The sequence below is a fragment of the Corynebacterium lipophilum genome, assembly GCF_024102595.1.
Classification (GTDB): Bacteria; Actinomycetota; Actinomycetes; order Mycobacteriales; family Mycobacteriaceae; genus Corynebacterium; species Corynebacterium pseudogenitalium.
This window is the reverse complement of sequence record NZ_JAEUWV010000011.1, coordinates 1-57671: the sequence shown is the minus strand read 5'-3', so window position 1 is coordinate 57671 and position 57671 is coordinate 1. Positions and strand designations below refer to the sequence as shown.

53 protein-coding genes and 1 tRNA gene (1 of these 54 running past the window's edge) are annotated in these 57671 nt (G+C 62.1%); 24 read left to right on the top strand and 30 right to left on the bottom strand.

The features are described 5' to 3' along the window. The 5 genes from JMN37_RS07995 to JMN37_RS07975 form a co-directional block, all read right to left on the bottom strand. Positions 1-1040, bottom strand: partial view of a TtfA family protein gene (locus JMN37_RS07995; protein ID WP_252931603.1) — the 5' portion only. Its footprint begins 106 nt before the window's first position; only the first 1040 of its 1146 coding nucleotides appear in the window; the start codon lies at positions 1038-1040; the stop codon falls past the left edge of the window. Positions 1041-1052: 12 nt separating this feature from the next. Further along, positions 1053-1895 (bottom strand): sulfurtransferase, encoded by an 843-nt coding sequence (locus JMN37_RS07990; protein ID WP_252931601.1) that lies wholly within the window; start codon positions 1893-1895, stop codon positions 1053-1055. A 23-nt stretch (positions 1896-1918) separates the two neighbouring features. Beyond that, a complete protein-coding gene (locus JMN37_RS07985) occupies positions 1919-2332 on the bottom strand; it encodes a DUF4265 domain-containing protein (RefSeq protein WP_070361821.1) in 414 nt (137 codons plus the stop codon). A gap of 22 nt (positions 2333-2354) precedes the next feature. After that, entirely contained in the window at positions 2355-4913 is a 2559-nt protein-coding gene (gene clpB, locus JMN37_RS07980) for an ATP-dependent chaperone ClpB (RefSeq protein WP_252931600.1), read from the bottom strand. Positions 4914-5188: 275 nt separating this feature from the next. After that, positions 5189-6541 carry a sodium/glutamate symporter gene (locus tag JMN37_RS07975; RefSeq protein ID WP_252931610.1) on the bottom strand — a complete coding sequence of 451 codons (1353 nt, stop codon included), beginning with the start codon at positions 6539-6541 and terminating at the stop codon, positions 5189-5191. 79 nt (positions 6542-6620) lie between these two features. Here JMN37_RS07975 and JMN37_RS07970 point away from each other — a divergent pair, with 79 nt between their 5' ends. Then, entirely contained in the window at positions 6621-7721 is a 1101-nt protein-coding gene (locus tag JMN37_RS07970; RefSeq protein WP_252931598.1) for a ferredoxin reductase domain-containing protein, read from the top strand. On the opposite strand, the gene JMN37_RS07965 is transcribed toward JMN37_RS07970, so the two are convergent. Further along, positions 7678-8520, bottom strand: a complete 843-nt coding sequence (locus JMN37_RS07965) for a carbon-nitrogen hydrolase family protein (RefSeq protein WP_071573064.1) — start codon at positions 8518-8520, stop codon at positions 7678-7680. The genes JMN37_RS07970 and JMN37_RS07965 overlap by 44 nt on opposite strands. Before the next feature lie 89 nt (positions 8521-8609). Here JMN37_RS07965 and JMN37_RS07960 point away from each other — a divergent pair, with 89 nt between their 5' ends. From JMN37_RS07960 to JMN37_RS07950, 3 genes are all read left to right on the top strand, one after another. Then, positions 8610-8855: a hypothetical protein gene (locus JMN37_RS07960; RefSeq protein ID WP_252931595.1), complete on the top strand. Its 246-nt coding sequence runs from the start codon at positions 8610-8612 to the stop codon at positions 8853-8855. A gap of 418 nt (positions 8856-9273) precedes the next feature. Further along, on the top strand, positions 9274-10032 hold the full coding sequence (locus JMN37_RS07955; RefSeq protein ID WP_252931594.1) for an alpha/beta hydrolase: 759 nt from the start codon (positions 9274-9276) through the stop codon (positions 10030-10032). Positions 10033-10079: 47 nt separating this feature from the next. After that, complete coding sequence (locus tag JMN37_RS07950) at positions 10080-11843, top strand: pyruvate dehydrogenase (RefSeq protein WP_070361814.1); 1764 nt, start codon at positions 10080-10082, stop codon at positions 11841-11843. A 736-nt stretch (positions 11844-12579) separates the two neighbouring features. Here the strand turns inward: JMN37_RS07950 and JMN37_RS07945 are convergent. The 4 genes from JMN37_RS07945 to dnaK form a co-directional block, all read right to left on the bottom strand. Beyond that, positions 12580-12993, bottom strand: coding sequence for a heat shock protein transcriptional repressor HspR (locus tag JMN37_RS07945; protein ID WP_070479590.1), 414 nt, complete (start codon positions 12991-12993; stop codon positions 12580-12582). A gap of 2 nt (positions 12994-12995) precedes the next feature. Further along, entirely contained in the window at positions 12996-14201 is a 1206-nt protein-coding gene (gene dnaJ, locus JMN37_RS07940) for a molecular chaperone DnaJ (RefSeq protein WP_252931592.1), read from the bottom strand. Positions 14202-14304: 103 nt separating this feature from the next. Further along, positions 14305-14892, bottom strand: coding sequence for a nucleotide exchange factor GrpE (grpE, locus tag JMN37_RS07935; RefSeq protein WP_252931590.1), 588 nt, complete (start codon positions 14890-14892; stop codon positions 14305-14307). 30 nt (positions 14893-14922) lie between these two features. Beyond that, positions 14923-16752, bottom strand: coding sequence for a molecular chaperone DnaK (dnaK, locus tag JMN37_RS07930; RefSeq protein WP_252931588.1), 1830 nt, complete (start codon positions 16750-16752; stop codon positions 14923-14925). 241 nt (positions 16753-16993) lie between these two features. On the opposite strand from dnaK, the gene JMN37_RS07925 reads away from it, so the two are divergent. The 6 genes from JMN37_RS07925 to JMN37_RS07900 all read left to right on the top strand — a co-directional run bounded on the left by JMN37_RS07925 (position 16994) and on the right by JMN37_RS07900 (position 23954). Beyond that, on the top strand, positions 16994-18256 hold the full coding sequence (locus JMN37_RS07925; protein ID WP_252931582.1) for an AI-2E family transporter: 1263 nt from the start codon (positions 16994-16996) through the stop codon (positions 18254-18256). A gap of 58 nt (positions 18257-18314) precedes the next feature. Beyond that, the gene (locus JMN37_RS07920; protein ID WP_070479598.1) at positions 18315-19670 is read left to right on the top strand and encodes an FAD-dependent oxidoreductase; all 1356 of its coding nucleotides are present in this window, start codon (positions 18315-18317) and stop codon (positions 19668-19670) included. Between the two features lie 10 nt (positions 19671-19680). Further along, a complete protein-coding gene (locus JMN37_RS07915) occupies positions 19681-20391 on the top strand; it encodes a chymotrypsin family serine protease (RefSeq protein ID WP_252931581.1) in 711 nt (236 codons plus the stop codon). 122 nt (positions 20392-20513) lie between these two features. Next, complete coding sequence (locus tag JMN37_RS07910; RefSeq protein ID WP_252931579.1) at positions 20514-21743, top strand: Na/Pi symporter; 1230 nt, start codon at positions 20514-20516, stop codon at positions 21741-21743. A gap of 251 nt (positions 21744-21994) precedes the next feature. Then, entirely contained in the window at positions 21995-22645 is a 651-nt protein-coding gene (locus JMN37_RS07905) for a DUF1707 SHOCT-like domain-containing protein (protein ID WP_071573056.1), read from the top strand. A gap of 22 nt (positions 22646-22667) precedes the next feature. Continuing rightward, a complete protein-coding gene (locus JMN37_RS07900; RefSeq protein ID WP_252931577.1) occupies positions 22668-23954 on the top strand; it encodes a pyridoxal phosphate-dependent aminotransferase in 1287 nt (428 codons plus the stop codon). Here the strand turns inward: JMN37_RS07900 and JMN37_RS07895 are convergent. Both JMN37_RS07895 and dcd read right to left on the bottom strand, forming a co-directional pair. Further along, entirely contained in the window at positions 23951-25219 is a 1269-nt protein-coding gene (locus JMN37_RS07895; protein ID WP_252931576.1) for a UDP-glucose dehydrogenase family protein, read from the bottom strand. The genes JMN37_RS07900 and JMN37_RS07895 overlap by 4 nt on opposite strands. Before the next feature lie 12 nt (positions 25220-25231). Further along, complete coding sequence (gene dcd / locus JMN37_RS07890) at positions 25232-25795, bottom strand: dCTP deaminase (RefSeq protein WP_070479603.1); 564 nt, start codon at positions 25793-25795, stop codon at positions 25232-25234. Positions 25796-25839: 44 nt separating this feature from the next. Between dcd and JMN37_RS07885 the strand changes: the two genes are divergently transcribed. Beyond that, positions 25840-26736 (top strand): esterase/lipase family protein, encoded by an 897-nt coding sequence (locus JMN37_RS07885; protein ID WP_071573052.1) that lies wholly within the window; start codon positions 25840-25842, stop codon positions 26734-26736. A 57-nt stretch (positions 26737-26793) separates the two neighbouring features. Then, positions 26794-26867, top strand: a tRNA-Gly gene (locus JMN37_RS07880). A gap of 149 nt (positions 26868-27016) precedes the next feature. On the opposite strand, the gene JMN37_RS07875 is transcribed toward JMN37_RS07880, so the two are convergent. The 7 genes from JMN37_RS07875 to JMN37_RS07845 all read right to left on the bottom strand — a co-directional run bounded on the left by JMN37_RS07875 (position 27017) and on the right by JMN37_RS07845 (position 36903). Continuing rightward, positions 27017-28408, bottom strand: coding sequence for an ABC transporter ATP-binding protein (locus JMN37_RS07875; RefSeq protein WP_071573051.1), 1392 nt, complete (start codon positions 28406-28408; stop codon positions 27017-27019). Then, on the bottom strand, positions 28405-29091 hold the full coding sequence (locus tag JMN37_RS07870; RefSeq protein ID WP_252931574.1) for an energy-coupling factor transporter transmembrane component T family protein: 687 nt from the start codon (positions 29089-29091) through the stop codon (positions 28405-28407). Before JMN37_RS07870 ends, JMN37_RS07875 begins: the two co-directional genes overlap by 4 nt. Next, on the bottom strand, positions 29084-29680 hold the full coding sequence (locus tag JMN37_RS07865; RefSeq protein WP_070361801.1) for an MptD family putative ECF transporter S component: 597 nt from the start codon (positions 29678-29680) through the stop codon (positions 29084-29086). The genes JMN37_RS07870 and JMN37_RS07865 overlap by 8 nt, the downstream gene beginning before the upstream one ends. A gap of 34 nt (positions 29681-29714) precedes the next feature. After that, positions 29715-31463, bottom strand: coding sequence for an ABC transporter ATP-binding protein (locus tag JMN37_RS07860; protein ID WP_252931573.1), 1749 nt, complete (start codon positions 31461-31463; stop codon positions 29715-29717). Continuing rightward, on the bottom strand, positions 31460-33247 hold the full coding sequence (locus JMN37_RS07855; protein WP_070361799.1) for an ABC transporter ATP-binding protein: 1788 nt from the start codon (positions 33245-33247) through the stop codon (positions 31460-31462). The genes JMN37_RS07860 and JMN37_RS07855 overlap by 4 nt, the downstream gene beginning before the upstream one ends. 796 nt (positions 33248-34043) lie before the next feature. Then, positions 34044-35690 (bottom strand): VanW family protein, encoded by a 1647-nt coding sequence (locus tag JMN37_RS07850; RefSeq protein WP_252931571.1) that lies wholly within the window; start codon positions 35688-35690, stop codon positions 34044-34046. A gap of 25 nt (positions 35691-35715) precedes the next feature. After that, positions 35716-36903, bottom strand: coding sequence for a glycoside hydrolase family 3 N-terminal domain-containing protein (locus JMN37_RS07845; protein WP_252931569.1), 1188 nt, complete (start codon positions 36901-36903; stop codon positions 35716-35718). On the opposite strand from JMN37_RS07845, the gene JMN37_RS07840 reads away from it, so the two are divergent. The 3 genes from JMN37_RS07840 (at position 36904) to JMN37_RS07830 (ending at position 40708) form a co-directional block, all read left to right on the top strand. Further along, entirely contained in the window at positions 36904-37080 is a 177-nt protein-coding gene (locus tag JMN37_RS07840; protein ID WP_071565697.1) for a DUF2613 family protein, read from the top strand. It begins immediately after the preceding gene. Continuing rightward, positions 37067-40018, top strand: a complete 2952-nt coding sequence (locus JMN37_RS07835; protein ID WP_252931567.1) for an alpha-(1->3)-arabinofuranosyltransferase domain-containing protein — start codon at positions 37067-37069, stop codon at positions 40016-40018. The genes JMN37_RS07840 and JMN37_RS07835 overlap by 14 nt, the downstream gene beginning before the upstream one ends. Positions 40019-40435: 417 nt before the next feature. Then, positions 40436-40708, top strand: coding sequence for a hypothetical protein (locus tag JMN37_RS07830; protein ID WP_070361796.1), 273 nt, complete (start codon positions 40436-40438; stop codon positions 40706-40708). 242 nt (positions 40709-40950) lie between these two features. Here the strand turns inward: JMN37_RS07830 and JMN37_RS07825 are convergent, their stop codons facing one another. From JMN37_RS07825 to JMN37_RS07800, 6 genes are all read right to left on the bottom strand, one after another. Next, positions 40951-41421, bottom strand: coding sequence for a hypothetical protein (locus JMN37_RS07825; protein ID WP_252931565.1), 471 nt, complete (start codon positions 41419-41421; stop codon positions 40951-40953). Positions 41422-41430: 9 nt separating this feature from the next. Next, complete coding sequence (locus tag JMN37_RS07820) at positions 41431-42516, bottom strand: trypsin-like serine peptidase (protein WP_252931564.1); 1086 nt, start codon at positions 42514-42516, stop codon at positions 41431-41433. A 222-nt stretch (positions 42517-42738) separates the two neighbouring features. Continuing rightward, positions 42739-43464: an ABC transporter ATP-binding protein gene (locus JMN37_RS07815; RefSeq protein ID WP_252931562.1), complete on the bottom strand. Its 726-nt coding sequence runs from the start codon at positions 43462-43464 to the stop codon at positions 42739-42741. Positions 43465-43467: 3 nt separating this feature from the next. Then, on the bottom strand, positions 43468-44517 hold the full coding sequence (locus JMN37_RS07810; protein WP_252931560.1) for a FecCD family ABC transporter permease: 1050 nt from the start codon (positions 44515-44517) through the stop codon (positions 43468-43470). A 7-nt stretch (positions 44518-44524) separates the two neighbouring features. After that, a complete protein-coding gene (locus JMN37_RS07805; RefSeq protein WP_071567901.1) occupies positions 44525-45709 on the bottom strand; it encodes an ABC transporter substrate-binding protein in 1185 nt (394 codons plus the stop codon). Then, the gene (locus JMN37_RS07800; protein ID WP_252931558.1) at positions 45706-46746 is read right to left on the bottom strand and encodes an acyltransferase family protein; all 1041 of its coding nucleotides are present in this window, start codon (positions 46744-46746) and stop codon (positions 45706-45708) included. Before JMN37_RS07800 ends, JMN37_RS07805 begins: the two co-directional genes overlap by 4 nt. On the opposite strand from JMN37_RS07800, the gene JMN37_RS11460 reads away from it, so the two are divergent. The 3 genes from JMN37_RS11460 to JMN37_RS07785 all read left to right on the top strand — a co-directional run bounded on the left by JMN37_RS11460 (position 46747) and on the right by JMN37_RS07785 (position 49246). Further along, on the top strand, positions 46747-47541 hold the full coding sequence (locus tag JMN37_RS11460; protein WP_252931556.1) for a porin PorA family protein: 795 nt from the start codon (positions 46747-46749) through the stop codon (positions 47539-47541). Continuing rightward, the gene (locus tag JMN37_RS07790; protein WP_252931554.1) at positions 47534-48925 is read left to right on the top strand and encodes an MmpA family trehalose lipid delivery protein; all 1392 of its coding nucleotides are present in this window, start codon (positions 47534-47536) and stop codon (positions 48923-48925) included. The genes JMN37_RS11460 and JMN37_RS07790 overlap by 8 nt, the downstream gene beginning before the upstream one ends. Positions 48926-49018: 93 nt before the next feature. Next, positions 49019-49246, top strand: coding sequence for a three-helix bundle dimerization domain-containing protein (locus JMN37_RS07785; protein WP_070361790.1), 228 nt, complete (start codon positions 49019-49021; stop codon positions 49244-49246). Between the two features lie 884 nt (positions 49247-50130). Here JMN37_RS07785 and JMN37_RS07780 read toward each other — a convergent pair. The 4 genes from JMN37_RS07780 to JMN37_RS07770 all read right to left on the bottom strand — a co-directional run bounded on the left by JMN37_RS07780 (position 50131) and on the right by JMN37_RS07770 (position 52466). Beyond that, complete coding sequence (locus JMN37_RS07780; RefSeq protein WP_252931552.1) at positions 50131-50643, bottom strand: hypothetical protein; 513 nt, start codon at positions 50641-50643, stop codon at positions 50131-50133. A 222-nt stretch (positions 50644-50865) separates the two neighbouring features. Then, a complete protein-coding gene (locus JMN37_RS07775) occupies positions 50866-51237 on the bottom strand; it encodes a hypothetical protein (protein ID WP_071573033.1) in 372 nt (123 codons plus the stop codon). Between the two features lie 753 nt (positions 51238-51990). After that, entirely contained in the window at positions 51991-52155 is a 165-nt protein-coding gene (locus JMN37_RS11500; protein ID WP_502202928.1) for a YqxI family protein, read from the bottom strand. Between the two features lie 23 nt (positions 52156-52178). Then, the gene (locus JMN37_RS07770) at positions 52179-52466 is read right to left on the bottom strand and encodes a hypothetical protein (RefSeq protein WP_252931550.1); all 288 of its coding nucleotides are present in this window, start codon (positions 52464-52466) and stop codon (positions 52179-52181) included. A gap of 41 nt (positions 52467-52507) precedes the next feature. On the opposite strand from JMN37_RS07770, the gene JMN37_RS07765 reads away from it, so the two are divergent. Both JMN37_RS07765 and JMN37_RS07760 read left to right on the top strand, forming a co-directional pair. Further along, positions 52508-53155: a DNA methyltransferase gene (locus tag JMN37_RS07765; protein ID WP_177224261.1), complete on the top strand. Its 648-nt coding sequence runs from the start codon at positions 52508-52510 to the stop codon at positions 53153-53155. 282 nt (positions 53156-53437) lie between these two features. Beyond that, the gene (locus tag JMN37_RS07760; protein WP_071573165.1) at positions 53438-53893 is read left to right on the top strand and encodes a DIP1984 family protein; all 456 of its coding nucleotides are present in this window, start codon (positions 53438-53440) and stop codon (positions 53891-53893) included. Here the strand turns inward: JMN37_RS07760 and JMN37_RS07755 are convergent. Then, on the bottom strand, positions 53890-54966 hold the full coding sequence (locus tag JMN37_RS07755) for a glycosyltransferase family 4 protein (protein ID WP_071573164.1): 1077 nt from the start codon (positions 54964-54966) through the stop codon (positions 53890-53892). The two genes, JMN37_RS07760 and JMN37_RS07755, sit on opposite strands and share 4 nt — an antisense overlap. A 4-nt stretch (positions 54967-54970) precedes the next feature. On the opposite strand from JMN37_RS07755, the gene JMN37_RS07750 reads away from it, so the two are divergent. From JMN37_RS07750 to JMN37_RS07735, 4 genes are all read left to right on the top strand, one after another. Next, a complete protein-coding gene (locus JMN37_RS07750; RefSeq protein ID WP_071573028.1) occupies positions 54971-55711 on the top strand; it encodes a class I SAM-dependent methyltransferase in 741 nt (246 codons plus the stop codon). A gap of 11 nt (positions 55712-55722) precedes the next feature. Then, positions 55723-56106, top strand: coding sequence for a hypothetical protein (locus tag JMN37_RS07745; protein ID WP_071573027.1), 384 nt, complete (start codon positions 55723-55725; stop codon positions 56104-56106). 351 nt (positions 56107-56457) lie between these two features. Beyond that, on the top strand, positions 56458-57111 hold the full coding sequence (locus tag JMN37_RS07740) for an ABC transporter ATP-binding protein (protein ID WP_071573025.1): 654 nt from the start codon (positions 56458-56460) through the stop codon (positions 57109-57111). 34 nt (positions 57112-57145) lie between these two features. Further along, positions 57146-57562: a hypothetical protein gene (locus JMN37_RS07735; protein ID WP_252931548.1), complete on the top strand. Its 417-nt coding sequence runs from the start codon at positions 57146-57148 to the stop codon at positions 57560-57562. Positions 57563-57671 lie beyond the last annotated feature (109 nt).

Below are 57671 nucleotides of genomic sequence, written 5' to 3'. Positions count from 1 at the left end.
GCAGGTGAACCGTCCGCGATCGGCGCCACAGAATCCGCCCCAATCTCGTGGTCCTCCAACTCGCCGAATCCGCCGCCGGTGACGCGGGTCGGCAGCTCGAGTGGTTCCTCCGGGCGCTGCACCTGCGGGGTCTCCGGCTCAGGTGCCTCCTCGGCACCGAGCACCGGCGCAAGCGCCGCCGCCTCGCGCGGTGGCAGCGTGCGTGCCGCGTCCGCCAGCAACGCCAGCGGCGCGAACGTGTCCTCCCAGTCCTGCGGCGTCGAACCGCGTTCCAGCTGGGCCAACACCCAGTCTTGTTCGCACCACACCGCGCACACACTTTCGGGCATCTCGCGCAGGGCGGTGCGCACGCGCACATCGATGAAGCGCAGGACGGGACCGGGCTCATTCGTGAACAGCTCGAAGCCCTCGACGGTTTCCACCAGCACCAAATCCGCCGAGGAATCCGCCTGGAACTGCGGGCGGCGCATATCCACCACGATGTCGCTGACCTCACCCGTTGCGACGGCCACCACCGTCACACCGCCAAGGTCCACCACGCGGACATCATGGCCGTAGACCTGGCCCGCCACGACATCGCGCGGTTCCGCACCGGACGCCGCCGCACCCCGGTGCCACTCGTCGACCAGGTATTCATCCACCTTGGAGAAGCGGAAGCCGTGCTGTTCCGCCCACAGGCGGCGCTCCCGGCGCGACGCGCCCGGCAGCTGCAGGCCCGACATGCGGTGCGGGCGCTTCGGGGCAGGCTCGGGCGCCGGTGTTGGTTCGGGCTCCGGTTCAGGCTCGGGCTCCGGCTCTGGTTCCGGGGCCTGCTCCAGCTCCAGCTGTGGCTCTGGCTCCGGGGCAGGCTCGGGCTCTGCTTCCGGCTCTTCTTCCACCTCGAGCGCAGGCTCAGGCTCCACGGCCGACTCAGCCTCAGGCGAGGGCTCGGCTGGTGGCGGAGGGGGCGTCGATAAGGAGGGAGACGCAGGTGCAAACCACAACCAGACAGCCGCGACCACGAGCAGCGCGGCCAGCCCAAACAACACGTAAGCAATCATCGAGGATTGATACTACAGTGCCGTGGCGACCTTATTCCCCAACCGTGCACTCCACTGCGACCAGCCACCCACATAATGCGTGGCCACCGGCAGGCCCGCGTGCTCCATCGCCGCGATGAGCAGCGCGGAGTGGTTGCCCGAACCCGAGTACGTAATCATCTTCGCCGGGTCCGTATTCTGCGTCACGCCCAGGCTTGCGAAGCGGTCGCGGATGTAGTCCGTCTCCTTGATCTTCCTGGTCTCCTTACAGAACAGGTCCGCCGCCGGCAGGTTCAGCGCCGACGGAATGTGGCCCGCCTTCAAGTCCAGCACTTCTCGACGCCCAGCAAAGCGCTTCTCATCACGCGCATCAATCAGGATGCCCTCGAACTGCTGTACGTCCTCCAGTGTCGCCACCGGAAGCTTGCTGCCTTCCAGTTCCAGGTCGCGCGGCACAACCACGTTGCCTGGGCCGGCGATGGTCTTGAGGCCCTCGGCCTCCCACGCGCGGAAGCCGCCGTCGATAATGTGGACGTGCTCCAGGCCTGCCCAGCGCATGATCCACCACGCGCGGGCGGCGAAGACGCCGGAGCCCTGGTCGTAGATGAAGACCGGGCGGTTCGCCTCGACGCCCCACTCCTCGAGCGCCTCGTCGATCACGGTGAGCGACGGCAGCGGGTTGCGGCCCTGGCGGCGGCCCGGCATGCCCACGAGGTGGCCCTCCAGGTCACCGTAGACGGCCGTCGGAATGTGCTCGGACTGAAACTTCTGCCAGGCCTTGCCTGCCTCCGGCTCCCAAGAAACATCGAGCACCGTCTGCTTCTTGCCGGACTTAATACGTTCGTACAGCTCCTGCGGAGAAATAAAAACAGTCATACATAACACCATACGCGTATGGCTCACGCTGTATAGCCAGGTGCGAGCTGGATCACTCCAGACGCGGCCAAACCCTCCAGCCATTCATCAATCCCGGCCTTCGGACAATCCGCACCTATCGACGCCGCCAACATCCCACCCGGGCCCATCTCCACCCGGCAACCAAACGCCAACAACGTCTCCGCCAGCGAAAACGGCGACTCCCCCTGCGGCAAAATCCGCACCGTGGACGCACCCCCGCGCACCACGACCTTATTCACGTGAAACATGCCGCCAACGCGCACACACTCCACGATGTCCCCCACCGCCAACGACACATCCACAAACGGCACCGATGCAATGACGAAGTGGCCGCCGCCAAGCTGGTGAGCCTCAAGTTGCTCGTTCTCCACGCCTGGCACGGCCACCCGTGTGTAAATCGTCGTCGTTGGTTGCATGGACAGCAGTGTAGCCCGAACGCTACTTCGCTGCCGACACCGCCAACTCCTCGCCGCCTTCCGCGACATCAACCTGTACCACGTCACCATCGCGGATCGCGCCGGCCAGCAGCTCCTTCGCCAACCGGTCACCGATCGCCTGCTGGATCACGCGACGCAACGGACGCGCACCATATGCAGGGTCGTAGCCGCGGTCTGCGAGCCAGGCCTTCGCGGCGTCGGAGACGCGGAGCTGGAGGCGTCGAGAAGCAAGGCGATCGGCGAGCGTGCCCAGCTGAATATCGACGATGCCCACCAGCTGCTCCTTCGTCAGCGGCTCGAACACCACTACATCATCGAGGCGGTTGATGAACTCCGGCTTGAAGTGCGACTTCACCGCGTTCATGATCTGCTCACGGTCACCGCCCGCGCCCAAGTTCGACGTCAAAATGATCACCGTGTTACGGAAATCCACCGTGCGGCCCTGGCCGTCGGTCAGGCGACCCTCGTCGAGGACCTGCAGCAACACATCGAACACATCCTGGTGCGCCTTCTCAACCTCATCAAACAGCACCAGCGAGTACGGGCGACGGCGCACAGCCTCAGTCAGCTGGCCGCCAGCGTCGTAGCCGACGTATCCCGGAGGGGCACCGACCAGGCGCGCGACCGAGTGCTTCTCGCCGTACTCTGACATATCGATGCGCACCATCGCCGCCTCGTCATCGAAGAGGAACTCCGACAGGGCCTTCGCAAGCTCCGTCTTACCCACACCAGTCGGGCCCAGGAATAGGAAGGAACCAATCGGACGGTTCGGATCCGCAACGCCCGCACGCGAACGCCGCACCGCATCGGACACAGCCACGACCGCTTCCTTCTGGCCCACAACGCGACCAGCCAGGATTGCCTCCATGTCCAGCAGCTTCTCGGTCTCACCCTGCATCATCTTGCCCGCAGGAATGCCCGTCCACGCCGACACAACCTCAGCAATCACCTCAGGAGAAACCTCCTCCGTGAGCATCGTCCTTGACGACGCCCCCGCCGCCTCCTCAGCGTCCTTGACCTGCTGCTCCAGCTCCGGAATGCGGCCGTAGCGCAGCTCCGACACCTTCGCGTAATCGCCCTCGCGCTCCGCGATCTCGGACTCGTTGCGCAGGTGCTCCAGCTCCTCCTTCGCAGCCTGCACCTTATCAATCTCCGCCTTCTCATTCGACCAACGCGCCTTCAACTCACCGAGCTTCTCACGCTGATCCGCCAACTCCTGGCGCAGATCCGTCAGACGCTCCTTCGACGCCTCGTCGGACTCCTTCTGCAGCGCGATCTCCTCGATCTCCAAGCGGCGCACGATGCGCTCCAGCTCATCAATCTCCTGCGGCGAGGAATCAATCTCCATCCGCAGACGCGACCCCGCCTCATCGACCAGGTCAATCGCCTTATCTGGCAAGAACCGGTTCGTGATGTACCGGTTCGACAGCTCCGCAGCCGCCACCAACGCCGAATCCTGGATCCGCACGCCGTGGTGTACCTCGTAGCGCTCCTTCAGGCCACGCAGAATACCGATCGTGTCCTCCACAGTCGGCTCACCCACGTACACCTGCTGGAAACGACGCTCCAACGCCACATCCTTCTCGATGAACTGGCGGTACTCATCCAACGTCGTCGCACCAACCAGCCGCAGCTCGCCGCGCGCCAACATCGGCTTAATCATGTTGCCAGCGTCCATCGCGCCCTCGCCCGTGGCGCCAGCGCCGACGATGGTGTGCAGCTCGTCAATAAACGTGATGATCTGCCCGTCGGACTCCTTAATCTCGTCCAACACCGCCTTCAGGCGCTCCTCGAACTCGCCGCGGTACTTCGCGCCCGCAACCATCGACCCGAGGTCCAGGGAGATCAGCGTCTTACCCTTCAGGGACTCCGGGACGTCGCCCGCCACGATGCGCCTTGCAAGGCCCTCGACGATCGCCGTCTTACCGACGCCCGGCTCACCAATCAACACCGGATTATTCTTCGTACGACGGGAAAGCACCTGCACCACGCGTCGAATCTCCGAATCGCGGCCGATGACCGGGTCAATCTTGCCCTCACGCGCACGCGCCGTCAGGTCCGTCGAATACTTCTCCAGCGCCTGAAACTGATCCTCCGGCGACTCCGTGGTGACCTTCTTATTGCCGCGCACCGACTGGAACGCCGCCTTAATCGCCTCAAACGTGGCGCCGCGCTTCTTCAGCAGCTCCGCCGCGTCATCATTCCCGCGCGCGATACCAGCTAACAGCACCTCGGTGGACACGAACTCGTCGCCGAGCTCGCCCGCCAATTCCTGCGCCGCGTTCAACGCATTCAGGCCGTCACGGTTAAAGTTCGGATTCGCCATGTTCTGGCCCTCCGCCTTCGGATAGGAATCGACCAGCTCAGCCGCCTCCTTCGCGACCGTCTGCGGATCCACACCCGTCGCCTGCAGCACCGGCGCCGCGATGCCGTCCTCCTGCTTCAGGATCGCCTCAAGTAAATGCGCCGGACGAATATCCGGGTTCCCCTTTGCCGACGCCTGCTGCAGCGCCTGCTGCAACGCCTCCTGCGTTTTCGTAGTTGGGTTAAACGAAGACATGTCCGTTTCCTTTCTCTTTGCGTTTTATTTTGTTGTTCACTCTCCCTAACGCACGAGAAGTTGAGTCTGTTCCACTCAAGGTTGAATTTGTTGCGTTTTCGGGGGTGGCGCAGGCTTTGGAGCTCCGCAAATCGTTTGAAAGCGCACTGAAAACGCACGTCAAAACGCAAAAGGTAGTAACAGGATGGTAGTAATCCGGATTTTGGGGAGCGAGAAAAGGGGATTACTACCATCCTGTTACTACAATCTAGGAAAATTCTAGAAAAATTCAGCCCCTATTCCTTGGCGGCCACGGCTCCCGAGCCGTATTTCTTGGCGGGCACCCACTTCAGGGCGAACGCGCCGACCACTACCGCGACGGCGATGCCGAACACGACCCAACCGAACGCGGTGGTGAACCCGGCGATGATGGCGATCGGGGCGAGGATGGTCATGCCGATTTCGAAGGGTGCGAAGCCGACGTAAGCGACGCCGTATTCGTTGAGGGTGCCAGACTCCAGTTTGGGGTCGACCATCTTGAGCAGGGCGATACCGGTGGCGACGGCGGCGGTTGCCCAGCCCCAGCCGAAGATGCCGCGCTCGAGCCAGTTTTCACCGAAGAAGAGCGGACCGGCCCACAGCATCCATACGGCGCAGAAGACAGTGCCCAGCACGAACATGATGAGCAGGGCCTGCCAGTATCCGGCGAGGGCCGCGGGGACGATGGAGGCGATGCCGAAGGCGATCATGAAGTCGGTGGCGGCGCCGGAGACGGTGGAGATGGTTTCGCGGTCGAGGTAGTTGGGTCGCTTGAAGGCGACGAGGAGGCCACGGCCGATGAGTCCGATGACGAATGCCATGGCGAACAGTGGGATGGAGACGTTGCTCCACATGCCTTTGATCCAGGTGTTGACCATGTAGGCGATCAGCACGGTGATCAGGATGAATCCGGCGTGGAGTGCCAGCGGTTCGATGGAGGACGGGTTGGTGGTTGCGCGTCCGATGGAGGGACGCTCGGACTCGGTGGCGATGTAGCCGGTGCGCAGGTCTTCAGGCAGGGTGCCGCGCAATTGGGTTGCTTTGCCTTTCCGGATACCCCAGTTCGCAGCAATGACCCCGCCTACGATGGCCACCAGGGTGCCGACGGTTGCGGAGGTGAAGCCGATGGAGGACGCCTCGGCGATACCGATGTCCTCAAGTGCGGAGCCGACGGCGGCGGCGGTGCCGAAGCCACCGACGAAGCCGACCGGGAGCATCATGCCGAACCATGGTTCGGTGCCAAAGAGTGGCGCGAAGAAGTACAGCCCCAGCAGGATGAAGATGCCCCACTGGCCCATGAACATGGCCGTCGAGTAGCCCCACATGTTGCGGGCGCCTGAGGCGACGGAGCCGCCGAGGTTCATGGAGTAGGCCATGGAGGCGAAGACGACGGCGATGAGCAGCGTTGTATAGGTGCCGACTTGGTCGGACCAGTGAATCACGCCGAGGACTTCTTGGCCGAGGATGAGTCCGAGCAGCCCAGCGGTGATTGGTGCTGGCAGGAGCAGCGCCTGTAACACTTTGAGTCGGTTTCGGAGCACGTTTCCGATGATGAGCAGGATGGAGATCCATCCAATATCCGTCAGGAGTGTGTACGGCGTGTAGTCCACTGCGGCACCTTTCTCTCTATTTGTTTCCTTGCTCACAGTAGTCCACCTCACTGGTGCTGGGAAACAGTACGCTGGCCCTATGAGAAAGTTTGCCCCCGTTTTGGATGGCCCGAATGCGGCCGCATTGCAGGTGCTCGCGGAGCAGGATTCCGAGGTGCGCGCCACGCTGTTTGAGCGGATTGTGGAGCAGTATCCGCAGGCAACGATGGTTTTTCCGGCAGGCGCCACGGAGGTACCCGAAGTGCTTCTCGACGCCACTTCGTTCACCCTCGCTTCCACTCAGGAGTCCGAGGCAGCGGGGGCAACGATCCCTGAGGCAACCCTTACTCCGCTGCGTGAGTGGGCGTTGGATCTGCGGCGGACGGGGTTTCCGGCGTCGGAGTTTCCGGCGGTGGCGGAGATCGTTGGTGGGGTTGTGGGCGTCGATACGCAGGTGTTGGTGCGTGTGGCGCGGGAGATGGAGCGGGTGTCGCGGGAGGCTGACGAGGCCGGGGTGGCTGCGGCGTCGGTGGCGCAGGTGACGAAGGTTTCGCAGGATGGTTCGGCGTGGATCGCGCGGGCGGAGGCATCCGCGGCGGTTGGGTACGCGGCGGGGCAGGCGTTGCCGGTGATGCGCGCGGGCAACCAGGGGGTGTGGTGGGCGTGCGCGCCCGCGGTGCCGCCGAACCGCTTCGGACAGCTAGAGTTCCACCTCGACGGGCCGGATGTGGAGGTTGGCGACTACCTGACGTTGGGTGCTGCGCGTGGCCCTGCGGTCCGCGCGAACCGGCCAAAGATGCTGCTCGTGGCGGTGGGCACCGGGTGGGCGGCGGCGAAGTCGGTGGTGTTCGGGCTCATCGAGGAACGCATCCGCCCCGAGGTGCACCTGGTGCTGTGCGGGGACGGCGCAGACGATTTTTACGACGCCCGCACCATCAACTCCCTCGCCGATTCCCAGCCTTGGCTGCAGGTGACGCGCGTCGCGCCGACCGCGGGCGAATTCGGGCAGAGCGCCGCGAAGGCGATTTGGGTGCCGGGCCCGGCGTTCGTGTCGGCGCCGGGCACGTGGTGGGACCACCAGATCGTGCTGTGCGGCAAGGGTGCCGAGGCCGCGGAGTACCGCGAGGCCCTGGAAGCCGCCGGAGCTCGCGGCGTGCTTACATGCGCGACTGACGCAACGGTCCAGTTTCCGAAAGCCTAATGAGGGGGACGTCCTCCTGTACGGCGGCGACGTGCGAGATGTCGATGTCGGCGTCGAGAAGCTCGGGGCCGTAGCCGGCCTCCACGATCCTGCGCCCGTCCGGCGCCACGAGCGTGGAGAACCCGATGCCGGTCGGGCCGGACTTCTCGCCGGCCTCGGTCTCGTGGTTCGGGCGGGACTGCCCGGCCGCCGCGATGAATACGCCGGAGTCGAGGGCGCGGGCGCGCGTCAATAAGCGCCACTCCTCGAGCTTGCCCGGGCCGTCTGCCCAGCTCGTCGGCACCACGATGACGTGCGCGCCCATCGCCGCCAGCTCCTTGAACTGTTCCGGGAAGCGGATGTCGAAGCAGGTGGCCACGCCGATGGTGGCGTCGCCGTGCCGGAACGTGAGCAGGGTGTCGCCGGCCTTGACGGTGCGGGATTCGTGGTAGCTGTGGGCGTCGTAAAGGTGCACCTTGTCATAGGTGAGAATGAGCGGGTGCTCGCTGTGGCCGTCGAGGACGAGGGTGGTGTTGTAGACGCGGTTGATACTGCCGACGGTGTCCGCCGGGCGGAACGAGCCCGCCACGATCGTCACGCCGAGCTCCTTGGCCAGAGAAAACAGCCCCTGCGTGAATGGCCCGTCGGTGTCCTCAGCTTGGTGGTCGAGGCGGCCTGCCCCGAACGCGTGTGAGGCGGCCTCCGGCAGCACGATGAGCGTCGCACCCCGGCGCGCGGCCTCTCTGACCTGCGGTTCTATGCGCGAAAGGTTGCGCATTTTATCAGGTCCGCTGGTAAATTGTGCCAACACGATACGCATGTGGATAACTTTAGCGAATCTGAAATTTTATCCACAGGGTTTCATGCAGTTTCCTTGCCCTGCTTCGGCGTGTTTTCGAGGATGGGTGCATGCATTTATCAACGACCGTCCCGTCCCTCGCCCGTTCGCACCGCGTCGCCCGCACGTCGCTTCCCCGCGCTGAGCTGCGCGACAGCGCCAGCGCCGCCGCGTTGCGCTCGCTGGGGGATCGCGCCCAATCGCTTTTCGACGCCTCCACCACCGCCCTCAACGCACATTTAGAATCGATCGCCTCGTTTGCGGACGACTGCATCCGCTGCGACACCCGCCTCGCGGAGGCGTTGCGCCATGTCTGATACCTACCGCCCTGCTTTGGACGCCGGGCAGCTCATGGTTGCCGCGGGCGTGGTGGAGGGCGCGGTCGCCGAGTTCCGCGCGCGTTCCCAGGCGTGCCACGCCGCCCGGTCCGACCTGGTTGGGACCGGTTTTCGCGGGTCAGCACCGACTGCTGCCCTGCAGCGCCTCCAGCGTGTCGACGCCACCTTCGCCCACCCCGCCGACGACCTCACCCAGGCCGCCAAGGTACTACGCCGCTACGCCACCTGGCAGGCGCGCCTCGACGCGATGGCCCGATCCCTGCGCGGCAGCCCCGTCTACGCGCTGGCGGTGCAGGTGCTGAACGGGGTCTCGCGGACCTTCGACACGTTGTGCGCCGCCGAGCTCGAGGCCCTCTGCAAGGCGCGCGAGCGTGACCTGGAGGCAGCGCGCGGGCACGTGCCGCTCATCGCACGCCACGGCGTAGAGCTTGGCCAGATACACCGGACAAACCTGGCCGCGCTCGACCCGGCGCGCCGCGAGCTCGTGGAAGCCGCGGGCGCGACCGTACTCGAAGCCGGGCCCGTGTCGGCGACACTGGCGGTCGGTGACGTCGTGGACCCGGCGCGTGTGATCACGATGGTCGCCGGCGTGTCCACCGGCCGGCCAGAGGGTTTGGGCGGTGAGCTTGCCCGTGCGCAGTTCCTCGCCGAGCGCACCGGCGCCACAGTGATCCTCTGGCAGGGCTACGACCCGCCACCCAACGTGGTCAACGGGCTGGACGCCGGCCCGGCGCGCCGCGGCGCCGACGACCTCTCCGCCTTCCAACTCGCGCTCACCGACCGCTTCCCCAACGCCCACCGGGTGGTCCTCGCCCACAGTTATGGCACACGCGTGGCCACCGAGGCCGCCGTCCACCACGGCCTGCTTACCGACCAGCTCTGGCTCGTCGGCAGCGCCGGCGTCGCCGGTAGCCACGTGAGCGACCTACAGCTCGCAGGGCCAGATTCCCGCGTGGTCGCCGTGGATTCTCCCGACGATCCGATCCTGTGGACCAGGTCCGGTCCGCAGGCGGTGCTGGGGGCGTCGCCAACTGATCCCGCCTACGGCGCGCGCGTCCTACCTGGGGTGACGGGCGGTCATAGCGCCTACTTCACAGACGAGGCCTTTGTGTCAGATCTCACACAATCTTTCGAGTTCCAGGAGGAACAAAGGTAACATGATAAGCGGTTAATTTATTCTTCAAATAAAAGGAGATTTTAGGAATGGCTCAGAACTTCGCCTCGGCATTCGTTGCCAAGCTGAAGGAGCTCGGCGTCAAGCGCATCTACGGCCTCGTCGGTGACTCCCTCAACCCGCTTTCCGACGCCGTCCGCACCCAAGGCATCGAATGGGTCCACGTGCGCAACGAGGAAGCCGCCGCATTCGCCGCCGGCTCCGACGCACTCGCAACCGACGAACTCGCAGTGTGCGGCGCATCCTGCGGCCCAGGCAACACCCACTTCGTCCAAGGACTCTTCGAGGCGCACCGCAACGGCGCAAAGGTCCTCGCGATCGCCTCGCACATCCCGTCCTTCCACATCGGTTCGTCCTTCTTCCAGGAAACCCACCCCGAAATGCTCTTCCAGGAGTGCTCTTCCTACTGCGAGATGGCAAACTCCGCCGACCAGGGCATGCGCGTCGTCCACAACGCCATCCAGAACACCATGTCCGGCAACGGCGTATCGGTAGTCGTCGTCCCAGGTGACGTCTTCGCACAAGAAGTCACTGCCGACGCCCCAACCCTGTCCGGCAACTACGCCACCGGCGGCAACAAGCGCGTCTACCCAGACCCGGCCGAAGCCGCCCGCCTGGTCGAAGCCATCAACGAGGCAGACACCGTCACACTCTTCTGCGGCTACGGCGCCAAGGACGCCCGCGACGAAGTCTTCGCACTCGCCGAAAAAATCAAGGCACCAGTCGGCCACTCCTTCCGCGGCAAGATGTACATCGAGTACGACAACCCCTACGACGTCGGCATGTCCGGCCTCCTCGGCTACGGCGCCTGCCACGAAGCCTCCGACAAGGCAGACCTCTTCATCATGGTCGGCACCGACTTCCCATACACCGACTGGCTGCCCAGCAAGAACGTCGCCCAGATCGACATCGACGGCGCCCACATCGGCCGCCGCACCAAGGTGCACTACCCCGTCATCGGCGACGTCAAGAGCGTCATCGAAAACATCCTCCCGCACATCGAGGAGAAGAAGGACCGCTCCTTCCTGGACGCAATGCTGAAGCGTCACGCTGAGCTGCTGGAGTCGGTCGTCGGCAAGTACACGACGGAAGCCCGCGAAGCCCGCACCCCAATCCACCCAGAGCTCGCCGCCTCCGTCCTCGACGAACTCGCCGACGAAGACGCCTACTTCACCGTCGACACCGGCATGTGCAACGTGTGGTCCTCCCGCTACCTCACCCCCAACGGCAAACGCGACGAATCCGCATCCTTCCTCCACGGCACCATGGCCAATGCGCTGCCGCAGGCCATCGGTGTCCAGGCCGCATTCCCCGACCGCCAGGTCATCTCCTGGTCCGGCGACGGCGGCCTCGGCATGCTCCTCGGTGAACTGCTCACCGTCAAGCTGCACAACCTGCCAGTGAAGACCATCGTGTTCAATAACTCCTCACTCGGCATGGTCAAACTCGAAATGCTCGTCCAAGGCTTCCCCGAGCACGAAACCGACCACGACGGCGTCAACTACGCCAACATCGCCGAAGGCGTCGGCATCAAGTCCTTCCGCATCGAAGACCCCGCCGACCTGCGCCCGAAGCTCAAGGAGGCCCTCGCCTACGACGGCCCCGTCCTCGTCGACATCGTCACCGACCCGGACGCCCTCTCCATGCCACCAAACATCACCTGGGACATGATGAAGGGCTTCACCGCCGCCGCAACCAAGACCGTCCTCGACGGTGGTGTCGGCCGCATGATCGACCTGGCACGCTCCAACCTCCGCCACATCGGCGGCGCAGCGTCGATCACCTTTAAGTAGTGGTCAGTTAGGCTCCAACGCCTTTGCGGCCCCGGGTTTCTGCCCGGGGCCGCTTCGTTTTTCGGGGTTTGCAGGCTTCTCCTCCTGCCGTTTTGAAAAAGTTCCCGCGCCCGGGAACGATTTTGCGTTTTGGGTCGATTCCGGTCGACCAACCGACCCGTTTCCCCAGGCCACGACGCCCGTCCACGAAGATCGTTCTCCATTCATGCCGCGATCGTGGGAACTTTTCGGAAGTCTGCAGCCCTGCTCGGCCCTGTGCTCCCCGCCCCTAATCCACTCAAAGCGTTCGATTAAAAGCGAGCGATGCAGGTCGCGCATTTTCAACCGGTCCGGTTGATTTCCGGCGACCTGCATCGCACGCTTTAAACACCTCGACACGAGCACAGCGAGCACAAAGCGAGCACAACGGACGCCATGGCCCGCCCAAACGCGCTCCACCAGCGCACCAAATTCGCTGCTTTCTGGATCTGGTTTTGTGTTTTCCCAGGTCGCAGATTATTGGCAATGGGATTTGGTGCCTTCCCTTTCTCTGTAGACACCAAATTCACTGTTTTTCCGGACGGCGCGTGGCGTTTCCCCAGGTCGCGACCTCTGAGCAAAGGAATTTGGTGTCGCGAAGCCTGGGATACGCGCACAAAACGGACAGCGAACCCAGCAAGCAACAGAAAACAGCCCCCGCCCATGCACTGCACGAGAAGGCGGAGGCTGTCCTGCCACCTAGGGGCCGAATCCTGCTTTACCGCGCCCGGCGCCGTGACCTGGCGGAGGACGGTTCCCACGTCACCAGCGCGGTGGAGCGCGGAACGTGGACGAGTTCGCCGCCACGCGGGCGGGTTTCCAAGCGTTGGCGTTCCAAGCGTTGGCGTAGTTGCGCGTTTTCTTCGCGTTTGGCCGCCAGTTCCTCTTGGAGTTCATCGATGTGTTCGGTGAGCTCGATGATGGTTTTGATGCCGGCCAGGTTGACGCCGTCTTCTTGGGAGAGTTGTTGGATCCGGCGCAGCATGGAGATGTCGCGTCGGGAGTAGCGGCGTCCGCCGCCGCTGGTCCGCATCGGTGTGACTAGGCCGATGCGGTCGTAGGTGCGCAGGGTTTGGGCGTGCATGCCGGTGAGTTCGGCGGCGACGGAGATGACGTAGTACTCCTCAGCCATGGTTATGCACCTCCTGCCCACCCGGCGCGCGGGTCGAAGCCGGAGTCGCGTTCGGCTTGTTGGTAGGCGCGCAGTGCGCTGGTGGCGGCTGCGTCCAGGTCCTTGGGCACTGCGACTTCGACGGTGACCAGCAGGTCGCCGGCGTTGCCGGATTTGCGTGGCACGCCGCGCCCTTTGACGCGCAGGGTGCGCCCGTTGGGGGTGCCTGCGGGGACCTTCACGCGAACGTGTTTGTCCAGGGTGGGCACGGTGATGGTGCCTCCGAGGGCGAGTTCGCTGAAGGAGACGGGGACGGTGACTTCGAGGTCGTCGCCGGTGCGGGTGAACACTTTGTCGGGTCGGACGTGGACGGTGACGAAGAGGTCGCCGGCTGGTTTGCCGTTGGGGCCTGCTTCGCCTTGTCCTGCCAGGCGCACTTTTTGGCCGTCGACGACGCCGGCGGGGATGCGCACCGTGATGGTGCGGGAGCGCCGGACGGTGCCGGTGCCGTGGCACGTGGTGCACGGGTCCTTGATCACGTCGCCGGTGCCGCCGCAGTTGGAGCATGGGCGGGCCATGCCGAATGCGCCGGAGTTCTCGCGGACGTAGCCGGAGCCGTGGCACTGCTCGCACTGTTCCACGTGGCCGGATTTGGATCCGGAGCCGTGGCATGTGGTGCATGGGGCGTCGCCGGTGAGTTCGACGGGGAAGGTGGTGCCTTTGGCGGCTTCGCGGAAGTCGAGGGTTATTTCCGTCTCGACGTCCGCCCCCCGCGACGGCCGAGCGTTCCTGCCAGCAGCGCCGCCGCGGTTAAAGAGGCCACCGAAGAGATCACCAAGGCCGCCTTCTCCAGCTTGTCCAGCACCCCCGGCTCCTCCGAAGACGTCGGAGAGGTCGGAGAAGTTGAAGTCGCTCTGCCCCGTTTGGCGAAACCCTCCCGGAAAGCCGGGACCTCCTGCCCCTCCGAATCGGCCGCCGAAGCCGCCGGAGCTCATCATCGCCTTGAACTGGTCGTATTCTTTGCGTTTTTCTTCGTCGCCGACGACGTCGTACGCTTCTGCCACCTTCTTAAACTTCTCCTCGGCGGCTTTGTTGCCGGGGTTGGAGTCGGGGTGGTTTTCACGTGCGAGCTTGCGATATGCCTTCTTAATGTCAGCTGTGGACGCGTCTTTGGAGACGCCGAGGTCGCCGTAGTAGTCCTTGTTGGCCCACTCTTGTTGCATAGCCATCTCGCACCCTCCTTTCTCGGATGAATTTTGTTATTTCAAGTACAAAACCGGGGCGTGAAGGCCGCTTTTCGCGCACCTCACGCCCCGGCCCTGGGTTTTGTTGTTACTCGTTGTCTTCAGCAGGCTCTTCCGCAGGATCGGCGATGTTGACCATTGCGTTTCGCACGAGTCGGTCGCCTACGCGGTAGCCCTTGCGCAGCACAGTGCCGATGACTTTGTCGTCGCCGGAGGACAGGTCTTGGACTGCCTCGTGGGTTTCGGGGTCAAAGGCGTCGCCTTCTGCGCCGAAGGCTTCGACGCGTTGCGCGGTGGCCACGCTGCGGAGTTTGTCGGCGAAGGCTTTCAGTGGGCCTTCGTTTAAGTCTCCGTGTTGTTCGGCAAGGTCGAGGTCGTCGAGAAGCGGGAGCAGTTCGGTGGCGAAGGCTGCTTTCGCATGCTCGGCGATGGCCGCGCGTTCCCGCTCGGTGCGGCGCCGGTAGTTTGCATACTCGGCGCTCACACGCTGCAGGTCTTCGGTCCGCTCAGCAAGCTGCTTTTCGACGTCATCCTGCTCGCCCTCGTCCGTTTCCGGTGCAGCGTCGGCGTCGACCTCAGCTTCAGCCTCGGGTTCGGCAGCTTCTGCTGCTACTGCCTCGGCTTCTTCGATCAGGTCTTCAACCTGCTCCGGTTCCGGAGTATTCGGGTTCGTCATGGTGACCTCCTTCTGCAGTGTTGCTGTTGTTTACTTGGTTTCGTCGGTGTCTTCGTCGACTACCTCGGCGTCGACAACGTTGTCGTCGGCTGCCTCAGCCTGGGTTGCGCCCTCGTTGGCCTGTGCCTCGTAGAGCACCTTGCCCAGCTCCTGCGACTCGGTGTTCAGTTTCTCGACGGCCGACTTCACCGCTTCAAGGTCATCTCCCTTGAGTGCTTCGTCGACGGCGTCGGCTGCCTCGGTGACGCGGGTCTTGAGGTCCTCCGGCAACTTGTCGGCGTTGTCCTCCATGAACTTGCGCGTCTGGTACGCCGCGGACTCTGCACCGTTGCGGGTTTCCTGCTCCTCGCGGCGCTTCTTGTCCTCGTCGGCGTGTGCCTCGGCGTCCTTGATCATGCGGTCGATCTCCTCCTGGGACAGTCCGGAGCCGTCCTGGATCTTGATCGTGTTCTCCTTGCCTGTCGCCTTGTCCTTCGCGGAGACGGACACGATGCCGTTGGCGTCGATGTCGAAGGTGACCTCAATCTGCGGAACACCGCGCGGTGCCGGAGCGATACCTGCCAGCTCGAAGGAGCCGAGCAACTTGTTCGCGGAAGCCATCTCGCGCTCGCCCTGGAAGACCTGGATCTGCACGCTTGGCTGGTTGTCTTCAGCCGTGGTGAAGGTCTCGGAACGCTTCGTCGGGATGGTGGTGTTACGCTCGATGAGCTTGGTCATCACGCCGCCCTTGGTCTCGATGCCGAGGGAGAGTGGGGTGACGTCGAGAAGCAGGACGTCCTTGACGTCGCCGCGCAGGACACCTGCCTGCAGCGCAGCGCCCAGAGCCACGACCTCGTCCGGGTTCACGGACTTGTTTGGCTCCTTGCCGCCGGTGAGCTCCTTGACCATTTCGGTCACGGCCGGCATACGGGTGGAACCACCGACCAGCACAACGTGGTCAATCTCGCCGACGGAGAGGCCAGCATCCTTGATGACCTGGTTGAACGGCGCCTTGGTGCGGTCCAGCAGGTCAGAGGTGATCTTCTGGAACTCGGTGCGCGTCAGCGTCTCGTCGAGGAACAGCGGGTTCTTCTCGGAGTCGACGGTGATGTACGGCAGGTTGATGGATGCCTGCTGGGAGGAAGACAGCTCGATCTTTGCCTTCTCAGCGGCCTCACGCAGACGCTGCATCGCCATCTTGTCCTTGGACAGGTCGACGCCCTGTGCGGACTTAAACTTATCGACGAGCCACTCAACAATGCGGTTGTCCCAGTCGTCGCCACCGAGCTCGTTATCACCCGCGGTTGCCAGGACCTCTACGACGCCGTCGCCGATCTCCAGGAGGGAGACGTCGAAGGTACCGCCACCAAGGTCGAAGACCAGGATGGTCTGCTCCTTGTCAGCCTTCTCAAGGCCGTATGCCAGTGCAGCTGCCGTCGGCTCGTTGACGATACGCAGGACGTTCAGGCCCGCGATCTGGCCGGCTTCCTTCGTAGCCTGACGCTGTGCGTCCTCGAAGTAGGCCGGGACGGTAATGACGGCGTCGGTAACCTCGTCGCCGAGGTATGCCTCTGCGTCCCTCTTCAGCTTCTGCAGCGTACGTGCAGAAATCTCCTGCGGGGTGTACTTCTTGTCATCAATCTCGACGGTCCAGTCCTCGCCCATGTGGCGCTTGACGGAGCGGATCGTGCGGTCAACGTTGGTCACCGCCTGGTTCTTTGCGGACTGGCCAACCAGCACCTCGCCGTTCTTCGCAAATGCGACGACGGACGGGGTGGTACGCGAACCCTCAGCGTTCGCGATAACTACCGGCTCTCCACCTTCAAGGACAGAGACAACCGAGTTCGTCGTACCAAGGTCAATACCTACTGCGCGTCCCATTTCTACATTTCCTCCTGTGTTTATCGAAGTCTTTTCTGAAGTTAATCCGAAGTTGAATCGCCTCGGCTCAACTTGACAGGAACCAATGTAGCAGAAGTTCCGCCAACCTTGAGCCTGTCGCGCTCAATCCTTACAACACACTATCCAGAAAGTTATTCCCACTAGACTCAACTTTGTTCATTTCCACAGTTCAAAGGGTGTAAATAAGTTATGTCTGGCAGGTCTGGCACAATGTCTTGGTATGAGCAACAAAGTTGAACCACAGACGGAAGCGCAGCCCACCGCGGCCGACGCGGCGCAAGAGCTTTCCCAAGAAACTGTTGACCGCAGCACGGTCATCGCCTCCGACGGGCGCACCGCGGCAGCCTGGGCGGCGAGGTTCATCATTATCGTCGCCGCCACCGCCATCCTGCTGTACCTGCTGAAGTACGTCTGGATGGGACTGCTGCCGATCTTCCTGGCGCTCATCGTGTGCACGGTGCTGTGGCCGCCGGTGGACTGGCTGCGCAAGAAGAAGGCGCCGCCAGCACTCGCCGCGGCCGGCGTGCTCGTGGGGGCCTTCGCCATCATCGGCGGCATCTTCGCCGCCATGGCCCCAACCGTTCGCACGCAGGGCACCCAGCTCGTCGACCAGGCGCAGCAGGGCATCGACCAGATCACGCAGTGGCTGCGCGACAACGTCGATAACGAGCTCATCGACCCAGCCAAGATCCAGGAGACCATCGACCAAGTCACCAATGTCCTGCGCGGACAGGCCTCCAACATCGCCTCGGGCGTGTTCACGGGCATCGGGGCGATCGCATCCGTCGGCACCACCCTGGCGCTGACCCTGATCCTCACCTTCTTCTTCCTGAAGGACGGGCCGAAATTCTTGCCGTGGCTCAAGGGCTACGTGGGCGTGCGCGCCGGCTGGCACCTCACCGAGGTCTGCATGCGTTCCTGGAATACGCTGTCCGGTTTCATCCGCACGCAGGCGATCGTTTCGGCTGTCGACGCCATCTTCATCGGCCTCGGCCTCCTCTTGCTGGGCGTGCCGCTGTGGCCAGTGCTGGCAGTGATCACGTTCTTCGCCGGCTTCGTCCCTATTATCGGTGCGTTCACTGCGGGCGCGTTGGCGGTGATCATCGCGCTGGTCTCCAACGGCCTGACCAACGCCATCCTGGTGCTCGTGCTCATCATCGTGGTGCAGCAGCTGGAGAGCAACATCCTCCAGCCGATCCTGCAGTCCCAGGCAATGGGCCTGCACGCAGCGATCGTGCTGCTCTCCGTAGCGCTCGGCGGCACGCTGTTCGGCATCGTCGGCGCGTTCCTCGCGGTGCCGGTCGCTGCGGTCCTGGCCGTCTGGTTCCGCTACTGGGCAGAGATGGTCTCACTCCGAACTGGCGAAGTCACCCCCGACGAGGTCCAAATGGCCACCCAACAGAGCCAGACTTTGGACTCCAAGGAGGCCTTCAACGCCGTACGCGAACACATGGCACAAATGGGCAGGCGCTCCAAGAACTAAGCACGTAGCGCTATATTGTTAAGATAACTAGCCTCGAAAACCGAAAGGACATATTTCTATGAGTCTGCGCGTCGCTGTCGTAGGTGCCGGGCCAGCCGGTATTTACGCATCCGATCTGCTCATCCGCAATCAGGAGCACGAGATCCACGTCGACCTGTTTGAGCAGATGCCTGCGCCGTTCGGCCTCATCCGCTACGGTGTCGCCCCGGACCACCCGCGCATCAAGGGCATCGTCAAGTCGCTGCACAACGTGATGGACAAGCCGAACCTGCGCTTCCTGGGCAACATCACCGTGGGTCGCGACATCACCATCGATGAGCTGCGCGAGTACTACGACGCCATCATCATCTCCGCGGGCGCTGTCCGCGACCGCGAGTTCCTCGTCCCTGGCGGCGACAAGTCCATCGGCGCCGGTGAGTTCGTCGGGTTTTACGACGGCAACCCACGCTTCGAGCGCTCCTGGAACCTGGAGGCACGCGAGGTCGCAGTGGTGGGCGTCGGCAATGTGGCGCTGGATATCTCCCGCATCCTTGCAAAGACCGGCGACGAGCTGCTGGTCACCGAGATCCCGGACAACGTCTACGAGTCCCTGAAGAACAACAAGGCCGAGGTCATCCACATGTTCGGCCGTCGCGGCCCGGCGCAGGCGAAGTTCACGCCGAAGGAGCTGCGCGAGCTCGACGAGTCGGACACCATCCAGGTGCTCGTCGACCCTGAAGACATTGATTACGACGGCCCCTCCGAGGAGCTGCGCCGCGCCGACAAGTCCATCGACCTGAACTGCCAGGTCCTGGAGCAGTACGCGATGCGCGAGCCGGATGATGCCCCGCACAAGATCCACATTCACTTCTTCGAGTCCCCAGTTGAGGTGCTCACTGAGGGCGACGACATCGTCGGCATCCGCACCGAGCGCACCGAGTTCGACGGCGAGGGCGGGCTGCGCGGCACCGGCAAGTTCACCGACTGGCCAGTCCAGCAGGTCTACCACGCTATCGGCTACCGCTCCGAGCCTGTCGAGGGCGTCCCGTTCGACCTTGAGCGCCACGTCATCCCGAACGACGGCGGCCACGTCCTCGGCGAGGACGGCTTCGAGGACTCCCTCTACGTCACCGGCTGGATCAAGCGCGGCCCGGTCGGCCTGATCGGCAACACGAAGTCGGACGCGAAGGAAACGACCGACATGCTCATCGCCGACGCAGACGCCGGCAAGCTCAACACCCCGACCCACGAGGACCCGGACGCCATCCTCGGCCTGCTCGACGAGCGCAGCATCGACTACACCACCTGGGACGGCTGGTACCGCCTGGATGAAGCAGAGCGCAAGCTCGGCGAGGAGTGCGCCACCCACAGCCGCGAGCGCAAGAAGATCGTCGAGTGGGACGAAATGGTCTCCTACGCACACCACAAGCAGTAAGCTGCTGGCTATGCGCCAGTTTTTGAAGAAGATCGCCGTTGCATGCGTGGGCGTCGCCACCGCCGCTTCCCTGCTCGCCCCCGCTGCCGACGCGCGGCCGGTGGTGAACCAGGGCGACCGCGTCCGCCTCGACATGGGGCTCGCCTACGGTATCTGCACCGTCGGCTACGTGGACCATGCGCGCAACCAGATCGCCATCGCGCGGCACTGCGTGAAGTTCCCGTTCCAGCAGGTCCTTGACGGCAGCGGCCGACGCATCGGCACGGTGGTCTCCTTCCCAGGCTGGTTAGTGAGCGCCGACGGCCCGAACGACTTCGCCTACGTCACCCTCTCCGGCGCTACCGCCGGCGCCAACCGGTTCTCCGGCAACGCGAAAGTCCACCCCAACGCGGTGCGCCGGGGCGAGCGCGTCTGCTCCTACGGCGCCACCACGCGCCGCGAGTTCTGCGGGCACGTCACTGGGGTGCGCGGCAACATGATCGCCACCTCCATCGCAGGGCCTCGCCACGGTGACTCCGGCGGCCCCATCTGGATCCCGGGCCGCGGCTTCGTCGCCGTCACCTCCGGCGGGGTATGGAAAGACAAGAAGTACTGGATGACCGGCTCCTACCCGGAGCTGTACTTCGGGCCCGAACTGCTGTCTCCTGTTTCTATGGACCTTGACCAGCCCACGACGTCGTCAAACTCGATCCCGGGCTGGTACGCGCGGCAGCTGCGATAAGTTCGCCTAAAGTTCACTTTGGTGTTACCGGCCGTGCACGTGCGAACATTATGGTGATACGTTGGCCCACAACTAGGGCCCTTTTTGGCGAGAGTTTTCGACGACAGGAAGCGCTTCATCATATGAGCATGGACACCGCGACAACGACGTTCACGCATCACCCCGACGGGGCAGACGCAGGTAAGAAAGACCCACTGGGTTTCCTGCCGTTCGGTGGCCCCTTCAAGACCTTCGTGGACTGGATGTCCGTCGTCATCGCGGTGTGGCTGTTGCTCAACGCGGTGAGCATGATCGGCGGCGGCTTCCAGATGGCCGCCGGTGACCGCGCCGAGGAGCTCTTCTCGTTTGCACAGAACCCGTTCGTGGGCCTGGGCATCGGTATCCTCGCCACGGCGATTATGCAGTCCTCCTCCACCACCACGTCGATTACTGTCGGCATGGTTGCGGGTGGCCTGCCCATCGAAATCGCCATCCCGATGCTCTTCGGCGCCAACCTGGGCACCACCGTCACCGCCACCCTCGTCGCGCTCGGCCTTTCCGGTAACAAGGAGCAGTTCCGCCGCGCCTTCGCGATGGCCACTGTGCACGACTTCTTTAACCTGATCGCGCTGGCCATCTTCATGCCACTCGAGCTCGCCACGGGCTTCCTGCAGAAAACCTCGGGCGCGATCGCACACTACACCAGCGGTGGTTCCGGCGGCATCCTCAACACGATCTTCAGCGGCATCGGCGACTTTGTCGACGCCATCACCGAACCACTCGTCTCCCTCGCCGAAACCATCGTGAGCCCGCTGAGCCCCGTGTGGGGAGGCATCGTCCTCTCCATTGGCGGCATTGCGCTGATCATGGTGGTCATCGGGTTCATCGGCAACATGCTCGGCACGCTGCTGGTCGGCCGGGCGCAGGAGTTCCTGCACGCGGCACTCGGCAAGGGCACCCTCTCCGGTGTGCTTTCCGGCGCCGTCATCACCACGGCGGTGCAGTCCTCCTCCACCACCACGTCCCTGACGGTGCCGCTGGCGGCGTCGGGCAAGTTCCACATGCGGGACCTGTTCCCGTTCGTGGTCGGCGCCAACATCGGCACCACCGTCACCGGGCTGATTGCGGCGTTCTCCGCGCCGCCCGAGGTCGCCGAGGTCGCCATGCAGACCGCCCTGGTACACACCCTCTTCAACACCTTCGCAGCGATCATCATCATGTCGTTGCCCTTCCTGCGCGAGCTCCCTCCGAAGGGTGCCGAGTGGCTCGCCGGACTCGCCGATAAGAACAAGGTGTACATCTTCATCTGGGTCGGCAGCGTGTTCTTCGCGCTGCCGCTGCTGGCGATATTCATCACCAACTGGGTGTCGTAGGGGTTGGCAAAACCCAACCTTGTCCCTCGTCCCCTCGTGACAGAAAGTTCCCGCAATTCAGGTTGAACCCGGGACCTTTCTTCGTGGACATGCGTCACCACCTGGGGAAACGCAGCAACTGGTCGACCGGAACAGGCAGCTCACGCCAAATAGTTCCCGGTCGCGGGAACTATTTCAGAAATGCCGACCAAGACAAGCGCCAACAACCAGCCCCGGAACACCCGCGCACCAGCCAAGTATGCTTAGGAGCTATGACCATGCCTCAGCCGAATCCGAATTTCCAGTTCAACTACCGCATCAGCGACACCGACCGCAATGACGCGGTGACGGCGTTGTCGGTGGCGTTCGGGGAAGGGCGTCTGACCATGGACGAGTTCGATAGGCGGTGTGCGGCTGTCGCGAAGGCGGAGTACTCGCCGGACTTGATGGCGTTGTTCCAAGATTTGCCGCAGAAGCCGGGCCAGTGTCAGGTACCGGCGCCGCAGGTCCAGAACTCCCCGGTGTACACCAGCAAGGACATTGAGCTGGCCCGCAGGAGGGGTCGCAATGTGCGCGGTGGTCTGATGGGCTTGTCGACGATCGCCAGCCTCGCATTCATCGGCGTCTTTGCAGAGATGGGGGCGGACGCCCTAGCCACACTGTCACTGCTCATCATCCCGACCGTGTTTATCCTGCTGTACGTGATGAAGGTCGGGCCGGACAGCTGGTACGCGCCGTCGGTGCGGCAGATTCAGCGGGCGCAGCGCCAGGCGGTCAAGATGCAGCAGTTGGAGTTGCAGTCGCATCAGGCGGCGGAGATCGCGATGCGGAAGCAGCAGCAGCGCCAGCAGATGGACCAACTCAAGAACGATGCGTTGAATATCGCGCAGCAGACGATGCAGCGGTTCAACAAACGTGGTTAGGTTCGGGCGCTAGTATTGGCACATGGCCAACAAGAAGCAATCAGAAGCACCAGAACAAACAACCCCGCAGCACACGCCTTTTAAGCGGCACCGGCACTTTGACCAGGCCGAGAAGCTGAAGAACGTGTTTTATGACATTCGCGGCCCGGTGAGCGCGACCGCTGAGGAGATGGAGCGTGACGGCCACACCATCCTGAAGCTGAACACGGGCAACCCGGCCGTGTTCGGGTTCGAGGCGCCGGATGTGATCATGCGCGACATGATTGCCAATTTGCCGACGTCCCAGGGCTACACCACGTCGAAAGGCATTATTTCGGCACGGCGCGCGATTGTCACGCGCTACGAGATGATTCCGGACTTCCCGGCGTTCGACATTGATGATGTGTACCTGGGCAACGGTGTGTCTGAGCTGATCAGCATGGTCACGCAGGCCTCCCTGAACGAGGGTGATGAGATCCTCATTCCGACGCCGGATTACCCGCTGTGGACGGCGGCGTCGACACTTGCGGGCGGCAAGGTGGTGCACTACAAGTGCGACGAGGAGGACGACTGGAACCCCTCGCTGGAGGACATCCGCTCCAAGGTGACCAGCAAGACGAAGGCCATCGTGGTGATTAACCCGAACAACCCGACGGGTGCGGTGTACTCGCGGGAGACGCTAGAGGGCATCGCGAACATTGCGCGCGAGCACGAGCTGATGATCTTCGCCGACGAGATCTATGACCGCATTCTTTACGACGGCGCCCAGCACATCTCCATGGCGGAGGTTGCCCCGGACGTGATCACCCTGACCTTCAACGGCCTGTCGAAGGCGTACCGCGTGTGCGGCTACCGCGCTGGCTGGATGGTGATTACGGGGCCGCGCCGCCGTGCTAAGGGCCTCATCGAGGGGCTGGACCTGCTGTCGGGCACGCGACTGTGCGCGAACGTGCCTGGCCAGCACGCGATCCAGGTGGCCCTGGGTGGACGCCAGTCGATCTACGAGCTCACCGCGGACGGCGGCCGCCTGCACAAGCAGCGTAACGTCGCCGTGCGCAAGCTCCGCGAGATCCCGGGCATCTCCGTCGTGGAGCCGAAGGGTGCCCTGTATGCCTTCCCGAAGATCGACACGGAGATGTACCACATCCACGACGACGAGCGTTTCATGCTGGATCTGCTCAAGAGCGAGAAGATCCTTATGGTGCAGGGCACCGGCTTCAACTACCCCACCCCGGACCACTTCCGCGTGGTCACGCTGCCGTGGGCGTCACAGCTGGAGAACGCCATCGAGCGCCTCGGCAACTTCCTTTCGGATTACCACCAGCACTAGCGGATGACGCGCCAGCCCGCCTGCTGCCAGGTGGGCAGGTCGAGGGCGTTGCGGGCGTCGATAATTACTCGCTTATCGACGCCCACCAGCGGCTGCAGGAACGCATCCCACTCGGTCGCCAGGATGCACAGGTCCGCGCCAGCGGTGGCCTGCGCGAGCGTGCCGGGAAAGTCAAGGTCGGGGTAGGCGGCGCGGGCGTTGTCGAGGGCCTTCGGGTCGTGGACGCGCACGCGAGCACCGGCCTCGAAGAGGCGCTGCGCGACGTCGAGCGCCGGCGAATCCCGGATGTCATCCGAGTTCGGTTTGAACGCCGCCCCCAACACCGCGATGGTGCGCCCCTCCAGCGTATCTAGCTCCCGTCGCACCAGGTCAACGATGCGGGCGCGGCGCCCCTGGTTGATGGCGTCGACCTCCCGGAGGAAGCGCACCGAATCCCCGGCGCCGAGCTCCTCGGCGCGTGCGATGAACGCCCGGACGTCCTTCGGTAGGCAGCCGCCGCCGAAGCCGAGCCCTGCGTTCAGGAACTGGCGCCCGATGCGCGCGTCCAACCCGATGGCGTCCGCAAGCTGGGTGACGTCCGCGCCTGCGGCGTCGCACACCTCCGCGACCGCGTTGATGAAGGAAATCTTCGTGGCCAAAAACGCATTCGCCGCCACTTTCACCAGCTCAGCGGTGGGAAGATCCGTCACCACAATTGGTGAGCCATGCTCAATAGGAGTGGCGTACACCTCCCGCAGCACCTGCTCCGCGCGCCCACCCGGACGCTGCCCCACCACGATCCGGTCCGGCGCCAACGTATCGCTCACCGCGTGGCCCTCGCGCAGAAACTCCGGGTTCCACGCCACCTCCACCGCATCCGGGAGGCGCTCCTGCAGGCGGCGCGCAGTGCCCACCGGCACCGTCGACTTGCCCACCACCAGGTGCTCCCCCTCAAGGATTGCGGAGAGGTGGGAGGTGGCGTCGTCAAGAAATGAAGTGTCCGCGGCGAGCCCACCGGAAACCTGCGGCGTGCCGACGGCCAAAAAATGCACCCTCGCGAACCCCGCTACCTCGCGCAGATCGGTGGTGAAGCGCAGCCGACCCGACGCCGTGTGGCGCTGCAGCAATGTGTCGAGGCCGGGCTCGAAAAACGGCGCCCTCCCCGACTGCAACGCCGCAACCTTCGCCGCGTCCGTATCCACCGCCAGGACCTCGTGGCCAAGCTCAGCCATGCACGCGGCGTGCGTCGCCCCCAAATACCCCGCGCCGACCACCGACAACCGCATGCGTACGGCCCCCTAACGGAAGTTCAAGTACGCCTTCGACGGCGTCGGACCCCGCTGCCCCTGATACTTCGAGCCCAACGCGCCACTGCCGTACGGCACCTCCGCCGGCGACGTCATCGCGAACAACGCCAACTGGCCGACCTTCATCTCCGGCCACAACACAATCGGCAAATTCGCCACATTCGACAGCTCAAGCGTGATGTAGCCCGAAAACCCCGGATCGATGAACCCGGCCGTCGAGTGCGTCAACAGGCCAAGCCTGCCCAGAGAACTCTTGCCCTCTAGACGCCCAGCCAAATCGGCTGGCAACGTGAACTTCTCCAACGTCGACGCCAAGACAAACTCACCCGGGTGCAGCACAAACCCCTCACCCTCAGGGACCTCCACCAGCGTAGTCAGATTCGGCATCTCCTCACGCGGATCAATATGGGTATAGCGCGAGTTATTGAACACGCGGAAGAACCGATCCAAACGCACATCCACCGACGACGGCTGCACCAACGCAGCGTCATACGGCGCAATACCGAGGCGTCCCGAATCAACGGCGTCACGAATGTCATGGTCTGAAAGAAGCACGGCGCCTAGTCTAGCCTGCTTTGGGGTGGGGCTAAAGTAAACGCATGCACCGAATCCTCTCGACCATTCTCCTGACCGCCGCTCTCGCGGTCAGCGGCGCCCCAATCGCCACAGCGAACACCAGCGACATATTTAACGACGCCTCTTGCGTCCCCGCCGCCGACAAAACAACACCCGTGCTCTATGTACACGGCACCTCCGCAAACACCGAAAAGTGGGCCCAAAACGCCGTCGCCCTCAAAGCCGCAGGCTACTGCGTATGGGGCTTCGACTACGGCCGTGGCAGCGGACTCCCATCTCTCTTCCCTGGCTCCTACGGCAACGCCGACATCAACAGCTCCGCACGCGAACTCGCCCGCAACGTCGAACGAGTCAAAGAAGCAACCGGATCCGACCAAGTCGACCTGGTTGCCCACTCCCAAGGTGGTCTACTCGTAAAGAAGTACATCGCCGAACTCGGCGGAGGCGACAACGTCCGCCGCGCAGTCACCGTTGGCGCCACCTTCCACGGCACCGACCTCAACGGCACCGGCAAAATCCTCTCCCCCATCGCCCGCGCATTCCCGCGTCTCGCAGCGTTCTTTGCAGGACCAGGCGCAGTCCAACAACTCAACGACTCCCCCGTCATCCAAGCGCTCAACACGCTTCCCGACACCCAAGCCGGAATCGTATACACCACGCTCTACTCACCATCCGACACCACCGCCACCCCAAACAGCACTTCAATCCTGCAGGCCGTCGACGGAGCGGACGTCGCCAACATCAACATCGAAGCATCCTGCCCGAACTCCGGCCGAGTCCTGCACCCCAACATGCAGTCCGACCTCACCGTCGCGGCCCTCACCCGGTGGGGCCTCGAGCGCACCGCCGACGACCGCACCCCCAACCAGCGCGCCTGCTCACTCAGCGCACTCCCCGACGGGTCCGACGCAGCCCGCTAGCGTTTGGCGAATTAGCAGCGCGGTGCTAAAATTACCCACTGCTGCATTACATGCGCTGCCGGCGTAGTTTAGTGGTAGAACATCAGCTTCCCAAGCTGAGAGTGCGGGTTCGATTCCCGTCGCCGGCTCCACTATGACGTCGAAAATGATAAGTAGGCGTTTGCGTTAGCGCGTACGCCCCAAGGGGGTCAAGAAAATCGCTTGCGTTAGCGAGTGTATAGCGCATTAGCTCTGACCTGCGGAAGCGCTTTCCTCTCTTTCGGCTGAGCGAGCGTTTGCGTTAGCAGGCGTTGATCTGGTCAAGGCGGACGCTATGGTCGGCGACCTCGGTAACGAGTTCAGCGTCGTGGGTGATGACAATGACGACGGCACCAGTGTCAGCGAGTTTACGCATTACTCGGGAAATCGCGACAAGGTGCTTGTAGCCAACACCGGACGTGGGTTCGTCGAAGATGTAAACTTTCTTGTTCGCAGCAAGCGCTGTAGCAATAACCAGGCGTTGGCGCTGCCCGCCAGAGAGTGCTTGGGGATGGTCAGCCTCGTGGTCGGCAAGGTCGAGTTCTTCAAGGATCGCGTGGGCATCGATGTGTTGCTTTTCGGCTTTGGTCGTGCCGAGCGTGACTTCGTCGATGACGGTATCTGAGAACAACTGTCGGGTAGGGTCTTGCATCACAAGGTAGGCGTCACGGCTGGGGAATTTTTGTCCATTGAGTGTGATGGATGCGTGTTTGGCTTTTTCTAGTCCGCAAACAATGCGTGCCAGGGTTGATTTCCCTGAACCGCACGGGCCGAGGAGCGCTGTGATTTTCCCTGCCGGAAAGAGCACATGGTCGACGTTGAGAACCGTTTTCCCCTGCCGGTAGGCGAAGGTGAGGTTGTCGATCGTGAGCCCCTCCCCTGCCGGTTCCGGAAGTTGTGGCATAGACACAGTCACTAGGGATCGCAGTCCAAGCTGTTTGCGCTCCTCATCCGAGGTAGCGTAGAACTCTTCGCCGGTTGCGGTGAGGGCGATCTTGCCTTTGTCGAAGCAGTAGACACGGTCAGCGATCCCGGAAAGAAAACTTAGCCGGTGTTCAGCAATGATGATCGTGTGTCCATCAGCTTTGAGCCTGGCGATGAGTGTGGCGAGTTGGCCGATAAGATCAGCTGATAGGTTCGCGGTCGGCTCGTCAAAGACGATCAGCGACGTGTTGTTGCACATGGCGACGGCGCAGGCCACGCGTTGCATCTGCCCGCCCGACAGCTGTGTGACGCGGGATTCCAACAGGTCGGCGATACCTAACTCGGCTGCAACCTCGTCAATGCGGGCACAGATCTCCTGCGGGGCGCGGCCGAGATTTTCTGGGCCGAAGGCGAGTTCTTGGCGCACGTGAGTGGTGTAGAATTGGGTGCGTGGGTTTTGAAACACTGTCGAACAGTGGTGGGCAAGCTCTGATAGATCTACTCGTGCCACGTCAATGTCGTCGACTGTGACGCTTCCGGTAAGGTCGCCGTCGTGAAAGTGCGGGATGAGCCCGTTAAACAGCCGTAGCGCGGTGGTTTTCCCCGATCCCGATGCGCCACACAGCAAGGTGACGGTTCCAGGTGTGATGGTGATGGTTGCGTCAGTGATTGAGGGGTGGTCTGCTCCTCGATAGGTGAAGGTGACGCCGGTGGCTTGGGTTATTGTCATAGGACGATTCTCCATATCGCGAAGCCGATAACGACGAGCAGAATGACTGCGTCGATCACACGGAATTTCACGACCGTGACTGAGGTGGGCTTTGTGGTTCCGCCCAGTCCTCGCACGAGGGCAGCAGATGCCAGTTCGTCCCCGCTGCGTACCACGGTCGATAGCAGCGGGATTGTGAAGTACTGGGCCGCGCGCAGGGAAAACGCAGACATGCCGCGTAGTTTCATCGCATCTGAGATCGCTTTAACCTCGTGGCCGATCACGGGCAGCACCCGTAAGGCAACCGAGATTGGGATCGTGAAACAGGTCGGGATCCGTGAGCTGACGAGTGCTTTTTGCAAGGTGGCGGGTCGGATTACACCGATCGCGTATGCGCCCATGCCTGCGCTGACACTGAATCGCCACATCCACTGCAAAAACAGCATGAGGAACGCGCTGACCGTTGACTTCCACACCAGTGGTATCACGAAGACGAGCCCGCCGAGGACCGCAAACGTGGCCAGGTAGACGGCCACCCAGCTCGGGCGCACGAGCGTGTTGGGGTTGATCGCAGCGCTCGCCAGCATCACGGCGGCGAATCCGCCCAGAGCACACACGAACCACGGCGAGTAGGCACTGTAGATCGTGGTGGAGACGATGACGAGCGCTACGATAATCGTGCGCGGGTCGGGAAGTTTAGACAAGACCGGCCCGTTCAAAGTGCTTACGCGCCACCCTGGTTCCCAACAGACCAGCAAGCCAGCCCACGATGAGCATCACAACGAAGAAGCCCAACAGAATCGGAATCGTGACAACCTGCGCCATCTTCGCGGCATACTCGGCGCCCATTTGTTCGGCGATCTGCGACATATATGCGTCTTGGTCCATAAATAGCGGCATCCACGGGGAAACATAGATCGGCAGAATAAACAGTGCGTATGCCAGCGGAACGCGAACCTTCACGCTCTTCGGCCCCTTGGTAATGACTAGGTCGGCGAGCAGGCCGAATACAGCGGCCACCGCGATTCCCCCTACCCAGTGGCCGGTCACGAAGAAGAGGATTTCGATGATAATCAGCATGATTGTCAATGCCCCCATCTTCGGAGTGCGTGCTGTGAACAGCGCAAAGACGATGCCGTTAACGAGAATAGAAAGCAAGAAGCCGGCATACATGGCGGCGGGGATGAACCCGAGCATTCCGAATGCAAACACGATGACGAACATCAAGGCGGTGAAGACGCCAATGTTGATGAAGTCGCGCGTGTTGAGGCGCGAGGATGTAGGCGTAGACATAGTTTTTCCTTTCATGTGCTTATACGTGCTGTGTTTAGACGAGTTGCCATCCAGCTGCGTTGATGCGTTCTTGCCAGAAATCGCGGTATTGACCCGGCTGGTTGACCAGCTCGTCGTGGCACCCGCGCTTGGCGATACGCCCATCGTGGGAGAGCACAATGATTTGGTCAGCTTGGCGAATGGTTTCAAGTTTGTGGGCGATGACAATTAGTGTGGAGTGCTTACGCAGCTCGTTCATCGCCGCAACAATGTTGGCTTCGTTTTCCGCGTCCAACGCGCTGGTGGCCTCATCGAACAGCACGATCGGGGCTTTCTTCACCAAGGCGCGAGCGATGGACACTCGTTGGCGTTCCCCACCTGACAGTGCACGCCCGCCAGCACCCGCCAATGAATTCCAGCCGTCTGGGAGGCGGTTGACAATTTCCGTCACGCCCGACAGCTCAGCGGCCCACCTGATTTCTTCATCAGTAGCTTCGGGATTGCCAAGGCGAATGTTGGCTTCGAGAGTGTCGTTGAATAAGTAGACGTCTTGGAAGACCAGAGATATCTGGCGCATCAAATCTTCGGTGGTCTGCTCGCGCACGTCCACTCCGCCAACGCGCACGCTGCCGGACTGCACATCCCAGAAACGTGCAACCATCCGGGCGATCGTCGTCTTCCCGCACCCAGATGGACCAACCAGGGCACACATGCCGCCTTGCGGGACATGGAAGGACATATCGTGCAGCACCGGGGTGTCCGGATCGTAGCTGAAGGTGACGTCCTCGAAACGAACATCACCAGGTGCCCTCACTGGTGTAGAGGCATCGGGTTCGGACAGTTCGGGGGCATCCATGACCTTGTCGACGTGGTTCATCTGCTGGCGGCGTTCTTCCAGCCCGGTCATGCAGCCACCGATGTCTTGGAGCATGGTGGTGAACCGCAGGCACATGCCGATTGTGACCACGGCGTTCAGCGCATTCATTTGCCCGCCGAGGGCGAGTTGGGCGGTCAGCCAGATCATTATCACGACAAGGGCTTGGACGAACATTCCATTAATCAGGTTCGCTAATGTTTCGATCCACAATGCTTTGCGGCTTTTGCGGTCAGCCTGTTTGAATGCCCGATCAAGGGCCGGGTAGTCGTCGGCGACATGGCAGGAGCGCAGCGCGCCTTGGCAGGTGGCGAATTCGACCATGCGAGCCGCCAATTCTGACTCAGCTGGTTCGGAAACCTGCTTACCTTTATCAAGAAGCACGCGGGAGATATGGAGGAAGGCGAGCATGATCGGGAACGCGATCGTCAAGGTCAGTCCCAGCCGCCAATCCCAGAACCAGGTTCCCACAGTGATCACCAGCACGGCTGAGAGTTTTTGGACGAGGGAGAAAATGAAGTGCGCCGCCGACTCGCCCAAGTTCATCATTTCCTGGGTGACCATGCGCGACAGTCGGCCAGAGCTACCCGAATCGAACACTCCCAACGGTAGGCGGGCTACTTTGTTACCTATTGCGTGGTGGACGTCGTGAATGAACCCGAGCGCGCCAATATAGCCGGTGCGCATGCCATAAAACTCGGTGCCTACACCCGCTACCGAGATCACCGCCAAGGCGATGAGCCAGCCCCAAAACGATAACCCCCACACCGGCATTCCGGTCGCTAGGGCACTTGCTGCGGGAAGCAGAATCAGCAGGGCAAAGCCGTGACACAGTCCTGAGACCGCACCCCACGCTTGACCGACCGAGAGGTCACGCCACGAGGCGGGTTCCATCAAACGCTTAAAGCGTGGCAGCAATAGTTGATTCATCGTGTCATCTCCTCACATGCACCTTGGGCAAGAAGTGCCTGATAGTGCGCATTACCCAACAGCTCGTCGTGTTTACCGACCACAGCAATGCGCCCGCGTTCCATGACGACAATCTGATCCGCGCCCCTGATCGACGCCAACCGGTGGGCGATCACAATCACGGTTCTGCCTTTGGCAAGAGTCGAGAGAGCTTGTTGAATTTTCGATTCCGATTCCGGGTCCGCCATCGCCGTCGCCTCGTCCAGCACCAACACTGGGGCATCAACCATGAGCGCCCGGGCGATCGCGATACGGGCTGCCTGCCCGCCCGAAACGTGGGTGTCCTCCCCCAACACGGTGTCGTAACCATCTGGCAGGCTCATGATGAACTCGTCGATCTGCGCGGCTCTCGCCGCCTGTCGCACCTGATCCAAGGTTGCGTCTGGCGCGCCCAGGGCAATGTTGTTGTGGATGGTGTCGCGAATAAGCTGTGCATCTTGCAAGACGAACGCGACCGTCGAATACAACAAATCCTGGGAAATGCTCTTTAGATCAACCCCGCCGATAGTGATCGTGCCAGCGTCCGGGTCATCGAAGCGGGCAATTAAACTCGCCAACGTCGACTTCCCCGCACCCGACGGGCCAACCAGCGCGGTCACCGTGCCTGCCGGAATGCTCAGGCTCACCTCGTCTAATGCCTGGGTGTCGTCATAGGCATACGACACACCCCGAATCTCGATATCATGACCGTGTGGTGTCTGTGGCGCATCGGGCTGACTCAACGCTGGTAGCTCCATGACGTTCACCAGCCTCACTGCGGCAGACCCTGCGAGCTGGTACGACCAGGCGATGGTTGCGACTGCCATCAACGCTCCCGGCAGCACCAAGGCGATCAACGTCGTCGTTATCACCTCGTAGATGCTCACCCAACCGGCGTTCATCATCAACGCGCCACCGCCAAGGTTCACGATCAACAACACCGGGATCGACACCCACGAAAATGAGGCGACCGACATCGACACCAGCGGCATACACCACGCCCGGTAGAACTTAGAAAACTCGTTAGCCGCATCTAAATAGGCTTTATGTGCTTGGCCGACCTTGCCGAATGCTTTCACCACTGAGATACCGGCAACGAACTCGGCCATCGTTGCCGAAACCTGAGCGAGCTTGGTGTCCATTTGTGCGGTCTTCTCATTCATCCCACGCATCGACATGCCATACATGCCCACATAAATCGGAATCGTCGCAATCGACAGCAGAGCGAGCCGCCAATCCACCACAAACGCATACACCAACAAGGCGAGCGGGGATACGATCGCGTTCAGTTTCTCAATCGGCCCGTGCGCGATCACTGTATGCACCGTGGCCGTATCATCCTGAATGGTCTTGCGGATCTTCCCCTCACCCTCGCGGGTAAACCACGACAGCGGAGCAGTCGACATTCGGGCGGCAATTTGCCGACGCATCTGATTACGCAACGACAGGTCAATAAAATGCGTCACGCCCAATGCAACAAAATATAAGGTCAACCGGGCCATGTATGCGCTGACGAGGAGCATGACGATCCAGTTCACCCGCGCCGGGTCCACCTGGTCTTGCATAAGTTCTCTGCCAAGCTCCACCAGAGCCACATACGGGGCAATAGCCAACACGCCTGAGAGAAAAGCCAAAACCTGCGCGATAAACAGTTTGCCTTTCACCGGCTGCGATAGCTGACGGATCGCGTTCTGGCCAGCGACAGATTTTTCCTTCGCGGACCCATACTCACCGTCAACAACCTGATCCGTTACACTATCGTTCACGTAAACACCATCCTTATTAGGCAAGTCTAACCTTACTCGCTTTCTGGGAGGTGTACCTAACCGTGCACATCAACCGATACGAGCATTACCCTTTCAAGGCCATGCTTACCTGTTCACCGGTGCGGAATACCAACCGGATCGTATCCTCGTCTACGATGGCGTGGTCAATGAGTGCGCTCCACTCTACATCTGTAAGAACGAAGGCTCTTGGGCTGGAAGTTTGCTGCGCCCGCGAAATGGGTTCGCACCGATCAAGCACTTCAGGACTGTCCAACACGAACTTGAAGCAAGTCCATCTACTGCTCAAGAGTACGAAACACTCACAGAGTTAATTCTCGAAACGCTCAATCAAGCCGGTATTGAAACACTCCGTGCCCTCCAACCACTAGCTGAAAGCGATGACACCCCCTAACCAGATACCCGCTAACGCAAGCCCACCCGCAGATCCCCTTGGCTTCAAACGGACGCCACCCCCAGTGGGCGTTACAGCGATGACTGCCGGATCGCCGAACCTCCAGCAAAGTAGCGAGCAGTCTCAAAAACAGCTAAATCCCAGCTCAACAGGGGTTTAGTGGCTCATGCGGCTTTTATCATTTTCGACGTCTAAGCCTCCACTAACACCCCTTTTGCAGGGGTGTTTACGTTTGCCGTTTTTGAGGTGGGCGGAGACGCGAGTGACAAAAGACGCAACCCGGAAAAATTTGGTCGCCATAACCGCAGGCCGTAAAAGGGCTAGACGTCAAGAGGTGCGTCTTTTGTCACTGAAGCGAAAGGGAAGAAGCCAAGAACAGAGACACTACCCGCAGCGGACGATGGGCTGCGGGTCGTAGACCGTGGTGGTGGTTTCGCGACTGAGCTCGTTGCCGGCGAGGTCGGTGATCACGCGGGTGTCGGAGGTGGTGAAGCCGGGGGCGCCGCCGGATGGGGCGCAGTCGGGGCCGGTGACGGTGCGGGGTTGCGGCTGGGTATAGGCCCAGCGCCCGCCGTTGATGGACTGCACGTTGACGGTCTTGACACCGAGGAGGCTGACGGTGATGTTGCCGCCACCGTAGTTGGTGACGATTTTGACGGGGTGGTTGCTGTCGTTGCGGAAGGCGAGGTCAATGGCGCCTTCGTAGACGGTGGCTTCGCGCCCGGCTGGGTAGCGGGAGATGTAGTAGGAGTGTGGGGTGGAGGCGACGTCGGTCATGCCGGCGAAGTAGGCGGCGTTGTAGAGGGTGGTGGCGAATTGGGAGATGCCTCCGCCGACGGCGGTGCCGCCGCGGCCGTTGATGATGATGCCGGATTCCACGTAGCCCTGGGCGGTGCCGCGGGGGCCGGTGTAGCCGTTGAGGGAGAACGTTTCGCCGGGGTTGACGATGGCACCGTTGACGGTGTTGGCCACGATGCGGATGTTCTCGCCGGAGGCGCCGGAAAAGCCGCCGGTGGTGAAGGTGCCGACGGTGTCGTTGAAGGTTGCTTGTTCGGCGTCGGCGGTGGTGAAGGTGGCGGGGACGTCTTTGTAGGTGGCGTCCCAGGTGCGGTCGGCGTCGTGGAGGAGGCGGTCGTCGAAACCTTTGAAGGTGGCGTCCCAGTCAACGTTGATGCCGTCGACGGAGGGCTCGATGCCGCCGCTGGTCAAGACGCGTGCGTTTTTGGCCTCTACCTCGGACTCTTGCAGCTGCTCGCCGAGGATCGCGCCGGCTGCCTTGTGATCCACGATGGGTTTCAGGGATTCATCGAAGTGGAGGATCTCGCCGATGCGTTCCTTGGGGATCACGGCCTTAACGTCCTCGCGGCCGTTGACGGTGAGCGGCCCGGAGAGGGCGCGGTGGACTGGGCCGTCCATCGCTTCTTTCAGGGCAGATGCGCCGATGCGCGGCGCTATTGGTTGCGGCTCAACGGTGACGCCGTCGGGGTTGAGCCAGTGGGCGGTCAGCTGTGTGCGCAGCGCGTCGGCGGGCACGTCCTGGCCGTCCTCGGGGGTACGCTCGCGGGCGGTGCCGCCTTCGAGGGTGATGGCGGCGTCGATGGGGTCGCGGTGTAGTTCTTTCTGCAGGCGGGTGATTTCGGGGGCGAGTTTCGCGTCGTCGACGCTGGGGACGACGGCCACTTCGTGCTCGCGGATCAGGCCGCTGAGGCGCTCAATCGGGCTTGCGGACTGCAGCCCCGCCGCCTCAATGGTCGCCGCGTAGTCGATGCCGAGTCCGGCGCGCTGCGGCACCACTTCGGCGCGCTCAGGTCCGGAGGTGACGGTGATGGGGCGCGAGGGGGCGTCGCCAAGTTGGGCTTTGAGCTCGGCTTCTGCCTCCTGCGGGGTGAGTCCGCCGATGGCGACGCCGCCGACGGTGGTGCCGCGCGGCACGTGGCCGCGGTTGAGCGCCAGGTCGGCGAGGTAGATGGCCAGCAGCACCGCGAGCACGCCCACGGAGAAGCCGATGAAGATCTTTGTTGCCCTATTCACCCGCCCCAGGGTAATAGAGTTTGGGCTATAACCCAACGTCAATGAGTTGTTGTTGCACGCGGGTCGCGGCTTCGTCGATGCGGGATTCGGGGATTTCTCCCTTTTCGACGCCCGCTACGACACCATCGATGATCCGCGCGATGTCGTGGCCGGAGGACCAGAGGGCTTGGTCGGCACCTGCGCTGATGGCGAGGCGGACTGCGTCGGGTGTGGGGGCGTATTCGAGGATGCCGCGCATGCCGGAAAGGTCGTCGGTAACGGCGACGCCTTCGAAGGGGACACCGCCGGGGTAGTCGCCTTCGCGCAGGATGCGGTAGGCCTCCGGGTTGAGGCTGCTGGGCACGCCCTCGGCGCCGAGGCCGGGCACGATCATGTGGCCGACCATGACGCTGGCGCGCGGGAAGCGCTGCAGCAGCTCGCCGTACGGGACTAGGTCGAAGGTGTGCAGGTCCCCGATCGGTGGCGTGGTGGCGAGCTTCTTGTGGGTATCCCCAGAGGCACGGCCGTGTCCTGGGAAGTGTTTGAAGGTGGGGGTGACGCCGGCGTCGAGAAGGCCTTGGGAGAAGAGTCCGGCGATGCGGGCGACCTCGGCGGGGTCGCGGTGGAAGGCGCGGTCCCCGATGATGGCCAGGTCGGCGGCATCGATGTCGACGACCGGGGCGTAGTCCACGTTGATGCCGTGGGCGCGAAGCGAACGGCCGATGTCGTAGCCGGTGCCCTGGATCACCGCGGGCGTCCCGGCGGCGAGGCGGCCCGGCGCAGGAAAGTCCCCGAGGACGTCGGTGTGGCGCTGGACGCGGCCACCCTCGAAGTCGATGGCGACGGTGAACCCGCGCGGGTACTGCTCGCGCAGCGCATTGATGTCGTGGCCGGGGTCGTCGAGAAGCTTGGGGTCGGCCCAGCTGGGGATGATAAGCCCGCCGACGCCCTGATCGAGGGCCGCGCGGGCCTGGTCGTAGTTCTTCACTCCGACGACCATCAGGGATGCGACGCGCGCCCGCAGGTCCTCCGGGACGCGCTGCTGAGCGGGCGTTTTGGGGACGATCTCGGTGATCGGCACCGTGTCGGTGGGCAGGAGTGGGATGTGTTCGTGGAGCGGAGCGGGCGTCGTCACGGGTTGTGGGGCTGGCTCGGGCGCGCACCCGGCGAGCACGACGACGAGCCCCGCCGTCGCCGCGGCGGACCCCCATACACGTCTGGTACGCTTTTGCACATGTCAAACCGTACTACCTTGCCTTCCGTTGTGGCTAGCGCCGTCGTCGGTGTTGTGCTCGGCGTGGTGGGCGTGATTGGGGTAGCGGCGTTCTCCGGGCAGAATTCCGTGCCGGTGTCCAACGCCGTCCCGGCAGACGAGGCCGTGCTTGGCGGCCCGGAATATGGCGCGCGCTAGACTCCGCAGCTGTATTCCCCACCTGGTCGCGTGGGTCATCATCGCGCTGATTGTGTGGGCGCAGGCGCCCGGGCAGATCGCCGCAGACACCAAGTTCGACCTCACCACCAACCCGGCCGGGTTCCTCGCGCAGGCCATGCACGCCTACACGGACCGCTTCACGCTCGGGCAGCTGCAGAACCAGGCGTACGGCTACCTCTTCCCCCAAGGCGCGTTCTTCCTGCTGCCGCTGCCCGCGTGGGTGCTGCAGCGCTGCTGGTGGACACTGCTGGTCGGGCTGGCGTTCTCCGGGACGTACGCGCTAGCCAGGCGGATGGGCATGCGCGGGGTGGCGGGCCCGGCGGTGGCCGGGGCGCTCTACGCGTTCAGCCCGCGCATCCTCACCACGCTGACCGCCATTTCTTCGGAGGCCTGGCCGGTGGCGTTGGTACCGTGGACGCTGCTGCCACTGTTGGGCGCTGAGCGCCGCCCGCGGCTCGCCGCTGCGCTGCTGCCGGTGGCGTGCATGGGCGCGGTCAACGCGACGGCCACCATCGCCGCCTGCCTACCCGCCCTACTCGTGCTGTGCGCGCAGCGCCACTGGCGCGCCGCCGCGCTGTGGCCGGTGGGCGCGGTGCTGGTCAACGCGTGGTGGCTCGGCCCGCTCGTGGTGCTTGGACGCTACTCCCCACCGTTCACCGACTTTATTGAGTCCGCCTCAGTGACCACCGCGTGGCTCAACCCGATCGAGGTTCTGCGCGGCACCACCAGCTGGGCCCCGTTCGTCGACGCCGAGCGCGCCGCCGGGCACCTCCTGGTCACCGAGCCCGTATTCGTGCTGCTCACGGCGGGTGTGGCGGCGCTCGGCATCACGGGGCTCGCCCGCCGCGACATGCCCGCCCGCGGACCGCTCATCACCGTCTTCGCCGTGGGCGTCGGCATGCTGTGTTTCGCGCACGCCCACCCCTTACTTTTCGACGCCCCCCTCGCCGCCTTCCGCAACCTGCACAAGTTCGACCCACTGGTCCGCCTCCCGCTGGTGCTGGGGGCCGGGTGGGTGGTGTCCCGTGCACGCACCCCGCAGCTGGTCGGCGCCGTCACGCTGGTGGCGGTGGCGGTATCCCCGGCGTGGTCGCTACGTCTGCTGCCGCAGGGCACGTGGCAGGAACCGTCCGCGGATTGGGTCGCGGCCGCCCGCTGGCTCGACGAACACGCCACCGGCACCCGCACGCTCGTCGTCCCCGCCGCACCATTCGCCCGGCAGACCTGGGGCTGGACGCGCGACGAACCGATCCAGGCGCTCAGCCAGGCCCGCTTTGCGGTGCGCGACGCCATCCCCCTCGTCGACCCGGAGGCGATCCGCGGCCTCGACGGCCATGTGCGCGCCGTGGACTCGGAGGCGCTGCGCGCCATCGGGGTGGGCGTCGTCGTGGTCCGGCACGATTTGGAGGAGGCGGTGGCGTCGACAAGCGTGCCCGATCTTGGCGAGCCGACCGTGCGTTTCGGGGACGTCGATATCTATGCGCTGGAGCCCACGCGCGACATGATGCTGACCAGCGCCACCCCCGTGCGCGTCGACGCTGGTGGCGAGGCCCTGCCCCTGCTGTGGCGCGAGTTCGGCTACTTCCCCGCGACCCTGACCAGCGTTGATGCGGACATCGTGACGGATACGCCGGCGCTGGCGGTGCGCAATTACGGCTCCGTGCAACGCGCGCAATCCGCGCACCTCGCTTCCGCTGCTGAGGGCAAGGACGTACGCAACCTCGTGCCGGACTACCCCTCCGTGGGCACGCCGGTGGGCGTCGCGATGGAAGGTACTGCCTCCGCATCCTCCTCCGCCGCCGACGCCACCGCCTTCGGCGGCGCCCGCGCCTCCCGATCGCTGACCGCCGCCTTCGACGGCCTCGACGACACCGCCTGGTGGCCCGCCGCCCAAGACCCCCACCCGTGGCTGCGCTTCACCCCCAACACCGACACCGCCACCATCACCGCCACTGCCAACACGAAAGTGCAGGTCACCGACGTATCCGGCGAGCGCACGCTCAGCCTTGTCGCCGACCAACCCCGCACCATCAGCGTGCGCGGCGAAACCACGCTCACCCTCACCGAACCCGTCGGCATCACCGAAATCGACGCTGGCATCCACCGCATCGTCGACGTCCCCGGCACCGCCGACACCTACTTCTTCCAACGCCTCATGCCCGAAACCACCACACTGCAGCGCGCCTTCACCACCGCCGAAGACGCCGAATGGGAACTCTCCTCCCCCGCCCTTATCGACGGCTCCTCCGCCACCAACACCGTCTTCCTTCCCGCCGGGCGCCACGAATTGGTCACGGACGCCGAAACGATCACGCTGCGGCGCGGGCCTGCGCCTGCTGTTTCTTGGGAGCCGGTTATTGGTGGCGCAGTTGTGCCCGCCGACCAGGACCGCCTGCTCATCACCACCCGCGCGTTCAACCCAGGGCTCCAAGCCAGCCTCGACGGCGAACCCCTCACCGCCCAACGCATCGACGCCGGCCAGCTCGCCTTCCGCATCCCCGCAGGCCACGGTGGCACCCTCACGTTCTCCTTCGCAGGCGAGCGCCCCTACCGCCTCAGCCTGTTCGGCGGGGCGGCGCTCAGCCTGGTCACCGTGCTGGTGTTGCTGTGGTTCGCGTGGCGCCGCCGTGGCGTCGGCGCTCCGGCCCGCCCCGTCCCCGGCAGGATGGTGGCGGCGTTGCCGCTGGCAGCCGCTCTGTGCATCAACCCGGTACTCGGGATCGTCAGCGCTATCGGGGTCTGGACGGTGCGCCGCTATACCCTGCTGGCCAGCCGATACACCTCCGCCGGCGCCATCACCGCCATGGGATTGTGGCTGGCCCGCGCGCCCTGGCCTTCCGCCGGGTACGCCGGCGACGCCACCCTCATGCTCGTGGCCGGGTGCGTCGCGGTGGCCTGCCTCGCCTGGCCGGACTAGGTGGCCGGACTGAGTGTTGGCCCCGCCGCCTGCTGAAAAAGTTCCCGCGCCCGGGAAACATTTTGGGTTTTCGGCCGGTTCCGGTCGACTAACACTTGTGTTTCCCTAGGTTGCGTCGTCTGTCTACGAAGAAAGTTCCCACGACCGCTGCTTCTTCGCACCAGATTCCGGGTTTTCGGCGAGCGGATTTACAAACCCCCAGGTCGCGCGAACCTCATGCAGGAATTTGGTGCGCACCCGGCCTGCCTCTCAGCCGAAAACTCGCTAAAAGCGTGGGATTAAAGGAGTGCGATGTGCGGCAGCAATCACTAGAATGATCGCAGCCAGTGCTCACAGCAGAGCTGACAAGAATTGCAGGAATCAAAGACCAGTGCTTTGAGTAGATAGCACGATCGAGATATTGCGAAAGGTGTCGTTATGTCTGAGAAACTGACGATCATTGGATCATATTTGGCTCTATTCGCGGCGGTACTGGGGCTTCTTTCCGGCCAGTTTCTGCTTGCGACGGTAGTCGCGGCGATTGGCGTGTGGGGGTTGCGGTCGCATAATCGGCGCTCAGCACTCGATGATGTTATTGCTTCTGATCTGCCAATCCCTTCGGCAGCAGAGTTAAAGAGCTATCGGGAGAAGAATCCAGATCTCTCTTTTTCTGAAGCAATCGTTGCTTGGCAGAAGGGTGAATCAGCCTGAATTCTTCGGGTTGCAGGCGATAGCTTTACCGCGTCTTCAGTCCATCACGCCCCAACGATGCTGAAAGCGTGGGATTACAAGCGTGCGATGGGCCCACCGCGGACTAGGCAGGCTAGATGACGATAGCGGAGTACGCGGGGTGAATCTGAGATTTATTGGGCTCCACCCCGTAAATTGGCCCGTTCCCATTAGGGCACGGGCCAAAGAAACGTCGGAAAACTCTCACACAACAGGCGGGTGATCTACCAGTTCTGGAGCAAGCGAGCCCCAAGTGGCGACTGCAACGTCACCTTCATGGAGGCCGTGGAACCGATCAGGATGCACTTATCAGGCGATCCTGGAATATTCCCTTCGTACACTCTAACTTTTACTGATGTCGCGGTCTCCGATGTCTCCGCGCGGTATCCGTAGCAAGTTTCGGTTCCGGCGGGGAAGAACACTCGAATTTCTGTCGGACTAATTACTTGATAGCCTGCCCATTTGACTTGACGCTCATTTTTGAGATCGTTGCGCGCCTCTCGGTCGAAAGGTTTTTGTCGAGTTTTGTGGACGATCCCCATTGCACTGCTGAGTTCGTCGCCGACAGGTGTGGCTGAGACTATTCCTATGGTACTTCCCACTATCGCAAACACAGTTAAAATAACGCCGACCAAATGTACATTTTGCGCATTCAAACCTGCGTTTATGCCGAATTTAGATAGTATGCCAGACATTCTCACTCCTTACTTCACTGGCCGACTTGCCGTTGAATCAAACATGTCCCAAATCTTGGAGGTTATGATCGGCGAACCGAGATACGACGCACCGTTTTCCGGACCAAACGAACTCACGGAGCGGATATGCCCCAGAGTTCCGTTGAAGTCTTCTAGCCATGCACCGCCGGATGCACCACCGCCAAAGTTGCACCCATATGACATGTAGAAATTGAAGGACGACCAATTTTCGTTTTTCACCGGTACCGTACACCGAAACATAGCGGAACCCAGGAAACGTTTGCGGGGATATCCAATTATGTCAGCTTTGAACGAACCTGCATTTCCGGAGCGCAGTCCATGGCCTCCAACCGCATCGACGAGACGTTTCCCTCTTTCTGAGTTGACAGTGACAAACCCGAAGTCAGAAGCAAACCCACGAGGTGTAGCTCCATAGTTGGCCCAGTCAGTAGTTGTGGTCATAAAATTGGCCTTAAATCTCCCATGGGGTGCAACACCGATCGTATATTCTGGAACGAATACCCAGTTCTTATGAAACTCACCTCCGCTCCCGCTATGAACGCAGTGACCGGCAGTAATTACGGTACTTTTGTTGTCTGAGTTTACGGCAGATGCGGAGCAGACGTGATCTTCATATTGGCCATTGACTTTCTTTGAGAAAAATACTTTTCCATTAGCAGCACCGGAATTGCCGATTCGAGAGTGCGCCTCACTGGCCGTTTGAGATGAGGAGAACGGTTCAATAGGTTCTGATGCTTCTTGTTCACGTTCTGGCACTTCAGGGGAAACGACAACCTCTTTGCTGTTTGACGTTGCTCGGTCCGCCGCAAATGGCAAGTCGAGGGTTGCATCAACAGGAGTGGCTCTCGACATGCGATCCAGTGTCCAATACTCATCCAGTGTCATCTCCGAGGAAACTGATCTAGTCGACTGATCATTCGGGTTAATTACTCCGGCCGTGGTTTCAGCTTCTTCTCCGATGAATGATTCCTGAGCATGGACTGCCACTGGCGCCACAGCCATGGCCAGACAAGCCGATGATGCCAGGACTGTAGCCCGGTTGAAGATCTTTCTGATATGGGAGTTGAGATACATGACAGCTCCTTGAGGTAGGGATGAAAGCTGCGTTCGTATGAGATAAACGCATTGGTATGGAAATTATCACGCATGTTACTCTTTTTCAATACTGTGATATGCAACATAGATTGTCTCTGGGGCTGGCATCGAAGTTACATATGCACCCCACCTACGCTGACTCTTGTTGAATGCCTACCCAGAACAGTTCCACACCAAAACGGATCAACCCCCTACCACCCCCTAAGCAGGGCAGATGACAGGCGCACCGGAGACCGGGTCGTAGAGGACGCGGGCTTCGATGCCGTAGACCTCTTGGAGGAGTTCGGGGGTGAGCACGTCGAGGGGTTCGCCGTGCGTGACCACGCGTCCGGCTTTCATGACCAGGAGTTCGTCGCAGTAGCGGGCGGCGAGGTTGAGGTCGTGAATTGCGACGACGGCTTGGCGTTCGGTGTCGGCGACGATGTTGCGGATGATGGTGAGCAGGCTTACTTGGTGGTGGAGGTCGAGGGCGGAGGTGGGCTCGTCGAGAAGGAGGAGTTGGGGTTCGCGTACCAGCATCTGGGCGACGCCGACGAGTTGGCGCTGGCCGCCTGACATGTGGCAGACCATCCGGTCGGAGATATGGAGGATGCCGAGGCGGTCCATCATCGCGGCGGTGGCTTCGAGTGGGTTAGTGACGGCGCCTCCGGCTTTTGCGGCGACGACGATGGATTCGAACGCGGTCAGCGATGCGCTGGTCAGCAGGTCTTGGGGGACGTAGCCGACGTCGTGGGGCCCGCAGGTGGTGGTGACGGTCCCGGACGTGGGAGTTTTGAGGCCGGCGATGGTTTTGACCAGCGTGGACTTGCCGGCGGCGTTGGGCCCGAGCAGGCCGGTGACGGCGCCAGGGGTGCTCAGGCGGAAGGTCATGTCGTGGAGGATAGGGGTGCGTCCGTAAGCAACGTTGAGGTCTGTGGCGACGATCATGGGTTAGTGGCCTGCTTTGCGGTAGCGGGAGAAGATCAGGAAGACGAAGAATGGGACGCCGACGATGGCGGTGATGATGCCGATCGGGATCACCAGGCCTGGTTTGACGGTGATGGAGACGGCGTGCGCTGCGGTGAGCAGCAGGGCGCCGGCCGCGGCGGAGGCGGGCAGGTAAAACTTCTGGTCTTCGCCGACCAACATGCGGGCGATGTGGGGGCCGACCAGTCCGATGAAGCCGATGACGCCGGCGAAGGCAACCGAAGCTGCTGCCAGCAGGGACGCCACGATCAGGGTGATGACGCGCAGGCGGGAGACGTTGATGCCGAGGGAGGCGGCGCGGGCGTCGCCAAGTCGGAGGGCGGTGAGCCGCCAGGCGTTGAGGACCACGAACGGGACTGCAGCGACGAGGAGGGCGCCGATGATGCCGTCGGAAAGCCAGTTGGCGCGCTGCATGGAGCCGAGCGTCCAGAAGACGATCTGTTGCAGCGCCTCAAGCGTTGCGCCGTACTGCATAAGCGACAGCAGCGCCTGGAAGAAGAAGGACAGGGCGATGCCCAGCAGGATCATGGTTTCGGCGGCGGCGCCGCGCCACACGGCAGCGGCGGCGACGACGGCCACCGCCACCAGCGCGGCCAGCGCGGCGGCGAGTGCCAGGTTGAACTGGGGGTGCGCGATCAGGTTAATGCCCAGCACGATCGACATCGCGGCGCCGAACGCGGCCGCCGCCGAGATGCCCAGCGTGAATGGCTCCGCGAGCGGGTTGTCCAGGATGGTTTGCATCATCCCGCCCGCAAGTCCCAGGGACGCGCCGATGAGCAGCGCCATCACCGAGGCCGGCAGGCGCAGGTCCCACAGCACCACGGAGGCTTGCTCGGGTGCGGTGTTGGGGTGGAGGAGGGCGTCGAGAAGCTGGGAGGCGCTGAGGTTGATCGGGCCGACCACCGTGGCAACGACGAAGCTGATGAACGCGACGAGCAGCAGCGCGCTGATCGCGATGAGTTTGCGTCGTCCTCGCTGGTGGTAGGCGCGGATCGCCTGATCTTGCTGGTTCATGGTTCCCCTACTGCTGTGCCTGGGCGAAGAACGCGCCGGAGTAGTCGAATGGCAGCCAGTCGGCGTGGAACTGTTCGAAGTCCTTCGCCGGGTCCATGTCAGCGAAGGCTTCTGGGTGCAGCCACTTCGCGAACGCCTCAAGCGCGAACACGTTGTACGGGTTGTCGTAGAACTGGTGGTAGACGGCGAAGTACTTGCCCTGCTTCGGTGCCTGCAGCAGGTCCAGGCCCGGGGTGCCCAGCGGGTTGTTCAGGGTTTCGGCGGCGCGCTGTGGGCTGGACTGGTAGCCGAGCTCGACGTGGCTGAAGGTGTCCGGCTGGTCGGGCTTGCGTGCCCACTCGCCGCCGGTGACGATGAGGTTTTCGGGCTGCAGCTCGATCATCTTCTCAGCACTGAACTGCTTGGAGTCGGCGGTGATGAGCTGTTCGCCCAGGTTGTTGCCGCCCGCGGCGGTGAGCAGCTGGCCGAGGTTCGCCTTGCCCGGGGTGCTGCAGCAGTCAACGAAGCCCGCTGCGGACCAGATCAGGCCGTCTTTCTTTCCGTCCTTTGCGACGGCCTCTTCGACCCGACCCTTAATCTCTTCGACCTTCGATTCGTAGAACTCGCCGTACTCCTTAGCGCGTTCCGACTTGCCCAGCAGGTCGCCGAGCAGCTGCACGGAGCTGACGGTGTGCTCGAGTGGGGACTGGCGGAAGTCGGTGAAGACGTACTTCATGCCGGTCTGGTCCATCTTTTCCAACAGGCCGGATTCCTCGGCGACTTTCTTCTGGTCGAGCGTCATCACCACGACGTCCGGGTCTTGCGCCATGAGGGTTTCAAGGGAGACGTCGCCCTTGCCGATGTTGCCGATCTCCTGCGCCTTCATGGCGCCCTCGCTGATCTCGAAGACCTTGTCCTTGAACGCCGGGGCGGCCTTGGTCAGGTCGTTGCCGTAGGCCACGACGTGCTCGAAGGGGTCCCCACCGAGCAGCGCGGTGGCGAAGACGCCACGGCCCTCACCGAGCACGATGCGCTCCGGGGCGTGGTCGAAGGTGACTTCGCGGCCGGTGACGTCGGTGACGGTCAGTGCCTTGTCCGCCTGGGTCGGCTCGGCCGATGGGGTGGTGTCGGTGCTGTTGCCCGAGCACGCGGCGAGTGAGGCGGCCGCGCACAGGGCGACGGCGCCGGTCATTGCTTTACGCAGGATGTTCACAGTGGTTTCCTTGCCGTAGTAACATTCATTCCAATAGAGCGAATCAACAATATATCAGGCAAGGCTTGCCTAACAAGCTTGGCGCGTAGTTGGTGCACCACCCTCGCGCCCGGCACCTCCACCCACGTGTAAGACAAATAGCTCACCACCAGGCTCAACGCCACCGTCAGGGTGAGGATGGGGACGAAGTGGGCGTCGAAAAGCGATACCCCCAAGATTGGGAACACCGCGTAGAGCACCGCCATGTGCCACAAAAACAGCGAGTAGGACCAGCGGCCCAACAGCTGCGCCGGGCGGGTACACAGCGCGGTGCCGTGTAGGCGCGGCGCGAGCGCGAACGGCACAATCCAGAGTGCTGCAAACAAGGCGCCGAGCAGCACGCGGACATTGAACTCGGCGGCGCTCGGGTGCTCCAGCCCCGCAGGCCCCAGCACCCCGCCCGCCCACGCGACCGGCAGCGACAACACCGGAAACACCCAGCGCAGCGCCGGCACCAGCAGCCGCCACCTACACCCGGCGCGCTCCGCCTCCGCGCACAGCAGGCCCACCGCGAACCACGGTGCAAAGGAGATCGGCCAGATCTGCAGGTTCAGCTCCCCCGGCGTCTGCTCCGGGGCGGGGATCAGGTGCGGCCACACCAGGGCGGCCGCCAGCGCCACCGCCAGCACCACGGCGCGACCCCGGCGTCCGCACGCCAGGTACGCAGGCAGCACCAGGTAGAACGCCACCTCGACACAGAGCGACCAGTGCTGGGTGAGGCCGTCGATAAGCCCGCCAGGAACGTAGAGCTGCGTGAGCGTCAGGTTGGCCAGAAGCGGGCCGACGCGCACCCCCGCCAGCGGCGGCAACGCCACCACGATGATCGCCACCGATGCCACATACGCAGGCACAATGCGGGCGATGCGACGCCAGTAGTACTCGCGCGCCGGGCGGGGCTCGCCGCGCGCCAGCAGGAACGCCGACAGCGCGAAGAAGACGGCCACGAAGTAGTCGAAGCGCGCAAGCACGGGCGAATCGGTGGCCGTCTGGAACGCCACGTGCGTCACCACAATACCGAGCGCCGCGATACCACGCAGGCCCGCCAGTTCCGGGAGTACGTTAATGTTTCTGATGTGGACATTGTAAGCAAACGGCGCCTGGGCATCTGCGCCGCCATCATCGCGGTGTGCGTGGCGCTGAACTTCCTGTCCCCGCTCATCATCAACCACCAGCGAGTGCTCGCCCCCACGGAAAGCACCCTGCTTTTCGACGGCCCCTCCGCCCTCACCCGCACCCTCCTCATCACGGAGGGCCCCTCGGAGGAGAACCCGAAGAAGCAGGCGCTGACCATGTCCGCCACCGTCCGCAACGAGGGCGCCGTGATCGCCGAGGACTCCTTCGAGGTCAACCCGGCCTCCGCCTACCCCACCAGCGGGCGACAGGGCCTCGGCTACGTCCTGCCGTACAACCCGGAGCGCCGCTCCTACCCGTTCTACGACCCGCTTGCGGACCTCGTCGTCCCCCTGGACTACCTCGGCGCCGGCTGGGTCGCCGGCCTGGAGACCTACAGGTACACCGCCACCATCGACGTGCCCGAGTACCACGCCGAGCGCACCATCGACGTCGAGCGCCGCACCGGCCGCCTCCTCGACGAATCGTGGACCATCACGCGCGGCCCGCTGCAGGGCCTCTACACGCTCAGCGACGAGTCCAAGTCCGCCGCGGCCTCCGCCGCACTTCACGACGTCCACATCCTCAAATCCCTCCAGGTCATGGCGTTCGTAACCCGCCTGGTCAGCGCGCTCGCGCTCTTCTACGCCTTCGTCCTGCTGGTACGGCGCCGCCGTGATTAAGGGGCGTCTGCTCTCCTGGCTGCTGCTCGCCTACGCGGTGGCCCTGGTCCTGGGCGTGACCTGGCCTTTCCTCGCGCCGGGCGAGGCGCTCGCCTACCGGGACATGCTGGTCCTGCCGGACATGGCGCTGACCCGCGCCGCACTCGGCTTCGGGGACCTGCCGGCCCGCAACGTCCCCCAGGACGCGCTGCTCGCTGTCCTCCCCTTCCCGGTGCTGGCGGTGCGCGCGCTCGTGGTCGGCGCCGCCGCCGCTGCCGCGTGGGCGGGGTGGCGGATCGGTCGCGACGGCTGGGGCCGGTTCGCGGCGATCACGGTCGCGGTGTGGAACCCGTTCGTCGTCGAGCGCCTGCTGCAGGGGCAGTGGTCGGTGGCGGTGGCCGCCTGGCTGCTGCCACTGGTGGCCCTCGGCGCGCGCGGCAGCATCGCTGCCCAGTGGGTGTGTTCGCTGACCCCAACCGGCGCCATCGCGGCCGCCCTCCACTCCAGGCGCTGGCTGTTCAGTGCCCTGACCTGCGCGCCCTGGATTGTCGCCGGTGCAGTTGCCGCTTTTAGCGGCGGACAGGGCACATCCTCGGCGCAGGCCGCCGCCATGTTCGCCCCGCGTGCGGAGGGGAGCGTCGGCACCCTCGGTGCACTGCTCGGCCTGGGCGGGATCTGGAACGCCCACGCCGTACCCGCCTCCCGCGCCTCCGGCTTCGCCATCTTCGGCGTATTGCTTTTTGCCGTACTGTGCCTGGCGTGGCGCCACGTCCCGCGCCGCCTCCTCGTGCTGGCGGGCCTCGGGTTTGCACTGGCGCTCGCGTCGTGGGCAGGCTGGCTCACCCCCATCATCCAGCACGTTCCCGGCGGCGGCCTCCTTCGCGACGCCCACAAACTCCTCATCCTCGCCATCCCCGCCTACGTCACCGCCGCCGGCAACCTGCCGGGGCTTCGCGCCCAGCTCGCGGGCAGTTTCGCCCTCCTCCAGCTTCTCGACGCCCCCTTCGCCCTCTCCGCCCTCACCCCAGTTCCGGCCTCCTCCCTCCCGATCCCGCACGTCGACGACCAGGGCCGCGACGTCTTCTTCGTCGACCGCCCCACGCTCACCCGACGCGCCGACGGCGCCACCATCGTCGACCCCGCCCCCAAAATCATGAATGTCGTCGAGTCCGGCGCGCTACGCGTTGGCGACGTGGAAGTCGACCCGCCGTCCCCACGCTGGTCCGCCCTTAACGCGGATGTGGGGCTTGCCGCCTCGATGGGCGTCGGCGTGGTGGTGTACCCAGATGGCCGCTCGGTAAACACGGGGGCCGCGCCCGTCGGTCTGCCGCCGCTTGGCCTCGGACTGTTCGGTTTGTGGTGCGTCTCGCCCCTGATTGCGGTATTGACCAGGCGTATTAGATAGTTGGGCGCGCCCATTATTGGAGCATTTGCAGTATTCTTGCGCGTAGATTAAAGTGAACTCCAGGTAAACAAGAGTTTAACAAGGAGCGTAACCATGCAGATTCAGTTCAACACCATCCAGAAGCGCGTACTTCGCAACATCCGCCACGACCTCCTCGAGGCCTGGACCCCACAATTCAGCGAAGCCGAAATCAACAACACTTTCGACACCGTCCTCGCCGAGCACTGCAGCACCGCAACCGTCGAAGACTTCATCCCCGTCCTCGTCGAAGCCGAGATGCTCAACCGCCTGCGCACAGACAGCCTCCTCGCGGCCGCCTAAACTCCGGCTCACTGATACTCAACGCGCTCTGTCCCACCCCATCCCCTTCCCTCCTATCTGTGAGAAAGTTCCCACGCGCTGCGTCCGGGAACTTTTTCGCGTTTTCGGGGGTTTCGGAGCTCACCTCCGAACGCGTTTCCCCAGGTCACGTCGTTCGCTCGCTCGAGCCCGCTGAAATAGTTCCCAAGCTCGGGAACCATTTTGCGTTTTGCAGCTGCTCTAGTCGACCGACGTAGTGTTTCCCCAGGTCGCGACGACTGACCACAAAGAAAGTTCCCAGGATCCGTGATCGTGGGAATGATTTCAGAGTCCTCCGCCCGCCCGCCCATTACCGCTACCGTTAATTCTGGCTCACGCTGATGTCCCTACACAGTGATGCGAGCGTGACTCCCCCTGTCGGTGCGCGGTAGGCCCGTGCATGACGTGGGCTGCCCCGTGTGCCTTGTTTGGCGAGGGACAACCCTACGACGTTTGGGAGGTAGAAGATGGGTAAGCACTCATTGGATACGCCCGGTCACAAAGGAAAAGACCCCGCCACCAAGAGAACGGCAATTCTCAACCTGGTGAGCGGAATCCTTAATCTTGTGACCGCTATCGTGAAGTTCATTACGGTGATACTTCACATGGGTCGTTAGGCCCGAGAGCCTCCACTAGCTACAACTGGTTGGGGCCCTTTTATAGAGCAGCAACAGTCCGGCAACGAACCATGCTGTCACTTTTCAGGCTAACGAGTGCTCACCACTTTCGCAATACCTCTTCAACAAACCACACTACTGCTGACGTAATTTTCAATCCACCCTAATATCCCCAGGTCCGAGTCCGAGCGCCTTGGTTTGTTCCACTAATCAGTGGCGTTACCATCCGACGAGCTTTCGGAATGAAACTCAGACTGAATAAGGACGGCCATAATTGATGTTCACGTTACTTCTTTCCGTGAAGGGTGACAGTAAGAAGTCACTCTCCCACGGGCATGGGACCCTCCACAGGTACGTGTCATCACCCAAATAACCGTCTTCGTCTAATGCTTGTTCACGTTCCGGCCGAGGACGCTCGATTCCGAGTAAACTCTCAGGGACGAAAGCTTTACGCCCTACAGGATCCCACCATTGAATGTCGTGATTCCAGTAGTCTTCGTCCATAAAAGATCCGGTAAAATGGACGAGGATTTCACTTGGCACAGCTCCAGAGTGAGAGAGGTTGCCAATGGGAATGTCCTCGTACCATATTTCATGGTTTATCAGTTTCCCTTCTTCGATCCACTCGAGGATCGTATTTTCCTCAAAACTAGCTCCCGCCAAAACCTGTAAAGACTTGCGAGGGTCGTCTAGAAATAAACGTTTCACATATGCCAGGTAGATACGGGGCGAAGGAATCACCCGAGAATCACTGTTAACCATGCTCGGGATTTTACTCCCCCCGACGCGCCTGAGGTCGCTATATAAACGAACGTGAAACACGCTCCTCACCCCCCAAAAACCACTCAAAGCGTGGTATTCAAAGCGTGCCATGGTCGTGGTGCACCGGTTGTATCCGTTAGTGTCGCGCACAAGTAGCCCGCGCCCAGCCCCGTGCTTAGCGAAGATGCTCCTGCGCTACAGCGGATAATCTTCTTGGAGAAGTCACCCCCTAGAAGCCCATGAGAGATAGCTGTTGTTATAAACAAAGCAGACAGCTAGACCTACAGGCCAAATAAAAGCCATCAGCCCGGAATAGGGAAACTCCACGTGCAGCGCACCGACGATAGGCACCGCGAAGACAGGAAAGAAGTACAGAAAGCTTTCCTGCAAGAACTCTCGAACTGGGCGCTGGAGAAAAAGGTGAACCGATCGCCATACTGCAACACCTGTCACCGCGAATCCGACAAGGCCAACACTAGTAGGCAAGACACCGTCTCGACTAAGAAAGGTATAGAAGCAGTAGTATAAGGCCAAACCCGTAAAGACCAAGGTGAAGCAAGCTTTTACCTTATTTTCCCGCGTAACCTTAGCCATTACGAAACAACCTCTTGAATAATGTTCAGGACTCTCTCCAATGGAAGGGGGCCAACATTACCAGTTACTCCAACCTTTAGAGAGACAATTGTTCTGTGCGTGAGCAGCAGTAGCCCAACCTGAAATAACTACGCTGTGACCGCCCCACCAAATCGCAAGATTCTGGCCAAGTAGCAGCGGAATAGCAAACCAAAATGGTGAAATAGCAGCTACTGCCGCAGCGCCCGCTGCCATTCGCCTAGTTCCTTCCTTACTGATATAGGGCTGATCAGGTTCGTAATACCACGTTTCAGGCCCTCCAGCGATGCACTCACCAGTGGAGCGCCCTCATATGGGAAAACAGAAAGACAAAAGCATCAAACGTTGAGTACTAGTTCAACACTTGATGCTCTTTCTGTGAGACATTCAGTCAGTGAGCTGAATGGTCAGAGTAGGTTTTCCGAGTCTATTTCTTTCCATCGTTGAGCTGCCGTGCCACGTTGTTTAAATGCGCTTACGAGGTCGCGAGCTACTGCGGGATGTCCTACGATGTGGCTTACTTTTGATAGTAGTTCGTTACTATCAGTCGCTTCTGAGTTGAGGAAATCTAGGATTTCTTGTCGAGTCCTGTATTCTTGTTCGAAGGTGAGGTCATGGCGTAGGCACGCTTTATCCCACGCTTTATGCCCTTCGGGGGCTGAGTTGAGTAGGATTGCGATCCGTCCTTGGTTAAGTTCTAATTGGGAAATGCGATGCTCGATATTGTCCATGTTTTTATAGGGCCAGCCAAGCAATAACGGCTGCGATCAGCAGTGAGTAGGACGTACCGACGATTGGTTCTAGGGCTGTTGTGAGCTTTTCTTTCACGATGTGGTGTGCCAGATCTGGTAGCTCTGCTACCTCATCGATTTCGTCGGCAATTTCGTCACTATGCTGCAGAATCTTTTTGCGTGCTCCATCGTCTAGTGTGTCACCAGCTCGCTCGATGAACTTTCAGGTGTATTGCGGAGTAGCCATGAAATACCCTGTAGGGATTTCTTGGCGATGAATCCTTTAACTCCATACGGCTGCACTTCAGGGGTCTCTGATTTGAAGGTGCTGTGTGCGAGGTTGGAGCTTCCTTGGGTACTTGTCGCAGGCGCCTGCTCAGTTTCTTTTTCTGTAGCGTTAGCTACTGCGAATTGTCCAGAAGATGCAAGAAGTGTGCCTGCGACAACCATGGCGGCGATGCGGTGTTGTTGTTTTTGCATGTTAAATATGCTTTCCGTAGATATTGGCAGTGGTGCTAATAATGATAACTTCTACCGAGCTATCGCGCAGGCCGAGTTTCGGCGATCTAAGATTGCTTCGGTCACCAACCTTCAACTTCCTCACACCTAGTGAACGGGGTGAAGGAAGTCAATTGAAGTGCCCCAGATTTTCCCATCTGCTCAGATGGAACAAAACCTGGGGCACTTCAGTCCTTCCAAAGGGAACGAAGAATGTCGGCAACATCGACTACGTAGCGGGTTGGTTCATCAAGGCCGCAGAGTACATGGGCGACCACACCGTACGCACGGCATTCGTATCGACCAACTCGGTTGTCCAAGGCGAACAGGTAGCAAACATTTGGTACCCAATCACCCAATTGGGCTTCCACATTGACTTCGCGCACGACACCTTCCGTTGGGCGAACGAAGCAAGTGACCAAGCTCATGTCTTCTGCGTCATCGTGAGCTTTTCAAAGCAAAAGGTCACCCCGCGCTTATTCCACTACGAGACGCCAGACTCAAACCCGATGGATCTCCACCCGAGCCGCCTCAACACATACCTGGCCGACGCGCCGGATATTTTCGTCTGGAATCGCAATAGGCCCCTTTGGCCCGACACTATCCCCTTACAGGTCGCGCATTTTCACCTGGCCCGACCGATTTTGGGCGACCAGCGTCACACTCCTTGAACACCTCGACCGGAACAAAACCAGAACAAAACCAGACCCGAAACCGTCACCAACCCCAACACCCCCAACCTGCTATCGTGGTGCGCAGGCCACTCAGCGAGCACCAGCCCGACCGGTTTCCTCGGGCGCAATTGGAAACCACCCAAACCTGTAACCCGGTGGCTTTCCGGGTCCCTGTGATTGATCCCTAAGCCTGCACAAGGTACACGGGTACAGTGCACATGAGAATTGGGAACTACCACGGTGCTGGGGGTGGCCGCCTATTTTTTGAAGGAGGATGCGATGTTGTTGGCAGAGGCGCTGGCGAAGCGGGCGCAGGCACAGGATCGGCTGAATGAGTTGGAGCGTCGTTTGACGCGGAATGCGCGGATCCAGGAGGGGGATACCCCGGTGGAGGATTCGGAGGCGTTGTTGAAGGAGTCGGCGTCGGTGCTGCAGAGCATTGAGACGCTGGTGCGCCGGATTAACCACACGAACGCGTCGACACCGTTTGAGGGGGATGCGACGTTGACGGATGCGATTGCGCGTCGGGATGCGTTTTTGCGCGCCCGGAGGTTTTATAGTGCGGTGGCGGATGCGGCGTCGGCACGCGCGGATCGGTATTCCGCCTCCGAGGTGCGGTATGTGTCCACGGTGGATGTGGGCCAGTTGCACGCGATGGCGGATAAGGCGGCGAAGGAGTACCGGGAGCTGGATACGAAAATTCAGCAGTTGAACTGGTCGACGGAGCTGCTCTAAGGGCGCGTGAGAGAGTCGATGAACTGGGTGAACTTGCGCCCAGTTTCCGCCCACGAGTAGGTCCCGGCGCGCTGTTGCGCCTGGGTGCCGAGGGTGTGGCGGAGGGGGGCGTCGTCAAGAAGGTGGGCGACTTCGGCGACGAACTCGGCGTGCGTGCCCACGAGCATGCCGGTTTCGCCGTGCTGCACTGAGTCGGCGAGGCCGCCTGCCGCCGCGTAGCCGATGGTGGGAACGGCGTGTTGGGCGGCTTCGATGACGGCGATGCCCCAGCCTTCTTTGGCGCTGGGCATGAGGTGGAGTTGCGCACGGGCGAGCAGGGCGTGTTTGTGGTCGTCGGCGACGTGGCCGTGGAAGATGACGCGCTCGCCTGCGAGGTCGCCGGCGTATTCGCGGAGTTGGTCTTCCCACCAGCCGGAGCCGATCACGTCGAGCACCACGTTGTCGAGGGCGGCGACGGCGTCGATGGCGTGCTCGATCTGCTTGTGTGGCACGAGTCGGGACAGGGTGACCACGTGGGTGCGGCCGTCGTCGACGAGGGTGGGCAGTTCGGCCGACACGGGGTCCACCCCGTTTTCGATGATGCGGATCGCGGCTGGGTCCACTCCGAGCACCTCCAAATCGCGTTTCGAGGCCTGCGAGACCGTCACGTACGGCGCCCCGCGGTACACCCTGGGCGCCACCTTGGATTCCAGCCACCACCCGAACCGCCCGATGATTGGCCCGGCCACCGGCCACTGTTCCTTGTGGCAGTGGTGCGTGAGCAGCACGGTCGTGGCCCGCGAGTAGAGGCGGGCGAAGAAGGGGATGCCGTTTTGGGTGTCCACGATGATGTCGGGCCGGTGCCGCCACGCGGCGAATGGCGCGTGCAGGTAGACGCTGTATTTGCCTCCGGCGCGTTCGAAGCGGATGCCGTTTCTGCGGGTGACGCGCGGGGCGTCGGTGTGTTTCGCGGTGCGGTAGATCACCTGGTGGCCGGCGGCCGCGAGCGCTTCGCCGACGCGTTCCAGGTACGCCTCGGAGCCGCCCCCTTGTGGGTGGGTGGAGTCGCGCCAACACATCAGCAGTATCTTCATTGTCATGTACCGTACCCGCCACCTGGCCACCTTGGCACGTTCGTTGCGCTTGTTGCGCTCGTTTCGCTATGAGCAGTTCCGCCCCCGCATCTTCTACGAGGGGTTGGCCCGCGACACCTACCAGCTTCTCGACGCCCTCTCCGCCGACCTCACCTCCACCCCACTGCCGGGCAAGTCGGTGTTAGACGTGGGCGGTGGTCCGGGCTATTTCGCCGAGGCCTTCGCGGACACGTTCTATGTGGGCGTGGAGCCGAGCGTCTCGGAACTGTCCGCCGCCGGTATTTCCGGCTACGGCTCCGTTCGTGGCGACGGCACCGCGCTCCCTTTCGCCACCGATTCCTTCGACGTGGTGTACTCCTCCAACGTTGCCGAGCACATCCCGGATTGGCAGACGATGGCCGAGGAGATGTTGCGTGTGGCCAAGCCCGACGGCCTGGTAGTGCTGAGTTACACGGTGTGGTTGGGACCCTTCGGCGGGCACGAGACCGGCCTGTGGCAGCACTACGTGGGCGGCGAGTTCGCTAGGCGTCGTTACGTGGCGGCCCACGGGCACGAGCCGAAGAACAAGTGGGGCGAATCCCTCTTCGCCGTCTCCGCAAAGGAGGGCTTGGCGTGGGCGGAATCGACCGGCAGGCTCCTCGCTGCGTTCCCGCGCTACCACCCGCGCTGGGCCTGGTGGTTGACTCGGGTGCCCCTGCTTCGCGAGTTTGCGGTTTCCAACCTTGTGGTCGTGCTGCGCGGGTAGGATAGGCAACTATGAAACTCCCGATCCAATTCCAAGCCCCATCCATTTTCGCAGCCGTGTTGGCGGTGGTCTCCATCGTGGTTGCGGTCGTGATGGGCGAAACCAGTTCGAAAGCGCCCGTCGTGGAACCGCGCGGCGAGCAGTCAGTCATCCAGGTGGTTACCGAAGACGGCAAGTCAGCGGGCGTATGCTCACTCGGTGGCCTGCGCCAGGAAAAGGTGCACTACACCGACAAGAACTCCGTCTACTACTGGAAGCTCGAGCCGGGGGAGAAACGCATCGACGCATCCTGCCCGAGTATTGCGGCCCTGTCCTCCGGAAAGACACGGCTGGAAGGCTACGCGCAGGTCAGCAACTTTGATAAACCACAGGTCGTCAAGATCACTGTTAAATAGCGTCGAGCGGTAAAGGCTTACAAGGAGCATCTTGAAACAGCAGTCCCGCTTCTCTTCCGATTTAGCGTGATCTGCGATCACCTCACTGATGCCTTTTATTTGGCTTTCTCCCGCCCCTCGACGGGGTGGTCACTTTTGTATACTGTTTCCCTGTTTTTGCTTGCCAAGTAAGTGGGTTGCTCTATCTTCAAAAGTGCGTAGCAAATCCGCTGTGCTCCAGCGGAATGCTGTGGCTGCCCGTCGGAAAGTCGCTGTGCGGCTTACTGCCGAGACAACTACCAAGCCGCCGGTGGCTACTGTGAGGGCTTCCTCGACCTGCGCTGCGTCTGCGTGTAAAAGAGAATGGAACATATGCTTGAAGTTAGCGATATCAGCAAAACCCTCTCGGGAAAACCTATTTTCGATAAAGTTAGCTTTTCCGTAAAGCAGGGCGAATTAACTGCTATCACCGGACCATCCGGGAGCGGCAAGACTACCCTACTTAGCTGCATCATCGGAATCAACCAACCAGACTCCGGTACGATTTCACTATCTGGAAAGACCTACTCAAGTTTCCCCGAAAAAGACCGCCGTAACTTTCGGCTCAAAAATATCGGTGTAGTAGATCAAGGAAACCGCCTCATTGAGGATCTGACATGCCGAGATAACATCCGGCTGATTGCTGAGATGTCCCAAGGTGGAAGAAGGAAGAGTCTCGCTACGGCGAAGGAAATTCTCAAGCAATTAAATATGGAGGCTTATGAAGATCGCTATCCCAGTTCGCTCTCGGGGGGCGAACGTCAACGCATCAGCATTGGATGCGCGCTAGCTAACCGCCCCTCACTAATTGCTGCAGATGAACCAACCTCTAGTCTTGACGATGAAGCTGCCAGGGTTGTGATCGATCTGTTTCTAGAATTTGCCCAGAAATTCCAGGTTCCGGTGGTGGTGGTTACTCACGATGCCCGAGTAACTAAGCATGTATCCGCTGTCTACGAGATCGGTGGTTCGTGTGTATCTCGGTAGCCTAGCGAAGCGGAATAGAAGCGAAGTATTCGTTGTGGGCTTTTTTAACCTGGCGCTGCTGGTGATCCTGCTTCTTCCGATCATGGGAATAATGATGCTCGTAAATGCGGATGAACGCACCCATTGGCAGTCTCCGGAGATTATCGCGGGACAGCAGAGCTCCACAACATGGTCGATCGCTTCCGGCGACGGAGTTTTGGAACTGATATCTGCTACGCCTGCCTACCTCAGCAAAATCCCTCTTCAGGGGCAGGCTCGATCGTTCAACTGTGCCACAGGGGCAGGTGATAACGCTCCGGACAGGTTCGTTCGATACATGGAGGATTTGGAATGCACTTCCACAATTAAAGATACGGCGGTCGCAGACTCCCGGACGGTGAACATTGTTATGCCAACAGATAAGGCAGTAGACAGCTCCGCCACTGCGACCAAGGGACCTGACCCCCGTTAGGTAGACACCTCTGAAACCGACAACACAGTGTCGGAGAAAGGTAACCTACCCTAATGCCACGGAAAACATATTCGGAGCAATTCAAGCGCGACGCCGTTGCCATGTACGA

Excerpts from the sequence above, each read along its gene's own strand:
- JMN37_RS07960 (WP_252931595.1), top strand. The coding sequence starts at position 8,610 with ATGCATTTATCAACGACCGTCCCGTCCCTCGCCCGTTCGCACCGCGTC.
- JMN37_RS07785 (WP_070361790.1), top strand. The coding sequence starts at position 49,019 with ATGCAGATTCAGTTCAACACCATCCAGAAGCGCGTACTTCGCAACATC.
- dnaJ (WP_252931592.1), bottom strand. The coding sequence starts at position 14,201 with ATGGCTATGCAACAAGAGTGGGCCAACAAGGACTACTACGGCGACCTC.
- JMN37_RS07945 (WP_070479590.1), bottom strand. The coding sequence starts at position 12,993 with ATGGCTGAGGAGTACTACGTCATCTCCGTCGCCGCCGAACTCACCGGC.
- JMN37_RS07810 (WP_252931560.1), bottom strand. The coding sequence starts at position 44,517 with ATGAACCAGCAAGATCAGGCGATCCGCGCCTACCACCAGCGAGGACGA.
- JMN37_RS07740 (WP_071573025.1), top strand. The coding sequence starts at position 56,458 with ATGCTTGAAGTTAGCGATATCAGCAAAACCCTCTCGGGAAAACCTATT.
- JMN37_RS07920 (WP_070479598.1), top strand. The coding sequence starts at position 18,315 with ATGAGTCTGCGCGTCGCTGTCGTAGGTGCCGGGCCAGCCGGTATTTAC.
- JMN37_RS07750 (WP_071573028.1), top strand. The coding sequence starts at position 54,971 with ATGTACCGTACCCGCCACCTGGCCACCTTGGCACGTTCGTTGCGCTTG.
- JMN37_RS07900 (WP_252931577.1), top strand. The coding sequence starts at position 22,668 with ATGGCCAACAAGAAGCAATCAGAAGCACCAGAACAAACAACCCCGCAG.
- JMN37_RS07765 (WP_177224261.1), top strand. The coding sequence starts at position 52,508 with ATGATAACTTCTACCGAGCTATCGCGCAGGCCGAGTTTCGGCGATCTA.
- JMN37_RS07815 (WP_252931562.1), bottom strand. The coding sequence starts at position 43,464 with ATGATCGTCGCCACAGACCTCAACGTTGCTTACGGACGCACCCCTATC.
- JMN37_RS07985 (WP_070361821.1), bottom strand. The coding sequence starts at position 2,332 with ATGCAACCAACGACGACGATTTACACACGGGTGGCCGTGCCAGGCGTG.
- JMN37_RS07865 (WP_070361801.1), bottom strand. The coding sequence starts at position 29,680 with ATGTCTACGCCTACATCCTCGCGCCTCAACACGCGCGACTTCATCAAC.
- JMN37_RS07910 (WP_252931579.1), top strand. The coding sequence starts at position 20,514 with ATGAGCATGGACACCGCGACAACGACGTTCACGCATCACCCCGACGGG.
- JMN37_RS07745 (WP_071573027.1), top strand. The coding sequence starts at position 55,723 with ATGAAACTCCCGATCCAATTCCAAGCCCCATCCATTTTCGCAGCCGTG.
- JMN37_RS07885 (WP_071573052.1), top strand. The coding sequence starts at position 25,840 with ATGCACCGAATCCTCTCGACCATTCTCCTGACCGCCGCTCTCGCGGTC.
- JMN37_RS07895 (WP_252931576.1), bottom strand. The coding sequence starts at position 25,219 with ATGCGGTTGTCGGTGGTCGGCGCGGGGTATTTGGGGGCGACGCACGCC.
- JMN37_RS07780 (WP_252931552.1), bottom strand. The coding sequence starts at position 50,643 with ATGGTTAACAGTGATTCTCGGGTGATTCCTTCGCCCCGTATCTACCTG.
- JMN37_RS07835 (WP_252931567.1), top strand. The coding sequence starts at position 37,067 with ATGGCGCGCGCTAGACTCCGCAGCTGTATTCCCCACCTGGTCGCGTGG.
- JMN37_RS07970 (WP_252931598.1), top strand. The coding sequence starts at position 6,621 with ATGAGAAAGTTTGCCCCCGTTTTGGATGGCCCGAATGCGGCCGCATTG.
- JMN37_RS07905 (WP_071573056.1), top strand. The coding sequence starts at position 21,995 with ATGACCATGCCTCAGCCGAATCCGAATTTCCAGTTCAACTACCGCATC.
- grpE (WP_252931590.1), bottom strand. The coding sequence starts at position 14,892 with ATGACGAACCCGAATACTCCGGAACCGGAGCAGGTTGAAGACCTGATC.
- JMN37_RS07875 (WP_071573051.1), bottom strand. The coding sequence starts at position 28,408 with ATGACAATAACCCAAGCCACCGGCGTCACCTTCACCTATCGAGGAGCA.
- clpB (WP_252931600.1), bottom strand. The coding sequence starts at position 4,913 with ATGTCTTCGTTTAACCCAACTACGAAAACGCAGGAGGCGTTGCAGCAG.
- JMN37_RS07830 (WP_070361796.1), top strand. The coding sequence starts at position 40,436 with ATGTCTGAGAAACTGACGATCATTGGATCATATTTGGCTCTATTCGCG.
- JMN37_RS07820 (WP_252931564.1), bottom strand. The coding sequence starts at position 42,516 with ATGTATCTCAACTCCCATATCAGAAAGATCTTCAACCGGGCTACAGTC.
- JMN37_RS07770 (WP_252931550.1), bottom strand. The coding sequence starts at position 52,466 with ATGCAAAAACAACAACACCGCATCGCCGCCATGGTTGTCGCAGGCACA.
- JMN37_RS07925 (WP_252931582.1), top strand. The coding sequence starts at position 16,994 with ATGAGCAACAAAGTTGAACCACAGACGGAAGCGCAGCCCACCGCGGCC.
- JMN37_RS07825 (WP_252931565.1), bottom strand. The coding sequence starts at position 41,421 with ATGTCTGGCATACTATCTAAATTCGGCATAAACGCAGGTTTGAATGCG.
- JMN37_RS07755 (WP_071573164.1), bottom strand. The coding sequence starts at position 54,966 with ATGAAGATACTGCTGATGTGTTGGCGCGACTCCACCCACCCACAAGGG.
- JMN37_RS07990 (WP_252931601.1), bottom strand. The coding sequence starts at position 1,895 with ATGACTGTTTTTATTTCTCCGCAGGAGCTGTACGAACGTATTAAGTCC.
- JMN37_RS07950 (WP_070361814.1), top strand. The coding sequence starts at position 10,080 with ATGGCTCAGAACTTCGCCTCGGCATTCGTTGCCAAGCTGAAGGAGCTC.
- JMN37_RS07965 (WP_071573064.1), bottom strand. The coding sequence starts at position 8,520 with ATGCGTATCGTGTTGGCACAATTTACCAGCGGACCTGATAAAATGCGC.
- JMN37_RS07760 (WP_071573165.1), top strand. The coding sequence starts at position 53,438 with ATGTTGTTGGCAGAGGCGCTGGCGAAGCGGGCGCAGGCACAGGATCGG.
- JMN37_RS07775 (WP_071573033.1), bottom strand. The coding sequence starts at position 51,237 with ATGGCTAAGGTTACGCGGGAAAATAAGGTAAAAGCTTGCTTCACCTTG.
- JMN37_RS07840 (WP_071565697.1), top strand. The coding sequence starts at position 36,904 with ATGTCAAACCGTACTACCTTGCCTTCCGTTGTGGCTAGCGCCGTCGTC.
- dnaK (WP_252931588.1), bottom strand. The coding sequence starts at position 16,752 with ATGGGACGCGCAGTAGGTATTGACCTTGGTACGACGAACTCGGTTGTC.
- JMN37_RS07915 (WP_252931581.1), top strand. The coding sequence starts at position 19,681 with ATGCGCCAGTTTTTGAAGAAGATCGCCGTTGCATGCGTGGGCGTCGCC.
- JMN37_RS07860 (WP_252931573.1), bottom strand. The coding sequence starts at position 31,463 with ATGAATCAACTATTGCTGCCACGCTTTAAGCGTTTGATGGAACCCGCC.